At 39.3% G+C, this 54,109-nt stretch carries 82 protein-coding genes and 7 pseudogenes (2 of these 89 running past the window's edge); 28 read left to right on the top strand and 61 right to left on the bottom strand.

What is annotated here, in order from left to right; genetic code table 11:
- The 3 genes and pseudogenes from KUH03_RS31470 to KUH03_RS31460 all read left to right on the top strand — a co-directional run.
- Positions 1-52 (top strand): annotated as a pseudogene (locus KUH03_RS31470) (DUF6794 domain-containing protein) (it extends 700 nt beyond the left edge of the window).
- Positions 53-182: 130 nt separating this feature from the next.
- Positions 183-494 (top strand): hypothetical protein, encoded by a 312-nt coding sequence (locus tag KUH03_RS31465; RefSeq protein WP_257088291.1) that lies wholly within the window; start codon positions 183-185, stop codon positions 492-494.
- The gene (locus KUH03_RS31460) at positions 446-1,285 is read left to right on the top strand and encodes a tetratricopeptide repeat protein (protein ID WP_257088290.1); all 840 of its coding nucleotides are present in this window, start codon (positions 446-448) and stop codon (positions 1,283-1,285) included. The genes KUH03_RS31465 and KUH03_RS31460 overlap by 49 nt, the downstream gene beginning before the upstream one ends.
- 340 nt (positions 1,286-1,625) lie before the next feature.
- On the opposite strand, the gene KUH03_RS31455 is transcribed toward KUH03_RS31460, so the two are convergent.
- A complete protein-coding gene (locus KUH03_RS31455; RefSeq protein WP_257088289.1) occupies positions 1,626-2,822 on the bottom strand; it encodes a GTP-binding protein in 1,197 nt (398 codons plus the stop codon).
- 733 nt (positions 2,823-3,555) lie between these two features.
- On the opposite strand from KUH03_RS31455, the gene folE reads away from it, so the two are divergent.
- The 5 genes from folE to KUH03_RS31430 all read left to right on the top strand — a co-directional run bounded on the left by folE (position 3,556) and on the right by KUH03_RS31430 (position 6,088).
- The gene (gene folE, locus KUH03_RS31450) at positions 3,556-4,005 is read left to right on the top strand and encodes a GTP cyclohydrolase I (RefSeq protein ID WP_257088288.1); all 450 of its coding nucleotides are present in this window, start codon (positions 3,556-3,558) and stop codon (positions 4,003-4,005) included.
- 168 nt (positions 4,006-4,173) lie between these two features.
- Positions 4,174-4,470 carry a hypothetical protein gene (locus tag KUH03_RS31445; protein WP_257088287.1) on the top strand — a complete coding sequence of 99 codons (297 nt, stop codon included), beginning with the start codon at positions 4,174-4,176 and terminating at the stop codon, positions 4,468-4,470.
- Between the two features lie 29 nt (positions 4,471-4,499).
- Positions 4,500-4,820, top strand: coding sequence for a hypothetical protein (locus KUH03_RS31440; protein WP_257088286.1), 321 nt, complete (start codon positions 4,500-4,502; stop codon positions 4,818-4,820).
- Positions 4,778-5,374 carry a hypothetical protein gene (locus tag KUH03_RS31435; RefSeq protein ID WP_257088285.1) on the top strand — a complete coding sequence of 199 codons (597 nt, stop codon included), beginning with the start codon at positions 4,778-4,780 and terminating at the stop codon, positions 5,372-5,374. The genes KUH03_RS31440 and KUH03_RS31435 overlap by 43 nt, the downstream gene beginning before the upstream one ends.
- 354 nt (positions 5,375-5,728) lie before the next feature.
- A complete protein-coding gene (locus KUH03_RS31430) occupies positions 5,729-6,088 on the top strand; it encodes a hypothetical protein (RefSeq protein ID WP_257088284.1) in 360 nt (119 codons plus the stop codon).
- A 119-nt stretch (positions 6,089-6,207) separates the two neighbouring features.
- On the opposite strand, the gene KUH03_RS31425 is transcribed toward KUH03_RS31430, so the two are convergent.
- The 3 genes from KUH03_RS31425 to KUH03_RS31415 form a co-directional block, all read right to left on the bottom strand.
- The gene (locus tag KUH03_RS31425; RefSeq protein WP_257088283.1) at positions 6,208-6,618 is read right to left on the bottom strand and encodes a glycoside hydrolase family 95-like protein; all 411 of its coding nucleotides are present in this window, start codon (positions 6,616-6,618) and stop codon (positions 6,208-6,210) included.
- A gap of 71 nt (positions 6,619-6,689) precedes the next feature.
- Positions 6,690-7,664, bottom strand: a complete 975-nt coding sequence (locus KUH03_RS31420; protein ID WP_257088282.1) for a hypothetical protein — start codon at positions 7,662-7,664, stop codon at positions 6,690-6,692.
- On the bottom strand, positions 7,637-8,320 hold the full coding sequence (locus tag KUH03_RS31415; RefSeq protein ID WP_257088281.1) for a glycoside hydrolase family 95 protein: 684 nt from the start codon (positions 8,318-8,320) through the stop codon (positions 7,637-7,639). The genes KUH03_RS31420 and KUH03_RS31415 overlap by 28 nt, the downstream gene beginning before the upstream one ends.
- Positions 8,321-8,642: 322 nt before the next feature.
- Here KUH03_RS31415 and KUH03_RS31410 point away from each other — a divergent pair, with 322 nt between their 5' ends.
- The 4 genes from KUH03_RS31410 (at position 8,643) to KUH03_RS31395 (ending at position 10,428) form a co-directional block, all read left to right on the top strand.
- Positions 8,643-9,191 (top strand): N-acetyltransferase, encoded by a 549-nt coding sequence (locus KUH03_RS31410; RefSeq protein WP_257088280.1) that lies wholly within the window; start codon positions 8,643-8,645, stop codon positions 9,189-9,191.
- Positions 9,192-9,240: 49 nt separating this feature from the next.
- Complete coding sequence (locus tag KUH03_RS31405; protein ID WP_257088279.1) at positions 9,241-9,510, top strand: MFS transporter; 270 nt, start codon at positions 9,241-9,243, stop codon at positions 9,508-9,510.
- 172 nt (positions 9,511-9,682) lie between these two features.
- Entirely contained in the window at positions 9,683-10,051 is a 369-nt protein-coding gene (locus tag KUH03_RS31400; protein WP_257088278.1) for a hypothetical protein, read from the top strand.
- Positions 10,052-10,176: 125 nt separating this feature from the next.
- Positions 10,177-10,428, top strand: a complete 252-nt coding sequence (locus KUH03_RS31395; RefSeq protein WP_257088277.1) for a hypothetical protein — start codon at positions 10,177-10,179, stop codon at positions 10,426-10,428.
- A gap of 288 nt (positions 10,429-10,716) precedes the next feature.
- Here the strand turns inward: KUH03_RS31395 and KUH03_RS31390 are convergent, their stop codons facing one another.
- The 3 genes from KUH03_RS31390 to KUH03_RS31380 form a co-directional block, all read right to left on the bottom strand.
- Complete coding sequence (locus KUH03_RS31390) at positions 10,717-11,010, bottom strand: hypothetical protein (RefSeq protein WP_306429223.1); 294 nt, start codon at positions 11,008-11,010, stop codon at positions 10,717-10,719.
- 68 nt (positions 11,011-11,078) lie between these two features.
- A complete protein-coding gene (locus tag KUH03_RS31385; protein ID WP_257088276.1) occupies positions 11,079-11,375 on the bottom strand; it encodes a S41 family peptidase in 297 nt (98 codons plus the stop codon).
- Positions 11,345-11,953, bottom strand: coding sequence for a hypothetical protein (locus KUH03_RS31380; RefSeq protein ID WP_257088275.1), 609 nt, complete (start codon positions 11,951-11,953; stop codon positions 11,345-11,347). Before KUH03_RS31380 ends, KUH03_RS31385 begins: the two co-directional genes overlap by 31 nt.
- Positions 11,954-12,264: 311 nt before the next feature.
- Here KUH03_RS31380 and KUH03_RS49420 point away from each other — a divergent pair.
- Positions 12,265-13,752 (top strand): annotated as a pseudogene (locus tag KUH03_RS49420) (catalase).
- Between the two features lie 63 nt (positions 13,753-13,815).
- Here the strand turns inward: KUH03_RS49420 and KUH03_RS31370 are convergent.
- On the bottom strand, positions 13,816-14,061 hold the full coding sequence (locus KUH03_RS31370) for a discoidin domain-containing protein (RefSeq protein WP_257097476.1): 246 nt from the start codon (positions 14,059-14,061) through the stop codon (positions 13,816-13,818).
- 7 nt (positions 14,062-14,068) lie between these two features.
- Positions 14,069-15,492: pseudogene (locus KUH03_RS49415) on the bottom strand (M60 family metallopeptidase).
- 410 nt (positions 15,493-15,902) lie between these two features.
- Between KUH03_RS49415 and KUH03_RS31355 the strand changes: the two are divergent.
- Positions 15,903-16,700 (top strand): proline dehydrogenase family protein, encoded by a 798-nt coding sequence (locus KUH03_RS31355; RefSeq protein ID WP_257088272.1) that lies wholly within the window; start codon positions 15,903-15,905, stop codon positions 16,698-16,700.
- Between the two features lie 366 nt (positions 16,701-17,066).
- Here the strand turns inward: KUH03_RS31355 and KUH03_RS31350 are convergent, their stop codons facing one another.
- From KUH03_RS31350 to KUH03_RS31300, 11 genes and pseudogenes are all read right to left on the bottom strand, one after another.
- Positions 17,067-17,240, bottom strand: a complete 174-nt coding sequence (locus tag KUH03_RS31350) for a hypothetical protein (protein ID WP_257088271.1) — start codon at positions 17,238-17,240, stop codon at positions 17,067-17,069.
- A gap of 20 nt (positions 17,241-17,260) precedes the next feature.
- Entirely contained in the window at positions 17,261-17,389 is a 129-nt protein-coding gene (locus tag KUH03_RS31345; protein ID WP_257088270.1) for a hypothetical protein, read from the bottom strand.
- Between the two features lie 336 nt (positions 17,390-17,725).
- Positions 17,726-18,064 carry a lycopene cyclase domain-containing protein gene (locus tag KUH03_RS31340; protein ID WP_257088269.1) on the bottom strand — a complete coding sequence of 113 codons (339 nt, stop codon included), beginning with the start codon at positions 18,062-18,064 and terminating at the stop codon, positions 17,726-17,728.
- 11 nt (positions 18,065-18,075) lie between these two features.
- Positions 18,076-18,426: a lycopene cyclase domain-containing protein gene (locus KUH03_RS31335; protein WP_257088268.1), complete on the bottom strand. Its 351-nt coding sequence runs from the start codon at positions 18,424-18,426 to the stop codon at positions 18,076-18,078.
- Positions 18,423-18,695, bottom strand: coding sequence for a hypothetical protein (locus KUH03_RS31330; RefSeq protein WP_257088267.1), 273 nt, complete (start codon positions 18,693-18,695; stop codon positions 18,423-18,425). Before KUH03_RS31330 ends, KUH03_RS31335 begins: the two co-directional genes overlap by 4 nt.
- On the bottom strand, positions 18,695-18,880 hold the full coding sequence (locus KUH03_RS31325; protein WP_257088266.1) for a hypothetical protein: 186 nt from the start codon (positions 18,878-18,880) through the stop codon (positions 18,695-18,697). The genes KUH03_RS31330 and KUH03_RS31325 overlap by 1 nt, the downstream gene beginning before the upstream one ends.
- A gap of 36 nt (positions 18,881-18,916) precedes the next feature.
- Positions 18,917-19,753 (bottom strand): phytoene/squalene synthase family protein, encoded by an 837-nt coding sequence (locus tag KUH03_RS31320; protein WP_257088265.1) that lies wholly within the window; start codon positions 19,751-19,753, stop codon positions 18,917-18,919.
- The gene (locus KUH03_RS31315; protein WP_257088264.1) at positions 19,737-20,117 is read right to left on the bottom strand and encodes an NAD(P)/FAD-dependent oxidoreductase; all 381 of its coding nucleotides are present in this window, start codon (positions 20,115-20,117) and stop codon (positions 19,737-19,739) included. Before KUH03_RS31315 ends, KUH03_RS31320 begins: the two co-directional genes overlap by 17 nt.
- Positions 20,117-20,617: an NAD(P)/FAD-dependent oxidoreductase gene (locus KUH03_RS31310; RefSeq protein ID WP_257088263.1), complete on the bottom strand. Its 501-nt coding sequence runs from the start codon at positions 20,615-20,617 to the stop codon at positions 20,117-20,119. The genes KUH03_RS31315 and KUH03_RS31310 overlap by 1 nt, the downstream gene beginning before the upstream one ends.
- Before the next feature lie 38 nt (positions 20,618-20,655).
- Positions 20,656-21,141 (bottom strand): annotated as a pseudogene (locus tag KUH03_RS31305) (phytoene desaturase family protein); the annotation flags it as partial.
- A gap of 135 nt (positions 21,142-21,276) precedes the next feature.
- Complete coding sequence (locus tag KUH03_RS31300) at positions 21,277-21,918, bottom strand: MarR family winged helix-turn-helix transcriptional regulator (RefSeq protein WP_257088262.1); 642 nt, start codon at positions 21,916-21,918, stop codon at positions 21,277-21,279.
- Between the two features lie 252 nt (positions 21,919-22,170).
- On the opposite strand from KUH03_RS31300, the gene KUH03_RS31295 reads away from it, so the two are divergent.
- The 8 genes from KUH03_RS31295 (at position 22,171) to KUH03_RS31260 (ending at position 27,011) form a co-directional block, all read left to right on the top strand.
- The gene (locus KUH03_RS31295) at positions 22,171-22,350 is read left to right on the top strand and encodes a hypothetical protein (RefSeq protein WP_257088261.1); all 180 of its coding nucleotides are present in this window, start codon (positions 22,171-22,173) and stop codon (positions 22,348-22,350) included.
- A 220-nt stretch (positions 22,351-22,570) separates the two neighbouring features.
- Positions 22,571-22,996, top strand: a complete 426-nt coding sequence (locus KUH03_RS31290; RefSeq protein ID WP_257088260.1) for a hypothetical protein — start codon at positions 22,571-22,573, stop codon at positions 22,994-22,996.
- 76 nt (positions 22,997-23,072) lie between these two features.
- Positions 23,073-23,372 carry a hypothetical protein gene (locus KUH03_RS31285; RefSeq protein ID WP_257088259.1) on the top strand — a complete coding sequence of 100 codons (300 nt, stop codon included), beginning with the start codon at positions 23,073-23,075 and terminating at the stop codon, positions 23,370-23,372.
- A 305-nt stretch (positions 23,373-23,677) separates the two neighbouring features.
- Entirely contained in the window at positions 23,678-24,391 is a 714-nt protein-coding gene (locus tag KUH03_RS31280; protein WP_257088258.1) for a hypothetical protein, read from the top strand.
- The gene (locus KUH03_RS31275) at positions 24,388-24,549 is read left to right on the top strand and encodes a hypothetical protein (RefSeq protein WP_257088257.1); all 162 of its coding nucleotides are present in this window, start codon (positions 24,388-24,390) and stop codon (positions 24,547-24,549) included. The genes KUH03_RS31280 and KUH03_RS31275 overlap by 4 nt, the downstream gene beginning before the upstream one ends.
- A 258-nt stretch (positions 24,550-24,807) precedes the next feature.
- Positions 24,808-25,071, top strand: a complete 264-nt coding sequence (locus KUH03_RS31270) for an IPT/TIG domain-containing protein (RefSeq protein WP_373564862.1) — start codon at positions 24,808-24,810, stop codon at positions 25,069-25,071.
- 193 nt (positions 25,072-25,264) lie between these two features.
- Entirely contained in the window at positions 25,265-26,869 is a 1,605-nt protein-coding gene (locus KUH03_RS31265) for a hypothetical protein (RefSeq protein ID WP_257088255.1), read from the top strand.
- Positions 26,844-27,011 (top strand): hypothetical protein, encoded by a 168-nt coding sequence (locus tag KUH03_RS31260; protein WP_257088254.1) that lies wholly within the window; start codon positions 26,844-26,846, stop codon positions 27,009-27,011. Before KUH03_RS31265 ends, KUH03_RS31260 begins: the two co-directional genes overlap by 26 nt.
- Before the next feature lie 280 nt (positions 27,012-27,291).
- On the opposite strand, the gene KUH03_RS31255 is transcribed toward KUH03_RS31260, so the two are convergent.
- Positions 27,292-27,717, bottom strand: a complete 426-nt coding sequence (locus KUH03_RS31255; protein WP_257088253.1) for a hypothetical protein — start codon at positions 27,715-27,717, stop codon at positions 27,292-27,294.
- A gap of 259 nt (positions 27,718-27,976) precedes the next feature.
- Between KUH03_RS31255 and KUH03_RS31250 the strand changes: the two genes are divergently transcribed.
- Complete coding sequence (locus KUH03_RS31250) at positions 27,977-28,423, top strand: DUF5367 domain-containing protein (RefSeq protein ID WP_257088252.1); 447 nt, start codon at positions 27,977-27,979, stop codon at positions 28,421-28,423.
- Between the two features lie 114 nt (positions 28,424-28,537).
- Here the strand turns inward: KUH03_RS31250 and KUH03_RS31245 are convergent, their stop codons facing one another.
- The 15 genes and pseudogenes from KUH03_RS31245 to KUH03_RS31185 form a co-directional block, all read right to left on the bottom strand.
- Positions 28,538-28,858, bottom strand: a complete 321-nt coding sequence (locus KUH03_RS31245) for a hypothetical protein (protein ID WP_257088251.1) — start codon at positions 28,856-28,858, stop codon at positions 28,538-28,540.
- A complete protein-coding gene (locus tag KUH03_RS31240) occupies positions 28,834-29,115 on the bottom strand; it encodes a hypothetical protein (RefSeq protein ID WP_257088250.1) in 282 nt (93 codons plus the stop codon). Before KUH03_RS31240 ends, KUH03_RS31245 begins: the two co-directional genes overlap by 25 nt.
- A gap of 204 nt (positions 29,116-29,319) precedes the next feature.
- Positions 29,320-30,276: a glycoside hydrolase family 116 protein gene (locus KUH03_RS31235; RefSeq protein WP_257088249.1), complete on the bottom strand. Its 957-nt coding sequence runs from the start codon at positions 30,274-30,276 to the stop codon at positions 29,320-29,322.
- Positions 30,273-31,820, bottom strand: coding sequence for a GH116 family glycosyl-hydrolase (locus tag KUH03_RS31230; protein WP_373564861.1), 1,548 nt, complete (start codon positions 31,818-31,820; stop codon positions 30,273-30,275). Before KUH03_RS31230 ends, KUH03_RS31235 begins: the two co-directional genes overlap by 4 nt.
- Before the next feature lie 13 nt (positions 31,821-31,833).
- Positions 31,834-31,902 carry a RagB/SusD family nutrient uptake outer membrane protein gene (locus KUH03_RS49410; RefSeq protein ID WP_139351161.1) on the bottom strand — a complete coding sequence of 23 codons (69 nt, stop codon included), beginning with the start codon at positions 31,900-31,902 and terminating at the stop codon, positions 31,834-31,836.
- Between the two features lie 77 nt (positions 31,903-31,979).
- Positions 31,980-32,324 (bottom strand): annotated as a pseudogene (locus KUH03_RS49405) (RagB/SusD family nutrient uptake outer membrane protein); the annotation flags it as partial.
- Positions 32,325-32,541: 217 nt separating this feature from the next.
- A complete protein-coding gene (locus KUH03_RS31225) occupies positions 32,542-33,117 on the bottom strand; it encodes a RagB/SusD family nutrient uptake outer membrane protein (protein WP_257088247.1) in 576 nt (191 codons plus the stop codon).
- Positions 33,114-33,473 carry a hypothetical protein gene (locus KUH03_RS31220; RefSeq protein ID WP_257088246.1) on the bottom strand — a complete coding sequence of 120 codons (360 nt, stop codon included), beginning with the start codon at positions 33,471-33,473 and terminating at the stop codon, positions 33,114-33,116. Before KUH03_RS31220 ends, KUH03_RS31225 begins: the two co-directional genes overlap by 4 nt.
- A gap of 4 nt (positions 33,474-33,477) precedes the next feature.
- Positions 33,478-33,951, bottom strand: a complete 474-nt coding sequence (locus KUH03_RS31215) for a hypothetical protein (protein ID WP_257088245.1) — start codon at positions 33,949-33,951, stop codon at positions 33,478-33,480.
- Complete coding sequence (locus KUH03_RS31210; protein WP_257088244.1) at positions 33,948-34,568, bottom strand: TonB-dependent receptor; 621 nt, start codon at positions 34,566-34,568, stop codon at positions 33,948-33,950. Before KUH03_RS31210 ends, KUH03_RS31215 begins: the two co-directional genes overlap by 4 nt.
- Entirely contained in the window at positions 34,538-35,062 is a 525-nt protein-coding gene (locus tag KUH03_RS31205; RefSeq protein WP_257088243.1) for a TonB-dependent receptor, read from the bottom strand. Before KUH03_RS31205 ends, KUH03_RS31210 begins: the two co-directional genes overlap by 31 nt.
- Positions 35,059-35,580, bottom strand: coding sequence for a hypothetical protein (locus KUH03_RS31200; protein WP_257088242.1), 522 nt, complete (start codon positions 35,578-35,580; stop codon positions 35,059-35,061). Before KUH03_RS31200 ends, KUH03_RS31205 begins: the two co-directional genes overlap by 4 nt.
- Entirely contained in the window at positions 35,552-36,214 is a 663-nt protein-coding gene (locus tag KUH03_RS31195; protein ID WP_257088241.1) for a TonB-dependent receptor plug domain-containing protein, read from the bottom strand. The genes KUH03_RS31200 and KUH03_RS31195 overlap by 29 nt, the downstream gene beginning before the upstream one ends.
- Positions 36,215-36,249: 35 nt before the next feature.
- Entirely contained in the window at positions 36,250-36,789 is a 540-nt protein-coding gene (locus KUH03_RS31190) for a carboxypeptidase-like regulatory domain-containing protein (RefSeq protein WP_257088240.1), read from the bottom strand.
- Between the two features lie 32 nt (positions 36,790-36,821).
- Positions 36,822-37,850: a FecR family protein gene (locus tag KUH03_RS31185; protein WP_257088239.1), complete on the bottom strand. Its 1,029-nt coding sequence runs from the start codon at positions 37,848-37,850 to the stop codon at positions 36,822-36,824.
- A gap of 630 nt (positions 37,851-38,480) precedes the next feature.
- Between KUH03_RS31185 and KUH03_RS31180 the strand changes: the two genes are divergently transcribed.
- Together KUH03_RS31180 and KUH03_RS49400 are read left to right on the top strand one after the other, a co-directional pair.
- Complete coding sequence (locus tag KUH03_RS31180) at positions 38,481-38,642, top strand: hypothetical protein (RefSeq protein ID WP_257088238.1); 162 nt, start codon at positions 38,481-38,483, stop codon at positions 38,640-38,642.
- A 20-nt stretch (positions 38,643-38,662) separates the two neighbouring features.
- Positions 38,663-38,875 (top strand): annotated as a pseudogene (locus KUH03_RS49400) (RNA polymerase sigma factor); the annotation flags it as partial.
- A gap of 195 nt (positions 38,876-39,070) precedes the next feature.
- Here KUH03_RS49400 and KUH03_RS49395 read toward each other — a convergent pair.
- The 4 genes and pseudogenes from KUH03_RS49395 to KUH03_RS31165 all read right to left on the bottom strand — a co-directional run bounded on the left by KUH03_RS49395 (position 39,071) and on the right by KUH03_RS31165 (position 40,872).
- Positions 39,071-39,295, bottom strand: coding sequence for a 2Fe-2S iron-sulfur cluster-binding protein (locus KUH03_RS49395; RefSeq protein WP_373564519.1), 225 nt, complete (start codon positions 39,293-39,295; stop codon positions 39,071-39,073).
- A 148-nt stretch (positions 39,296-39,443) separates the two neighbouring features.
- Positions 39,444-40,345 (bottom strand): annotated as a pseudogene (locus tag KUH03_RS31175) (dihydrodipicolinate synthase family protein).
- A 27-nt stretch (positions 40,346-40,372) separates the two neighbouring features.
- The gene (locus tag KUH03_RS31170) at positions 40,373-40,579 is read right to left on the bottom strand and encodes a cupin domain-containing protein (protein WP_257088237.1); all 207 of its coding nucleotides are present in this window, start codon (positions 40,577-40,579) and stop codon (positions 40,373-40,375) included.
- Positions 40,576-40,872, bottom strand: coding sequence for a hypothetical protein (locus tag KUH03_RS31165; protein WP_257088236.1), 297 nt, complete (start codon positions 40,870-40,872; stop codon positions 40,576-40,578). The genes KUH03_RS31170 and KUH03_RS31165 overlap by 4 nt, the downstream gene beginning before the upstream one ends.
- A gap of 101 nt (positions 40,873-40,973) precedes the next feature.
- Here KUH03_RS31165 and KUH03_RS31160 point away from each other — a divergent pair, with 101 nt between their 5' ends.
- The 3 genes from KUH03_RS31160 (at position 40,974) to KUH03_RS31150 (ending at position 42,392) form a co-directional block, all read left to right on the top strand.
- Positions 40,974-41,579: a GntR family transcriptional regulator gene (locus KUH03_RS31160; RefSeq protein WP_257088235.1), complete on the top strand. Its 606-nt coding sequence runs from the start codon at positions 40,974-40,976 to the stop codon at positions 41,577-41,579.
- 88 nt (positions 41,580-41,667) lie between these two features.
- Positions 41,668-42,240 carry an aminotransferase class I/II-fold pyridoxal phosphate-dependent enzyme gene (locus KUH03_RS31155; protein ID WP_257088234.1) on the top strand — a complete coding sequence of 191 codons (573 nt, stop codon included), beginning with the start codon at positions 41,668-41,670 and terminating at the stop codon, positions 42,238-42,240.
- 17 nt (positions 42,241-42,257) lie between these two features.
- On the top strand, positions 42,258-42,392 hold the full coding sequence (locus KUH03_RS31150) for a hypothetical protein (RefSeq protein WP_257088233.1): 135 nt from the start codon (positions 42,258-42,260) through the stop codon (positions 42,390-42,392).
- 202 nt (positions 42,393-42,594) lie between these two features.
- Here KUH03_RS31150 and KUH03_RS31145 read toward each other — a convergent pair whose 3' ends face one another.
- The 21 genes from KUH03_RS31145 to KUH03_RS31050 all read right to left on the bottom strand — a co-directional run.
- Positions 42,595-42,741, bottom strand: a complete 147-nt coding sequence (locus KUH03_RS31145) for a PQQ-binding-like beta-propeller repeat protein (RefSeq protein WP_257088232.1) — start codon at positions 42,739-42,741, stop codon at positions 42,595-42,597.
- Positions 42,735-43,016, bottom strand: a complete 282-nt coding sequence (locus tag KUH03_RS49390) for a hypothetical protein (protein ID WP_373564518.1) — start codon at positions 43,014-43,016, stop codon at positions 42,735-42,737. The genes KUH03_RS31145 and KUH03_RS49390 overlap by 7 nt, the downstream gene beginning before the upstream one ends.
- A complete protein-coding gene (locus tag KUH03_RS31140; protein ID WP_257088231.1) occupies positions 43,010-43,390 on the bottom strand; it encodes a PQQ-binding-like beta-propeller repeat protein in 381 nt (126 codons plus the stop codon). Before KUH03_RS31140 ends, KUH03_RS49390 begins: the two co-directional genes overlap by 7 nt.
- Complete coding sequence (locus tag KUH03_RS31135) at positions 43,348-43,650, bottom strand: PQQ-binding-like beta-propeller repeat protein (RefSeq protein ID WP_257088230.1); 303 nt, start codon at positions 43,648-43,650, stop codon at positions 43,348-43,350. Before KUH03_RS31135 ends, KUH03_RS31140 begins: the two co-directional genes overlap by 43 nt.
- Complete coding sequence (locus tag KUH03_RS31130) at positions 43,635-43,982, bottom strand: hypothetical protein (RefSeq protein ID WP_257088229.1); 348 nt, start codon at positions 43,980-43,982, stop codon at positions 43,635-43,637. The genes KUH03_RS31135 and KUH03_RS31130 overlap by 16 nt, the downstream gene beginning before the upstream one ends.
- 17 nt (positions 43,983-43,999) lie before the next feature.
- Positions 44,000-44,290 (bottom strand): hypothetical protein, encoded by a 291-nt coding sequence (locus KUH03_RS31125; protein WP_257088228.1) that lies wholly within the window; start codon positions 44,288-44,290, stop codon positions 44,000-44,002.
- Positions 44,266-44,880 (bottom strand): metallophosphoesterase N-terminal domain-containing protein, encoded by a 615-nt coding sequence (locus tag KUH03_RS31120; RefSeq protein ID WP_257088227.1) that lies wholly within the window; start codon positions 44,878-44,880, stop codon positions 44,266-44,268. Before KUH03_RS31120 ends, KUH03_RS31125 begins: the two co-directional genes overlap by 25 nt.
- A 246-nt stretch (positions 44,881-45,126) precedes the next feature.
- A complete protein-coding gene (locus KUH03_RS31115) occupies positions 45,127-46,479 on the bottom strand; it encodes a RagB/SusD family nutrient uptake outer membrane protein (protein ID WP_257088226.1) in 1,353 nt (450 codons plus the stop codon).
- Positions 46,480-46,570: 91 nt separating this feature from the next.
- Positions 46,571-46,762, bottom strand: coding sequence for a hypothetical protein (locus KUH03_RS31110; RefSeq protein ID WP_257088225.1), 192 nt, complete (start codon positions 46,760-46,762; stop codon positions 46,571-46,573).
- A 378-nt stretch (positions 46,763-47,140) separates the two neighbouring features.
- On the bottom strand, positions 47,141-47,485 hold the full coding sequence (locus KUH03_RS31105; RefSeq protein ID WP_257088224.1) for a hypothetical protein: 345 nt from the start codon (positions 47,483-47,485) through the stop codon (positions 47,141-47,143).
- Positions 47,478-47,780, bottom strand: coding sequence for a hypothetical protein (locus KUH03_RS31100; RefSeq protein WP_257088223.1), 303 nt, complete (start codon positions 47,778-47,780; stop codon positions 47,478-47,480). Before KUH03_RS31100 ends, KUH03_RS31105 begins: the two co-directional genes overlap by 8 nt.
- Positions 47,781-47,889: 109 nt before the next feature.
- Positions 47,890-48,078 (bottom strand): hypothetical protein, encoded by a 189-nt coding sequence (locus tag KUH03_RS49385; RefSeq protein ID WP_373564517.1) that lies wholly within the window; start codon positions 48,076-48,078, stop codon positions 47,890-47,892.
- Between the two features lie 122 nt (positions 48,079-48,200).
- On the bottom strand, positions 48,201-48,632 hold the full coding sequence (locus tag KUH03_RS31090; RefSeq protein ID WP_373564516.1) for a hypothetical protein: 432 nt from the start codon (positions 48,630-48,632) through the stop codon (positions 48,201-48,203).
- A gap of 202 nt (positions 48,633-48,834) precedes the next feature.
- Entirely contained in the window at positions 48,835-49,995 is a 1,161-nt protein-coding gene (locus tag KUH03_RS31085; protein ID WP_257088222.1) for a TonB-dependent receptor plug domain-containing protein, read from the bottom strand.
- A 7-nt stretch (positions 49,996-50,002) separates the two neighbouring features.
- On the bottom strand, positions 50,003-50,302 hold the full coding sequence (locus KUH03_RS31080) for an STN domain-containing protein (protein WP_257088221.1): 300 nt from the start codon (positions 50,300-50,302) through the stop codon (positions 50,003-50,005).
- 252 nt (positions 50,303-50,554) lie between these two features.
- Entirely contained in the window at positions 50,555-51,037 is a 483-nt protein-coding gene (locus KUH03_RS31075; protein ID WP_257088220.1) for a FecR family protein, read from the bottom strand.
- A complete protein-coding gene (locus tag KUH03_RS31070; protein WP_257088219.1) occupies positions 51,015-51,527 on the bottom strand; it encodes a FecR family protein in 513 nt (170 codons plus the stop codon). The genes KUH03_RS31075 and KUH03_RS31070 overlap by 23 nt, the downstream gene beginning before the upstream one ends.
- 175 nt (positions 51,528-51,702) lie before the next feature.
- The gene (locus tag KUH03_RS31065; RefSeq protein WP_120258895.1) at positions 51,703-52,248 is read right to left on the bottom strand and encodes an RNA polymerase sigma factor; all 546 of its coding nucleotides are present in this window, start codon (positions 52,246-52,248) and stop codon (positions 51,703-51,705) included.
- 246 nt (positions 52,249-52,494) lie between these two features.
- Complete coding sequence (locus tag KUH03_RS31060; RefSeq protein WP_257088218.1) at positions 52,495-53,271, bottom strand: DNA glycosylase AlkZ-like family protein; 777 nt, start codon at positions 53,269-53,271, stop codon at positions 52,495-52,497.
- Positions 53,204-53,620, bottom strand: a complete 417-nt coding sequence (locus KUH03_RS31055) for a winged helix DNA-binding domain-containing protein (protein WP_257088217.1) — start codon at positions 53,618-53,620, stop codon at positions 53,204-53,206. Before KUH03_RS31055 ends, KUH03_RS31060 begins: the two co-directional genes overlap by 68 nt.
- A gap of 314 nt (positions 53,621-53,934) precedes the next feature.
- Positions 53,935-54,109, bottom strand: the 3' portion of a protein-coding gene (locus tag KUH03_RS31050) for a hypothetical protein (protein ID WP_257088216.1). It continues 53 nt past the right edge of the window; the window shows 175 of its 228 coding nt (coding positions 54-228); its start codon lies off the right edge, out of view; it ends in the stop codon at positions 53,935-53,937.

The following is a 54,109-nucleotide window of genomic DNA, read 5'->3' as shown; positions in this document are numbered from 1 at the left end:
TCCCGATGTAAAATCGCAGTTAAAATATTATAAAAAGTATTGGACCTCATAAATGAAACAAAAGGCATACTTAGATACCCTATTGTTGAAGAAGACCTGTACTTACACACCCATGGTTATATTTAAATATAAATCCCATTAATGACCAAAAAATTACTACTCGCATTCATGTCCAAGTATGGTTGGATGAGCCTAATTTTCGAACAATTGCATTATTTATGCCAATGCCATTTAATCACGTCGGTATGATGGGCATAAATTACTCCTTTTGTCTACTGGGTCTTTCTATTGCTCTGATCATCCACGAGTGGGGACATTGGGTTTTCACGCGGCTGGTCGGTGAATATCCGAAACGCATTGTCATTGGCACAGGTCATATGCTGATGCGTACACATTTCTTTAAAAGCAAGCTAAATCTGAATTCCAAATTTCAAGGGGTTATGTTATGCTCAATATTAGGGATGGCAAATATTACGGGCTCAAAACATTTGTAGGTGTACTGGGAGGACCTCTGGTCAATATCGCTATCGGAGTTGCTGTAATAATGATGGTTCCGTTTTCCATTGATTTTTCAGACACAATTACTTTCAGTATATGGTTTGGTTATATGCAGTTATTGATAGGACTAGCCAATTTACTGCCCTCGAGAAAAAAAATAAATGGTTTCCCGATGGATTTCGATGGACGAATTATGCTGAACATACTACTGGGAAAATACAAAAAGGAAGCGAGCAGTGAAGCGATAGATCTTAGTCTGGAAGGAGAGGATTATGTAGCAGAACATCGATATGACGAGGCATTAACGAAATTTGAGGAATGTCTAAAACTCTGTTCGGAATCTGGCCCAACACTGACCTCTACCTTTCGGTTTAATATCGGATTATGTTATTTTCATCTGGGGAATTACGACGAAGCGTTGCGCACACTGAAGAAAGTGGAAGATCTATTGACCCTGAAAGAGGTTGAACACTTAGCCGGATATCTACATAATCTTTATGCTAATATCTATCTGGTCCAAGGTGATATCGAGAAGGCTACCGCAGCGGGGCAGCAAGCGCTTCATCTGTTGCCCGAGTTCGATCCTATACGCCATACTTGGGGCTGCATTTTGGTCGAAAACGAAGAATGGGATCGCGGCGAGGAAATGTTGTCCCCACAAATGGATTTTGATTATGTGAACAGCACAACGCTATTGATAGCAATATATTTAACTCTGGTCTATCAACAACAGGAAAATCAAAAAGAAAGAACGTTGCTGGGAATTTGTACAGCTCCATCTGGCTGAACTAAACTTGGTAGACAAAGTAATATACGAACGTATATTGCTAAAACTGACAGGACAATAGTCTGTTAAATGCTATAATAAAATAGTGTACGCTCAGGATAGAAATACAAATCCACTGGAGACTGGAAATGATGAAATGAGAAATTGTGACACCATTGGACTGCTAGGTTTTTGGGGATTATTTACCAGCTTAATATATACCTATCGAATTCGATGGGTATATATTAAGCTGGTCTCAATAGCGTTGTGATACCCCATTCATAAATAGCCTTTACCACATACTCCAAGCAACTTGTTAAAGGTCTGCAATTTTTACCCAGTATTAGAGGAATAATTAACACTAGATATTTTTGGGAAATTCATCTTTCCACCACGTGAAACGCCAATCATCAGCCTCCTCCTCGGTCAATAAACAAGATTCCAATTCTGTAATATATTTCTCTTTATCCAAATGTTGCCCTATAAACACCAACTCATTTTTACGATCCGCCCATTCAGGATGCCAGCGTTTTAATAGATCCGCTTTTATTTCGGAGTAAATTGGATGTTGGTACCGCATCTCTTCTGGCATGCTACTCCACCACGAACCAGCGCTTTCCAAACGGATACTTCCGCCAGCTTGACTAAAACTAAGTGCAGTATCTGGTCTCGACGCTAGCCAAAATAATCCTTTAGCCCGTATAATATTATGAGGATAATCGTCATTTAAATAACGGTGTAATCGTTGTGGATGGAACGGTCGCTGGGAGCGAAAAAAAAAAGATGAAATCCCATATTCTTCAGTTTCGGGAACATGCTCCGCCCCTAGTTCTTTTATCCAACCCGCAGACGAAGAAGCTTCTTCAAAGTCGAACGCACCTGTTCCCATAATTTCTTTTGGATCAACCTGGCCAAATTGAGTACGGATAAGCTTCGCTCCTGGATTAAGTTTACCAATTGCTGCTTCCAAAGTCCCAATGGTCTCCTCCGACACAAGATCTGCTTTGTTCAAAATAATCACATTTGCAAACTCGATCTGATCGGTCAATAAATTTACAATTGTCCTGTTATCCATAAGATCGTCTGCCAACGCCCGATCTAACAAGGTTTCAGAACTGCCAAAATCTTTAGCGAAATTAAAACAGTCCACTACAGTGACCATTGTATCAATATAGCTGAATGATGAAAGGTCAATATTATCATCAGAATCAACGTAACTGAAGGTCTGAGCAACGGGAATTGGCTCTGAAATACCTGTACTTTCAATCAGAAGGTAATCAAATCGATCTTCCTTGGCCAAACGCTCAACCTCAATCATGAGATCTTCCCTTAATGTACAACATATACATCCATTACTCATTTCAACAAGCTTCTCCTCTGTCCGGGATAACACATTCTCACGCTCAACGGATTGTGCATCAATGTTTACTTCACTCATATCATTGACAATGACAGCAACTTTCTGACCTCCTTTGTGATGAAGTATATGATTCAACAAGGATGTTTTACCTGCCCCTAAAAAGCCACTTAGAACTGTGACTGGTAGTTTTTTTTTCATTTTCGCCAAATTAATTTATATTTTTTCTCTTCTGACCCCAGCACAATACGCATCCAATTTTTATGTTCTCAAGGTGCTCCATGCCATAATTTGAAATAAAACGTTGCGTCTCCACATTGGAATAATCTTCATAAACTGCCAGGCGTTGCCTGGCAAATTCTACCGTTAAAGGAATACCGCATTTTTTTCAATACACCATTTCCAGTCATCAAAGTTTTTAGGAATTATACTCATTGTCTTCTTATTTAAAAACAAAACTAAGAACAATAATCCATAAAAGCAATTTAGTTGCGTTTGTATTTTTTTCTCTATATTTGAATTATATAGCGCAACGAGCTATGCAATGAAGCTTATACGATTGATGCAACTCGATAAAAATATTGAAATGAGGACCTTTTAGCTCATCTGTCCAACTGATTTCCTGGAAAGGATAATCCCAGGTTACGAGAGGGCACTAGTCGTTCAAGGTTATCCTCAATAAAGGGATAATAGGTACAAAAATCATTACATCACTATAAATGAATACATTAAAAGATAAAAACACTTCCATAGATGACATAGGCGACTCACATGTCATGACCTCAATAGAAACTCCGATGCGATCAGATGCCTTTGCGGTCTCAACATCAGAAAAAATAAACAGAATTGCCAAACTCTTCTATGGTATCATGCATGAGCTTGGGCTTGACCTAAACGATGATAGTCTGAGTGGAACACCCATAGAGTTGCTAAAATGTATATCAATGAGTTATTCTACGGGTTAAATCCGCTCAACAAACCCAATCTATCTACCTTTAGCAACAAATATGGCTACAATAAAATTTTGATCGAAAAAGATATCCGAGTGAATTCGGCATGCGAACATCATTTTCTTCCAATTGTAGGGAAGGCACATATTGGTTACCTGGCAAAGGAAAAAGTAATCGGTCTTTCTAAATTGAACCGAATAGTCGATTATTACGCGCATAGACCACAAGTGCAGGAGCGATTAACCATTCAGATATTCAACGAATTAAAATCTATTTTACAGACGGATGATATCATTGTGGTCATCGAAGCAGATCATCTCTGTGTATCAGCGAGAGGAGTAAAAGACATCACAAGCAGTACGCTCACGGTAGAGCACGGTGGGGTCTTTTCAACTGCAGACAAAAGAGCTGAATTTTTTAACTTAATAAAATAAGTGCAGTTGCTTTCGGAGTTAAAGTGATGGAAAATAAGAAAATACGCTAATCAGTCGGGTATCCTTAACTCCCAATGAAAACTTATTGCTTATATCAATAGGTTCCATTTGTTTCAAATCAATAAAAATGGTATTTTAGGATAATTTTCACACATATAACCTATCAGAATGATCCAAAGACTCTTTGCCTTATTTTTATTTGCAAGTTTCGTCAGCCCGATACCGGCTCAGACAAAAGTCTATCATGAAGAGCAAATTAATACGTTTTTCACTGAGCTAAAACAAGCCTCAACCAGAACATTTAAGCTGTGGAACAAAAACCTATATGGTCCGATCTTATTAGTTGATCCGGGAACACGAAAGCTATACGCAAATGAGCCTGATCTACAAGGTGGTCTACAATATTCAACGCATATTTATATAGGTATTCTACCGCAGGAGGTCAATTTTCAAATACGGCATTAGACTGGAACGGTAAGAGATGGGCTATGATTATGTTGCCGCTTCCTGAACATAGAGATGACCGTATCAATCTACTCGCCCATGAATCATTTCATCGTATACAACCTGAGTTAGGATTTAAATTAAATAATGCTAATAACAACCATTTAGATGAAAAAGATGGGAGAATCAGTTTACGTCTTGAATTTGAAGCCTTAAAGAAAGCGTTGGCTTCATCCGATAAAAAAGAGATAAAAAACATCTCCGTAGCGCCCTATATTTTAGAAAATTCAGGCATCAGCAGTTCGAAAAAGCAGCTGAAAATGAAAATTTGCTTGAGCTCAACGAAGGAATTGCTGAGTATACTGGAATAATTGTCAGTAGTCGTGATGATCAGTCAACAAAATCTTATCTCACAAAGGGTATGGACCGATCGTTACGTAACCGCACTTTTGTAAGATCATTTGCATATCAAACGATTCCCTCTTATGGCTATCTACTTTTTAAACAAGATAAAAAATGGAATAAAAAGATCAATGCAACAACCGACTTAACGGACTATTTCATGAAGAGATTTGCTACTTTGATACCCTCTACCACAGAAAAAGATTTTAAAGATCTAGCCCTGAAATACAACGGTCAAGTTATATTCGATGAAGAAAATGAAAGGGATTCAGAAAATAAGCGCCTTATCAAAGAGCACAAAACTAAGTTTGTTGAATCTCCACATTTTGAGATCGCCTTCGAGATGATGAATTATTCCTTTGATCCAAGGGCTATTATTCCGGTCGAAAACTTTGGGACATATTATCCAACTACGCGAATTACAGATATTTGGGGCATTTTGACCGTTGAAAAAGGGGCTTTAATAAGTCCTGATTGGAAAAAGTTTCGCTCTCAATGCCAATATCTATTGATAATAACGTAGTCAAAGGTGACGGATGGGTGCTCGAGCTTAGTGGCAACTACACAATAGAGGTTGATCAGCAAAAAAACAAGTATCTAAAAAAATGGAAGTGAGATAGATGTCAATGAAATCACCGGCAACTAGATTCTGTAAGGAAAATTCAGTACTGAAAAAGCACTGTAAATTCATTCAAGTCAACATTGATCTATAATATGAATTTTATCAGGTGCCTTTTGGCCTAAAAACACAATTACAATTTATCAAAGAGGATAACGGAAATATGCTAAAGAAATTCAATAACAGGTTTAATTTTTTATCTTCAATTGAAAAAGGAGCAATTCTTTTAACCATAATACTGCTTATTGCCTCCTGACGATGCCCGCTGTCTTTGTCGATCGCGGTGGGGAATATCCTGAAGAGATAGGTAGTCTAGTCATGTTTTTAATGGGTTGGTTATCGCCTTTGGCTGGAGCTATTGTATTATTCCTATTTTGGTGTGCTAACCCGATCTACCTGTTTTCTATTTGTACCATATTAAACCGTAACAAAAAAGCTGGTTTTTATCTAAGTCTTGTTCCCTGCTTAATCGCGCTTGCATTCACGCAAATGGACACAATTATGACCAGCGAATCGGGATCCGAATCGACCATAACAGCACTAGCTCCCGGTTATTTTTTATGGCTAAGCAGTTTCCTAGTCTTAACAATAGGAATCGGAATAAAATTGAAAATTTAACCCATTGGCTTAATGGTCAACAAGCCCCCTGTTTTGCGATAAGCTTTAAATATCCATCTTTTTTACGCTCGATCTTAAATCCATTATTTTGGACTTCACGGTAATCAGCAAAGGTAATTTCAAGATGGTTTCCCTCCCTTTTCGGCATAGATCTTCACTTCGGAAACCAATCCATCCACGCGTTTGGCACTCACCAAAAATGCTCCCTCAGCACGCAACTGATCAAAAGCAATGTTCTTCCACGCTGCTGGTACAGCAGGCATAATCTCAATAAAGCCGGCATAGCTTTGTAAAAGCATCTCCTGTATACCGGCCGCAAAAGCGAAATTTCCCTCCAATGTAAAGGGACGATACGTAAACTTAGACAGACCTGATTTTGTCTGATCACCATTCAAATGGAAGCTATTGATCGAACAAAATGCTTCGGCAAAAATCTTTAATGCCTTGGCCGCCCCCGCACCGTCTTTAGCTCTTGCCTTAAGGTTCCCCAACCAAGAATAAGAGTAACCACACCAATAATCCGGTCCCACCGCATCTAGTCGTGCGATGCTATGACGGATGATAGACTGCGCTTTAGCCCCATCTTCCCATTTGATCAGACCTAGGGATGAATCGCCATCATATTCGAAAAATGGCGATGTGACTGATTATAGTCCATCGATGGCGCAAACTTAAGTTCATCGTTAGCTGTCAACGCATAGTCGCCAAACTCATTCAAAATAGTTGTCCAATGTGCAGCTTCACTCGTAAGCCCCAGATCTGTGGCCAATTCCGCCGCGATCCCAAAAGTATACTTCATCAATGCCAGGTCGTAATTTGTATTCTGCAAAAACCAAGCATTGAGACTATTATCGTTGATCTCCGGGCTTGCACTAATTTCCAATTGGCGGTATCCTTGGGCATCTTTAACCGTCAGCTTTTCCAACAAATTAGCGGTCTTTTTTAGCCATGGATATGCCTTGTTCTTTAAAAATTCACGGTCCATACTATATCGCCATTGCAGGTAATAATGCTGTGCGAGCCAAGAGGATACCGTCGGTGATAATGAATACTGTATCCATCCTCCCATTTCAGTACCATCCAAAGTCGTCACTCCAGGCACCGCTAAACCATCTATACCGAAAAACATCTTGGTATAACGCAAATAATTGTCTTTATTCTCTTCTAAATGATTGATATAGCCCATTGCTTCGTCCAGATGATTGGCACCATAAGCGGGCCAATAACTCAACTGTGTATTGAGATCGTGATGGTAGTCACCTTTCCATGGCGGTATCCGTCCATTATCGGCTGTCCATACGCCTTGCAGTGAAATAGGTGGCGCATCTTTACGGGCCAACGAACCAAATTTATATTGTTCAAGATACCATTGTTTTTCCAACTTTTGATCGGGAATCTGTATTGCGGACTTGCTCCAGAAGCTTTTCCACCAAGAGCTATGAGCCTTCAAATCTTCCTTGAATGATTTTGCGAGTGCAGTTTCGCTTATACGAGAGGCTTCAGTCATGACCTTATTCGGGTAATGACTAGAGATCGTCCAGACTCCCTCTACAGTAGTGTTTCCGACTTTTTCCATCTGACCGAGATGATATACTGAAATCCTCCCCATCCCTCCTGCCGATAGGTGATGTGGTCACCATTGCGCTTGATATCTCCTTGTTTATAACCCAATCGAGCCAAATCATCTCCACCTACGGGATTTCCTGATACTGTCACAGCACCTTGGTACCGAGGTGCTACGAGTTGCGGCTCAAAATTATCTTTTACATTTTCAAACCGGAACCATCCGTATTGTTTCTCCGCATTTACGAAGGTTTGAAGTTTTGTTCCGCCCGACCACTGTACCTCACAAAGTGCATTGTTTAACGAAAGATGCGCGCGCTTTACCTCGCCCCAACCCTTGGTATCAAACTCCAATGCTCCTCCGGGTATTTTGGTCGGCCCTGGTTCCCGATCATATGGCTCGTCAAAATACTCCTGAACGGGCAGATAATCCTTCTTCTTAACCTGATCGATAACCCATTGAAAACTAAATTCTTTTCTATGCAAGCCCTTCATTGGACGCATATCCCACAGGTCTGCCCTATCCAATGAAAAACGAAGTTTGTCTTGCTTTTGCCAGACCAGTGCTCCTAACCACCCATTACCTATAGGTAAAGCTTCGTCCCATTGATTTGCCAAAGTAGTAAAAGAAAGGTCGTGAGCGGCTTTCGTTTGAGCCTTTGATAGCAATGTGAACAGGCAAAAAAGAGTCCAAAGCTAATGGATAGTTTCATGTTCATAATTTATTAGGATTATTACGATCATAAACTTACTATTTACGACTGAAAATCCTGTAAACGTAACTGATAAATCACATTAGTCATTAATGGCAGTTTATTGGAGGGCAGGACTTTTTCCTTCGCATTAAATTCGTTATAAATTTAAATCCGCCGAAAAGCAGTAGAGGTAGTCTAAATTCCCCTTATTTAAGTCTATTTTACACGCTCTAAAACTCCTGTCTATCTATATATTTGTGTAGACAAGCTTGAAAAATCATTTTTAATAAACGGTTATGAAGATAAGAATTGCAAAGGCCTCAGATAAAGATAATGCAATAAGTACTTTGACTCTTGCATTCAGCATGGATCCTATGGTGCGCTGGTCGATACCACAACCAGCAAAGTACTTAGCAGTCTTTCCCGCAATAGCAATAGCTTTTGGCGGAACTTCATTTGAGAGGAAGACAGCATACGTTGCCGAGGATTTTAGTGGTGCCGCCCTATGGCTTCCACCAGGAGCAACATCAGATGAAGAAGCATTATTAGAAGTATTTGATCAGAATGTTGGGAATGAAGTAAAACAAGATTTACCCGGAATTTTTCAGCAGATGGAAAAATTTGGTCCGACACAACCGCACTGGTATTTGCCAATGATTGGCGTAGACCCCACATCTCAGGGTACCGGAATTGGATCAGCGATGATGACCGAGGCCCTAAAAGTAGTTGACGAGGATGGCCTGATCGCCTATCTGGAATCTTCAAATCCCAAAAATATTTCTTTATATGAGCGTCATGGTTTTGAGGTTATTGGTGAAATTCAATCCGGTAGCTCCCCGTATTAAGACCAATGTTGCGTAAGGCACAGTTAAAAAAAAAGAATAGCCAGAAAAAATGAGACAAGGTGAATTTATTGTACTCTCGGCTTCGGCCATGATACTGACAGCTTTAGGGATCGACATTATGCTGCCGGCATTTAGCGAACTGCGCCAAGACTTTGGACTTGATCCCAAGTCGACAGAGACGGCAAAGATCATTTCTTATTTTTTCTTGGGTCAAATAGCGCAGATTGTATTTGGGACTCTTTCGGATCGATTTGGAAGATTGCCCGTGCTCCGCATTGGCTTCCTCTTTATATCCTCGGCGGAATTGCTGCAGCTTTAGCTCCTAGCCTTACCCCAATGTTAATTGCACGATTTGTGGTCGGAGTGGGAGCATCAGCAGTTTTTATGACTACGATCGCTGGTGTACGGGATCGCTTTATTGGCAATGAAATGGCTCGAATAATGTCTCTTATTTTTACCGTTTTTCTATTGACACCCGTATTTGCTCCCTTTTGGGATCAGCTATTTTGCATATTTCTTCCTGGAAGACTGTTTTCTTAATACCGCCTACTTTTGGATTGATCATCTTTTTATGGTCTATGCGTCTTGAGGAATCGTTGCCTAAAACCAAAAGGATACCGCTAAGCTTATCGAGTTTACGTAAGTCAGTGAAAATCGTTCTCAACAATCGTACTTTCCTAAGATACATCACGATTACTACACTGCTTTTTTCAGCGCTCAGTGCATACGTGGCCAGTTCAGAGCATATTATCGGTGAGATCTATAGGGCTCCCACATTATTCAAGTGGATTTTTGGAGGTATGGGGATGTTTATGGCTTTATCGACCTTTACTAATTCGTACCTTTCCTCTCGATATTGAGCAAAGCGTACGGTAAAATTCTTGCTTCTTTTCTATACTTTTATTGCACTTGGTCTGGTAATCTGTGTCTTCCTTTTTGAGAACCACTCAACATGACGTTCTTTTTTAGTGCCGTTACGCTCTTAATGGCGCTTAATCTAGCTGTAGAGCCCAATAGTAGTGCGCTTGCACTGGAACCGATGGGAGATAGAGCAGGAATAGCATCTTCGATCTACGGTACCATTTTCTTTTCGGTAGGTTCGGTATTGGGATCGGTAATCAGCGCCCGAATGACGGATAGTGTTGTTCCATTAATTGTTGCCTACTTTTTCATCGGAATTATCGCACTGACCCTTGCTTTATGTGATTCCCGTAGTCATCAACAAAAGATTACCTAGTCTCAATAGGTATCTATTTGATAACCTATTAAGAGAATCAGTAAACTTTAGTATTTTACTAAAGTCAATTTAAGAACTCGTTTAATGGATTCCGATACCGCAAAATTGAAGATTCAAATTCGAATAATTAGCACCAACTTGATGTTTTTGTCTAAAATCAAGATTTTTTCAATGCTTTCTTGTTCTTATTTTCAGCTGCGGTTTTTTCTTGTGTGTTACCTTCAAGAGATAACTAACAACAAAAAAACAGGCACAAACATAATTGCCAGCAAGGTGTCAACGCTGGTGTTATCTCCTACCCTTTGATACTTCCTGTGTTGATGTCCGCTTTAAAATCCAATCCAATGCTGGATCCCTGCCTTCGCTATAGGCTTTAAATAATGGCATTATTGTTTTATCGGGTAGGACACCATCTGTATTTTTTTGCTGAAAACTATAAAATAGTAGTGAGCAGGACACCTCCAGTTTAGAATTAGGCAACTTGAACCACTTGATTTCCTGATATCCATTGGGTCTTGCTCCGGTAGGCTCACCCACCAAAATCGCATTAAGGCAATCTTTAAAATGTACGGCATTGGACATCCCGGCTGAAAACGTACGCCGTCCGATCAGAACATAATAACTGGTTCCGGGATGTAGCGCATTATAGTTTAAAAAAGAGGAAGCATCAGCTTCAGACCTTTGTCAAAATTTCCGCCTCCATTTAAACGCATATCAATAATAATCTTGCGCGCTTTTTGATGGTTCAAGCTATCATAAATCGTTGTGGTAATTTTTTCAAAATCTTCCCAAGAAGGATATCCCGCAAAGTTAATATAGTACGTATCTGAACGGATAGATTTATGTGCAATAGGCGTGCTCGGTTCCATACCATTCTCCAAAAATAACGGTAACGGCCGAAATGCCCATTGCCAATCTACGGACTGATGGGCAGGTATTGCAGCCACCTTGAGTTCGATGGTCTTTTGCCGTCCTGAAATTCAAATACAGCAGAATCCCGATTCGAAATAAAACCAAAAGCGGAAAGATATTCGTAGACGCCTAACCGATCTGTCTGCTGCTTGAGCAGATAGGTCTTCGATTCGCCATGATCTATAATGCTGTTTAATGAGTCCCTGATCTGAGTGATCGGAAAGTTGTTGATAGAAAGAAGCTGCAGCCCCAGCGCTTGCTTATACTTTGCCTCACTTTGGATTAAGATCACCTGCTTACCAAAAATAAAAAAATCCAGTGGATACCTGTGAAAATCTCCTGGATCGGAAAGCATTGTATGCCCATCCCCAGCGAGTGATACAAATTGCTTATACCTCAACAGAATCTGTTCATTGCTGAGTTTGGCTATTTCATTAAAAATAGCATGGTATTTTTGATCGAAAACGGTCTTTGGTGTAAAATGGTATAAATTGAGGTGGTTTTTACGGAGGCTATCATATAAAGCATGAAAATCTTCCTGCCATTGTTCTTTTGTCAGCTGACTGTACGGAAGATCAACCGTCTTGTCCTGCCCATAACTATTAAGACCCAACCAAAGCAACAGAAAAATGAAATAACACCTTATCATACGGAATTTTAAAACAACTAATATTATTTATTTCACTACAAGATACGTACCTAACTTAAAAACACACAATTTCATTCCTTATTGTTTCTGATCGGATACCAACAAAATTTTGATAGGTTTAAATGGCCAAATTCATTTTGTTGGACCAGCAGTTTTTAGATCAACTGGATGACATATCGATCTTAAATCTAAGATATTTTTATAGAACGATAAGATCGTTGACAAGATTTAGCAACGGATTGAACAAGGTATTCATAACAAAGTAAATTTAAAAAATGGAAAAGAAAAAGTTAACAAATCGAACGGGTGCTCCTGTAGCTGATAACACAAATATTTTGACAGCAGGGGCGCGTGGACCTGCACTTTTACAGGATGTGTGGTTTTTGGAGAAGATGGCGCATTTTGACCGTGGTGTCATTCCGGAAAGGAGAATGCATGCAAAGGCTCGGGTGCTTATGGCAAATTTACTGTAACGCACGATATAACGAAATATACCAAAGCAAAACTTTTTTCAGAAATAGGTAAGGAAACTGATCTTTTATGCGTTTCTCTACCGTCGCTGGAGAACGTGGGGCAGCAGATGCTGAAAGGGATATCCGAGGATTCTCCATTAAGTTTTATACCGAAGAGGGAAATTGGGATCTTGTAGGAAACAATACGCCGGTATTCTTTCTACGAGATCCATTACGATTTCCAGACCTTAACCAAGCTGTAAAAAGGGACCCCAAAACCAACATGCGTAGCGCAGACAATAATTGGGACTTCTGGACATTGATCCCCGAATCGCTTCATCAAGTAACGATAGTAATGAGTGATCGGGGTATCCCAAAATCATACCGAACGATGCATGGTTTCGGTAGTCACACCTTCAGTTTCATCAGTGCAGACAAAAAACGATACTGGGTCAAATTCCATTTCAAGTCACAACAGGGGATTGAAAATTTGACCAACGAAGAAGCTGCTATTTTAATCGGAGATGATAGGGAGAGCCATCAAAGGGATTTGATGGACAATATTAACAATGGAAATTTTCCTAAATGGACTTTATATGTACAGATCATGAATGAGGAGGATGCTTATTCATATCACATCAACCCCTTTGATCTCACAAAAGTATGGCCCCATAGGGACTATCCGCTGATTCCGGTCGGTGAGCTGGAGTTAAATAGAAATCCAGAAAATTATTTTGCTGAAGTGGAACAGGCGGCCTTCAATCCAGCTGCGATCGTGCCCGGAATAGGATTTTCACCAGATAAAATGTTACAAGGGAGGTTGTTTTCTTATGGTGATACCCAACGCTATCGCCTCGGAACAAATCACCATCAAATACCTGTCAATGAACCGAAATGTCCCTATCACTCCTATCATCGGGATGGTCCAATGCGCGTTGATGGAAATTATGGTGGTACCATCGCTTATCAACCAAACAGCTTTAATCAATGGGAAGATCAGCCAAATTTTGACGAACCGCCATTGAAAGTGACCGGCGAAGCTGCACATTGGGATCATCGAGAAGATCAAGATTATTTTAGTCAACCTGGTGATCTCTTTCGATTGATGACAACAGAAAAAGAAAATTGCTTTGCACAAATACAGCCAAAGAGGTTGGCAAAGCACAGCAGTTTATCCAAATTAGACATGTCAGAAATTGCTATAAGGCGGATCCTGAATATGGGAAAGGTGTCGCTGCAGCATTGGGCCTATCCATGGAGACCGTCTTCGAATACGAAGGATACGAAATGAAAAGGTTTGAATCTAGATAAACAAACAGAGACCGGTGGACTAGACCGGTCTCTGCTTAATAATTTTGATATAGAAAGCTTCTATTAATAGACCGTTACTTCAGCCATAGCTGCATTTTGCGTACCATCAAATGCAGATTTGAAGATAAGTTTAAAATAACGGAATGATTTCACTGCCGGCAAGGCGACATTTTGTGGAGTGACGACATTTTGTAGCACAAACTGACCTTCACTATTCCAATTTACATTATCCTGGCTCACCTGGATCTCTATATCTTTAACTCTTCGCGAACCATTTCGCTGTGTAAAAGTAAAGCCTGTTACTGCAATATCTTTTTCATATCAATGGTAATAAAATAGGGTATGTACCTGGGTTGCTCGACCATCTTGAATGCCAGTAACTCGCAGCATTACCATCAATCATATTTGCTGCTCTTCCATTTTCGGAAGCTGTTTCTTGATTGGTATAGCCTATAACGAGCCATTTGTTTTCCCAATTTGGATCGTCAGTTTTGCTCGTAAGATCTTCTGCAGGTGTTGGTAAATTGAGATTTTCGATTTCAGTATAGACAGATTCATTCACTTTAAGCCCCCATTTCCGGAAAAATGCACTCAGATTCTTGCCAGAAATAGTACAGGCCTTCAACATAAAATAACGCATCTGTTGTTCTCTTGTAGAAAACGTTGCTTGTTCGACGCGTGTTTCCTTGTGCAAGGTCTGGTAAAAGTTATCGCCAAATGCCAACCACAACTGTTGGAACATCGCCAACCGAACAAAAAGCGAGGTACTACTTGCATTGAAATCCTTTTCAGCGTAAGGAATTACCAAATAATCCATCGCATCAACCCAAACGTTATCTCGTGTCAGCCGAGATGTTAGATGTCCCATTTTTCGCTCCGCTGCAAGGGAGTAGATATTAACGGTAACCTCGCCAAGTGCATCCCAGGTCCAGGCTCCTTGCTGATGCATATGTCCTAGTTCGTGCCACGGCCCCATCCATTATTACGTGCTCCGTCAACAGTCAATAATATATTCATTGCGCTACTGATATAAGCTGTACGATACCAGGTTGCTACCATAAAATAGTCTGTATTATCGGTCTCGGTCATCAAAAGTTTATGGACATTTTCTTTATGTTCGGCAGAAGAATTGTCAATACCACTTATGGAATATTCTGCTTTGGTAATCTCATCAAAAGTCTGCATCAATTGTTGCTGATTTTCCTGTCTATATTCCAATGCTTTAGTACGAGAAGCTACCAACATCGTTTCATTACTTTCCAAAATAACATCGGGAGCTGTTGTCCATGTGTCTAACATCGTTTGCCATTGTGCATTTGTTGTCTTTCCTAGCACAAAGTGCGGCGTAGGTCGATGCCCGCTTCTAAATTCAAGCTGAACTTTACCACTTGCTATACTATTGTCATTTGAATTATACCGGATGTATAGAAGACCACCATACGCATCTGCCTGAATGGTATTAACTCCTGCGGTCAATGGAACAACTGTTGGATTCCACTTCGCTTTATACCTAGAATAAGTGCCTATTAAAAGTGTAGGAACACCACTACCATCTTCCAATTGCTCCATATGAATCGTTAAGGTTTCATTGGGAGCAACATAGAATCCCGTTGCTGTAAAATCTGAAGCGGGATTTCGTTGTCCCAACCGTTTGGCCTCCTTTGTACCAGATGGAACTTCATTAAAAACTTGGATAGTATCATAACTGATCGCTAAACTATCAATCGGAACTTCTTCCATTACTACTACATTTTTCTGACACGCAGAAATGATTAAAACAGCTGTCAAAAACCATAATTTAATTGCATTTTTAACATAATAAAAAAGTTAATGTTATATAATTGATTAAATAATATTACTAATTTAGCTAAAATTAAAGTTATTACCACTCTCTTAAACATTATAACTACAGAATTTGCTATACTACCGGATCTGCAAGGGTGTATCCTTCTTTGTAAAAACCATTTAACCATATGCCCGAATAGAGGAGATATGTTCCCCGTAAACTGACAATATCACCGACGGAGAGTTCTTTCGTCTACTGTATCATATTATTAATTAAAAATTGATTTTTCCTACCGAAAATAGGGATTTCATTTTTTCTACTTTCTATTTTTTGTATTTTACATAGTTAATTTTAAGATTGCTAAATGGAACAATTACTTACAGCTGGTGCTGAAGCACTGAGGAAAGCTGCATTAAATGAAGATGCTAAAGCTTATATTTTGAATAATGAAGCACTTTACAAACTAATGAAGAAAGCCGCTGACCGATATATTGGCGGTGAAAATCTTACGCAAACCCTAACCAAAGTACAAGCTTCAAATGATAGTGGTTTTAAGTGCTCGATCGAGTATATGGGCGAAAGTACACGGACTATTCATGAAGCTGAAAAAGCAACTACTGAATTTTTGGGCATCTGCGATGCAATACAGCAACACAATCTCAATTCAACGATTTCACTTGACCTTTCGCACATTGGACTGGAAATCTCTGAAAACCTCTGTTATGAAAATCTTTCCAATATATGTGAATCAGCCAAAGGTAAAGAAGTGATCATAAGTGCCGAAGGAACGGAAAGGACTGACAACATATTAAAGCTCTATCAGAAGGGCTCTAAAGAATTCTCAAACTTGTCCATCACATTGCAGGCTTATCTCCATCGAACAACGGATGATTTTGATGCGATGTGCAAAGAAAGAGGACGTATCCGCATCGTGAAAGGAGCTTTCGAAACAGCCAAAGGCTTATCGCTACCACGCGGTCAGGAACTCAATGAACGCTATCTTTACTACGTCGAACAGCTGCTTTCAAAAAGTCATTTATGCTCCATTGCAACACATCACCATGAAATTCAACAGGGGTCAAAAAGCTTATTGATAGATTACAGCCTGCAAAGGGATGCTATGAATTTGAAAGTTTATATGGCATACAGACAGAGCAGCTAGCACAATTGAGAGATGAAGGGTATCCAACAAAACTGTATTTCGTATATGGTCAAGAATGGTATCTCTATCTTTGCAACAGATTAGCCGAATATCCGCTAAATTTATTCAGAGCACTACAGGACATTGTCGAGACGCAGTAATCATTTAGGTTATTAGTATAAATCTCATTAATGATCAAAATTACTACTACAAGAATATTAGGAGTAACTCCATTCAAACACATATCAATAAAAGACGAAAGGCCTTAGAAAAAACTTCGCCTTTTTGTAGATAAATAAGATAGTCTTTGTATCCAATTATTAGGCTTTGAATTTAAAAGAAAGTGAAGTTTCTATCAAACTTCACTTTCTAAAATCGGAGTAATATCTAAAGATCTACACCATAATAAATTTCAATTTCCCGATAGACAGACTGATGTGCTCGCTCTATTGCGTCATTTGCAGAATAGCCATATTTAAGATATACATCTAAGTAAGCATTAAAAAGCTGTGTCCAATATCCAGGGCCTCTTCTTCCCTGAGCATCCATCTGATTATCCAACTTTTGTCTTGACTGAAGATCTAACTGAGGGTGCTTTCTGCTGAAATCTCTAAACTCTGTTTTGACGCGCTCTGTTGAGCCTTTGCTACGTCAGGGGTCAACGCCGCAAATGATACTAAGGCAATGCCTGCAAAAATTAATTTCTTCATATTTCTATCTTTTATAATTAAACTAGTTTGGATGCTTTTAAAACAAGCTAAACCATTAAGCTTCTTTTCTATACGGATAAAAATCAGATTAAATAATTGCTCTTACAACCATGGTTCTATATTTGGAGTGGATACACTTATATCCGTCGCATTTGGAACAAAATATGTAATTCCTTATAAGCTAGCGCATATCAAAAACAATTAGATTATCAACATTTGGAAAAACAGGGATTGATGTTCGGGGAGGAAAATGGTTTCATTCAAGATCATCAAGATTAATCATTTTCGACAACGATCAACATTTTGCTGTCCATGTTTTTTTGCGAAAGAATAATTTTATGAATTGGAGTCATGCGCTCTGGTTTGGAATTTTTTGAAAAAAAAAAGTACCCATAGAAACTGGGTGTATCCATAAACAGCATCTTCAATAGGAATGGTGAGTACCCGAATACCCATAAAATCCGCTGGATTATAATTGACTATTGGTGATTCCAATCCTGTTCCTGTGAGTATACCATTGACGGGCAAAAATCCTAACATGAGTACTGTAAAAACCAAAGAGGCCTGGCTAATCCATTGTACCCGCATAACAAAGTGAAACACCAGTAATGTCAATATCGTGACTACAGCAGTCACCAAGGTATATATTCGATCAGCATAGCGAAGTGCTACCACTGCGCATACAATTATACTGACAAAGACAATAATATTGTTAAAAGCACTAAGATGTTGCCATCTAAAAAATTTATCCAGACAGAAATAGGTGAATACGCAGGAAAAAGGAATAAAGATAAAAACAACCACTCCTCCAGAGGCAAACCAGCCAAGACAATGCCCAAGGTATACTTTGTATTAAACCACCAAACACCACGACTGGTAAACCAGACATCCCATGCAATAAAAAACAGGGCAACAATGACCGAAGCTTTTAAAAATGGGACAAACTCTCGATCAAATCGAAGCCGCTTGTCGAAGGAAGCGACAAAACATATTACGACCGTAAAAAATAAGATAAGCGAATAAGTATACTGCATCATGTTTTTTCATTATTACTGTACATTTTAAAGTATTTCAACGGAACATATAAAAAGCCAAAGCATTCTCCTTCTTCCTTGACCAAATGTTTGTGATGTTGCTTGTGAGCACGACGAAGTGCCAAAAAGTATCTATTGTTTGTTTTACTCAAAAATTTGAAACGCTGGTGGATAAAAATATCATGCACAAAAAAATAAGCCATACCATAGAACATAATACCTAGACCAATATAAAATAGGTAATTATAATCTTTTAGCGATCCAAAATACATCAGCGCAATGGTAGGTAATGCAAAGATGACAAAGAAGTAATCGTTCTTTTCAAAAAACCTTCATTGCTATGATCATGATGGTCTCGATGCAAGATCCATAAGAAACCATGCATAATATACTTATGAATAAGCCAGGTAGCACCTTCCATGGCAACAAAAGTGATTAGTACGGTAATAAAATTCATATGTTTATTCGCTGATGATTTTAAATTTGCGCAGAATTATAAATAAGCAGCCTTGTATCTCAAATAGCTTTTGAGAGCAACATAGGCTTTCTGAGTATTCGGTATTCTAATTCTATTTTCTAAAATTTCCTTCGATGATTTCTTTCGGATCTTTGCAAAAAGTAAAAGATAGTATTTGTAAGCCAAATAAACACCAAACTTAGCTGAGGAAGGCAATTTTTTAATGCCTAAAAGTGCTTCTTTAAACTCCTTGTGGATTTCATCTTCAATCTTGCTCTTGAGTACATTATCAAATACAGCCATATCCAAATTTGGAAAATAAGTGCGACCGAGGATATGATAATCATCTTTGAGATCCCGCAAAAAGTTTATTTTTTGGAATGCAGATCCAAGTTTCATCGCATATGGTTTTAACTCCTCATAGCGCTGTTTATCTCCCTCGGTAAAAACCTGTAAACACATCAGCCCTACAACCTCTGCTGAGCCATAAATATACTCTTTATAGCGATCTGAATTATAATCTATCTTTTTCAGATCCATCTCCATACTATGCAGGAATTGATTGATAAGGTCAATGTCGATGTCGTATTTGCGTACGGTCTCTTGAAAAGATTGCAAAATAGGGTTCAAGGAAATTCTTTCTTCCAAAGCAGCGTTTGTTTCTAAATATAAACGGCTCAATAATCGTTGCCGATCATATCCATGAAAACTATCGACGATTTCATCTGCAAGTCTAACATAGCCATAAATTGCATAAATACTATGACGGATGCTTGGTTTCAAAGCCAAAATGCCAAGCGAAAAGCTTGTACTGTATTTCTCAGTTGTTTTTTTGCTCACTTCATAAGCGAGCTCATCAAATAACTTCTTCATGGGCTGATGATTTATGATATAATTCAATGGCTTCTTTAGCGACTATCTTTCCAGAAATAATGGACGGCGGCACACCAGGACCGGGTACGGTTAACTGACCTGTATAAAAAAGATTGTGCACTTTTTTATTTCTAACCTTTGGTTTCCATACCGCAGTCTGCTTAAGTGTATTGGCCAATCCGTAAGCGTTTCCACCGTAAGCATTATAATCGTTCATAAAGTCGCTGACACAGTAACTTCGTTTGTATGAAATCTGCTCGTATAGATTTTTTGTACCCGTATGCTTTTCCAGACGTTTTAACATGTGGATCAGATATTCCTCACGTGTTTCTTCGTCATCTGCAATACCAGTTGCAAGGGGCATCAACAGGAAAAGATTCTCACCGTCTGAAGGGGCCAACTGAGAATCGGTTTTGGATGGACAACAGGCATAAAACAACGGATTTTGCGGCCATTTTTTTCGCCATAGATACAATCAATATGATCATCCAGATTATGTTCAAAAAATAAAGTATGGTGAATCAAATTAGAAATAGTGGATTTCATACCAAGATAATAAATCAGACTGGAGGGGGCAAAAGTCCTGCTTTTCCAATAGGCATCATCATAATTTCTCAATCCTTGGGGCAATAGCGATTCAATATGGTGATAGTCCGCCGAAGCAACAATAAGATCAAATTCTCGATTTTCGCCATTAACTGTGATCGAGGAGACTGCTTTGTTTTCGATGTTAAGTGCTTCAACACTGTGCCCAAAATGAAAATTTGCTCCTTGCTTTTCAGCTACTTGTTGCATAGCTTGCACAAGCTGAAAAAATCCTCCCTTGGGGTAATACGTTCCCAGTGCATAACCACCATAATTCATCAGACTATATAATGCCGGAATATCTTTAGGAGAGGCCCCTAAAAAAATGACGGAAATTCCATCAAAGTCCTTAACCTTTCATCTTTAAAATATTTTGCAACGTAAGCCCTAAAGCTTGATAATAGATCTAATTTGAAGGCGCTGCGCGCAATTTTTGGAGAAGCGAACTCCAGCCAACTATGGCAAGGTTTATTGACAAAATCACGCATCCCAACTTCATATTTGAATTTAGCTGCCTGCATAAATTTGTCCAGTTTCCTCCCTGCCCCCACTTCAATCCGTTCGAATAACTGTTTTAAATCCTCGTATGGTTCAGGCACACTGATCTTTCCGGAATTAAATATCATCTCGAACTGTGGATTCAATGAAACAAGTTCGAAGAAATCAGCTGCGCTATGGCCAAAGTCCGAAAAGAAGGATTCTATAATATCAGGCATCCAATACCAGCTGGGGCCCATATCAAACCTAAAGCCTTCAGGCGTAGAAAACTGACGCGCCCGCCCGCCTGGCTGTATATGTTTTTCAAAAACATGTACGTCATAACCCGCCTTAGCTAAATAAGCTGCGGCCGAAAGCCCCGAAAACCTGCTCCAATTACAGCTACTTTCTTTTTCATTTTCTTCTGATTAAGGATTCTATTCTACTAATCATCTGTTTGGCTATATTTTAACTTTGTCCAATAATTGTTCTGTCGCAATGTTTTTATCGTAAATCACCTGATGGAAATCGCTCAGTTTAGTTAATAAGTTGATAAGTATCATTTTTTCCTCATTCGTGAGATCTCCCGAAACAATCCGTGTAGCATGTCGTATGCTTCCCATTTGCTGCTCTAATACCAATAAACCAGTTTCTGTAATGTAGATCATCTTACTTCGCTTATCCAGTTCAGATTCCTCCTGACTTACCCATCCCTGTTTGAGCAAACGATTTATAATAGCCATACCAACTGACTTTTCATGAATATTTCGTTTGATCAATTCCATTTTTGTCATCTCTCCAAATGATTTTAGCGTAATCAAATAGATAAATTCCTCTTGGGTAGAAAAATCAGATCCCCAAATTGCAGCTTTTGAATAACTCTTTGCGAATCTGTTCATATGCACAATTAAAGTACTGATGACACTCTCCGGACTACGTCCATTTTCTTTACCTTCCCAGTGTGGATCAACAAGCTTATTACTTTGCACATTTGCAACCCAGCGCTTAAACCCTTCAGCATCATTGGCATAATTACCGTTTACATTATCTGCCTCGAATTGCTCAATCAATGGTAGGATTTCTTCTAAAAGCTTATACTTCATAACACCAAATTAGAACACTAATATACCATTAAAGTTTTATTTATTTTAAAATAATGATTTTTTAGAATAAAAATACACTAAATAACCAGAAATAGTTCTGGAAATGAATTGATAAAAACATTAGTACCAGGGAGGCTTAACTCTTAAACTAGGTTAAGGTTATTTCTTAAGTTTACGGCTTCCCGAACTACCGCATATGGGCAATATGAGGCATATGCGCCTATTGCGCCAAATGAGTGGGTCAAATTAGAAATGTATGTAAAAGGTAAAACAGCCAAACTATTTATAAATGACACCAAACTACCTCATTTTATTGTCAGTGAGCTCAAAATGGGCGTCCATAAAACTGGAGAATTTGTCTTTTTAGATATCGGAACCGCAGGAATTTTCAGAGATTTGAAAGTGACAAGTAAAACTAAGGGTACACAATAGCAAAAACAATAACTAAGAAATAAATTGTATCTTACCTAGAGTATTGCTTTACTACTGTTATGTCCAAATAGAACGTCGAAAAGATCAGTCTATTAGTAGAGAAGATTAAGGACTGGAATAGGTTAAATGATGATGAACTATTTCAGTTAATAAAAGAGTTTGAGAAAATGCCCAGGCTAGAAGTTTCCAAATTCTATAATGACCTTTTAACGACGCCAAATTGGTGGAAAACCTTTTGACTATTTATGACAAACATAGCGACAATATCAAGCTTGTTGTCCTTCTCATCTCTTCTATCGGAAATATGATACAGCGATATCATCTACCTGAAACGAAGGCTATTTATGAATTCATGTTGAAAAATAGTGATAGAAAAAATGTAGGTGCTTATGTCGCTTTATTTCTGCCAAGATTGACTTCTTTTAAGGCTTACAATAACAAATGGAAGTATATTATGGATATCAAAATGATGTCGCCAAAAAAGATAGCGGAAAGTGCTTTTGAAGTCTTAATAGATTTATATATTGATAACATTCCGGCAGAATATAAAGTTGAGGCTAGCAATTATTTTAAAAGCAAAGCGCAAAAGTCCAATAATGAATATGGAAAGCAGTATTATTTAGATTTAGCCAGTAAAATTCAATAAACGTCCAAGAAATAAGGATAATTTCTGTCGCAATTTTCAATGAATTTTAAATTTAGGATTTAAAGACCCCTTAAAAATGTTAGACTTTTATATTATTAATGATCATCAGCCAACGCCAAACGATCCAACTGAGATGGGATTAGAGTTTGTGGGAAAACTTGATAATGGAACATTTAAGAATCTTCAGAAGAAAAACATCATCGATAAAAATTTCGACTTTTACTCGGATTTCAGGTTAACGACTGTAGTCATCAAACAGATTAAAAACAACATCTTGCAAAAGCATCTACAAACTGATACCGATGTACAAAAATTAATCAACATCCTTAATACGGCGATCGAAAAACAAAGTGGACTGATTGCTTATTGCGACTAATTAATTATGACAGGACAAGATAATAACTTGTTCGAGTTCTACCAATATTACCTACCTAAAATAAACATACGATATTAAATCCGTCGAATCTGATGCGCTTAATTTTAACATGCTATAACTAACCGGCAAATTAGAAATATCTTTTGATATACTATTTCCATCAAGTATATTTGCCGACAAGTTAACCCTTTTATGAAACAATCGTATATCCTTTGGTTAGTATCATTGTGCTTTCTTTTTTCCTGTAAAAAGTAGAAAAAGTCGTTGAAACAATCCCTGACACCAATCCCATTGGTATTGAAACTTTGATAAATGACAATGCAAATGAGTCAACAATTACATTTTCTGGTCGCATACTATACCTGAATGATGAAAGCATTATTGATCATGGCTTTGTTGTTGAATGCCAAAAATATTACGATACAAGCATAAAAGAACTAGTCTATTCGTTAGGCTCAAAGGCAAAAACAGGAAAGATTACACATACCATCCAAACACCGGACGAAATCCTAAATTCGAATTCCGTTAAATATTACTATTATATCAAGACAAATAAGGGTGTTTACAAAGGAGAAACGACACATCTAACGTTTTATTGGTACGACATCGACTATAGAGATGATATTATCGCTTCTCCAGATGATAAAATCACCCTCAATGGAAATTTCGAAAAGGTAAAGGATAATTACACGCTGAATATTAATGAGGATAACAATCGACAGGAAATTCCTTTTACACTGGGTAAAGACCTTAAAACATTAGTGTTTCAGTTACCTGCTAATCTGACCCACGGCAGTCGTATAAGTTTTATCCTTCAAAATAAGGTACATCCGACTGGGCTGTATAGAAATTCGTTGTTAGCAACTGTGAAAGTGGTAGGCAAACTGAATGAACCGACCAACTACCATTTCATGTACAATGACAAAATTACGTTGACAGGTCCGGGGATGGGGCCTGCTCTGAAAGAACCTTTCTATATCCTATTCGGCAACCGATCCTTTCCTACGAACCCGAAATGAATCTAATAAACTTGACTTATGGACAACCTGCAGACAAGTATACCATAGGTTATTTCAATGGAAAAGATACCGTCATTTTTAAAGAAAAGATCCAGCTTAAACAGCCCGCCCCTATGCGCTCTACTTTAATGACACTGAATTCCATCCTGGAAGTATAGGCAATTTCTCAGGAGTGGACTTTTCAACATTCGGGCGACAAGATCTCACAACCTATAAAGTAGGTAACAAAAATGCGTACGTCAGTTTCAATTGGACAGGTATACATAAACTGACTATCGGGGATCTTCCAGAAGGTGATTATGCTCTTTCGGCAAGCAGCCCTTTTTTACATTTACGAGCCAAGCAAAGTTAAGAGTGAAAAAATTACAGGCGACAGGTATTGAGCAAAGTAAAGGCTACTACGGAACCTTGTCAGGATCAATGGCAACTTTAGACCAAACATCCCTTACCAAGTTAGGTTAGGCAATCAAGATGCTGAGCTTGTGTCGATACAAAATGGTCAGATCGGTATGGTTATACCTCCAATTGCCGCTGGGACATATCCCATTACTGTGGGGTATCGAGGAAGCGAAGGGAAAGAATACATGGACAAAACGAATCTGAATCTCGAAATCTTAGCTCCGGTTTTTTCGGATTTTTACCCAAAAAGGGTAAAGCTGGTGATCAGATTACTATCGTAGGCAAAGGGATTTATTATGGTATGATCTATTTTGGAGGCCGACTGGTATGGCGGGAATCAGGTGAAGAGGAAATCAAATTTACCATTCCTCGGATATCACCTATAAGGGAAAGATAGAAATCAATCTCCTTTTTGGTAATAAATGGATAAAGGGTAAGGAAACTTTTGAATTAATTTAAGATTTTAATAGAGATATGCTCCGCAATATAAAACAGTCTAAAATATTATTCTTTCTAATGGTATCCAGCCTCACGCTACTCACTGTTGCGTGCAAGAAAGTTCAGGAGATAGAATATGTTCAATCTGCTGAAGAGAAAATTGTCGTTCGGACAGGACACATGGATGCATTGAGCAAAAAAAGCGTCACCTTATTTGGCCAGATAGATTCAATAGCAGATCAGAAAATACTCAGTTATGGTTTCGTAGTCAAAACCATTGATCAATACGCTATAGAACGGAAAGAACAGGAGATCGAAGTCGGTAAAAATATTGCAGGTCCCACGATCAAATTTACTTATCAACCGAATGAACCCTTCGATCTAGATCTTAAATATACCTACTGCTTTTATGTTAGAACTGAAAAAGGATATTACAAGGGCGAATTTAATTCATTTCAGATCGGTGGCTTTGCGATTGATCAGGTCAAAAAGGTAAAAGCAAAACCCGGTGACGAAATTCTTGTCAATGGTGATTTTAAGTTGATAGACAAAAATTACAAATTTTTCTCCTACTTCGCTAATGCCAAATCAGACGCTAGCGAAAGCATGGAGACCTCCTACACCTTGTCTCCAGACAAAAAATCTATTCGTTTTACTGTTCCGAAAACGAACGGATTATATCATGGACAGGAAATTAGCTTTTCGTTTAAACGTAGAGAGTATCCTTATGGCGACTTTTACTATAATATTGCTCAAGTAAATATTCTAGGGCAGCTGCTTCCACCTGTTAAAACAAGTTTTACACCGATGGAAGTGATGGAAATCATGGGACTCAACCTCCCCGATTACCGCAATCCGAAAGATGATTTTAAAATTATATTAGGCGATCTACAGATTCCATTCACGAGCGAACTACAATTTAGTCAGATAGAAAATCTTAAGGGATCCCGTTTCAAGTTCGGTTATACAAATGGGGTGGAAACGGTAATTTTCAAAGAGGAAATCATATTTTACGTTCCAGATTTAACAAAGGTCAGTACCGAACAGTCTTTTGTCCATCCTGGAGCGAAATGCATGATCCAATGGCCAGGATTCTGGGATTTCCAATCGGGAATGTACTTTGACTATACATTTGGAAATCTACCTGTGGAACCGAGGCAAACCGGAAACGAATTCTTCTATTTCGAAGTCGGCGATTTAAAAGAAGGCATCTATTCCTTTCAATTCAAAGACAGATTTTATGATATCAGTCTACCCCAAAAGATTAAAGTCAAGAGCTTCGATTGGGTATCAAGTGATAAAACAAACGTATATGAAGGAGATCGGATTACCCTTTATGGTAACTTTTCAAAAGGGAATATGTACAGTCTACTGGGTAACAATAACATCTACTGGGATGCTATATGCGAGAAGGATGGAGAAGCCACTTTCACTTGGTTTCTGTCAAACTTCGGATCCAATAAGATCAGTATAGGTTACCAAAACTCAGCAGGATCGTATACATTCAGCAGCAAAAAACTCGAAATCAATCCAATGGGAATTTCATTGGATAGTTTTGCTCCATCAAGTGGGCTACCTGGATCATTAATTCGTATTAAAGGTAAGAGCATAAAATATGCACAAAAAAATCCGTTTCGGTGACTTTGAAATTGTACCAATACCTGTTAGTGCTGATGAAATCATGTTTACGGCCCCCATGATGTCAGGCAAAGGAAAATTTAGAATATCAGCAGAGGCGGCAAACAAAATCTATCAATCGGATGGTTATTTTGAGCTCCTGTAGCTTATCCGATTATTACATCTAATACAAGCCCAATATATCCCAATGTATTGGGCTTGTATTTACCTCCAATTCAGCCGATATAATACTACGCTTCTCCCACATTTTTTTGATTTCCTTGATTAATGCTAAAACTTTAATTTTAGACAGTTTATAAGGTGTATACAAGCAATAAAAAATGGCAATTTTCTTTCTTTTAGGTACCGCATATGGTAAATATTATTGATTAAAAATATCCTATAATTGAAAAGCAACTAAAATAATATGTTTAATTGCATAACCTTTATAAAATAGAATTAATGATTGTATAAATCCCGACAATCAATGAAATCAAAAGGAATGCGAGTATAATACAGCAACCTATTGTTACAGCGCTATCTTTCCAGCTCGATTTAGTTGCTTCGGTTTCACTAACCCTAATCATCGAAGGATCTTCAATGTGTTTTAAAACAATCTCAGAATCTTTAAGCATCCAAGAGACCTCTTCCAATGCAATATTCTGAAAAGCCTGTTCTTGTTCCTGATGTTCAAAATCCTTGGCGGCACATAACAGCTGATAAGCAAACAATTTTAGTCCTTCTTTATTCGCTTTAATGAAGTATACATCATCCCTTTCCCGATAGTCGGAATAAATACCAAATTGCCCATTCTTAAAAGATCCTTCTAAATCCAGATCACTTTTCAGCGACTCCAGTAATTCATCGTTCATTTTAGGCTTTATTATTCTTTTAATTGTTTGTATTATTCGGTTATATTTATGACAATTAACAAAAGATCGTTCAACCTCCTGGCTACGAACTAAAATAGCCAATATTTGCTAAAAGATCCTCCTATTTTTCAAATAAATCTATACATTTTGATAAGCTAATGGAAGGGGCCTTGATATTGAATGCAAAATCAGGGAATTGAAGCCCCTATATTTACAAAGATTTCTGTAATTTCATCACTAAGTATAGCTTTTCCTGTAAATGAGTTTTCGAAAGCAAGGTTTACCGAATATCTCTTTTATTCAACATGTTCAAAATGAAAAATACGTTTATTTTGCCGGTTCTTACGATAGGTTTTCTAATTTGGGTTTTAGCAACGATAGCTTTCCGATTTGTGGGACAATTCTTTTTATCACAGATTCATTACCAATACTTACTAGTTTATATGTAGTTGTAATACCCGCATTAGTATTGATTTCAGTTCTAACTTTCAAAAGATTTAAACTTTCAGGATTCGAAAATATCGTCGCAGGCGTATTGTTGGTATTACCAGGAATGGTTCTCGATACGTTCATTATTCAGTTTTTTGAACACATCTTTCCTAACATGGCCCCAAACAGTGCGACAACTTTTGGTTCTTGGTTAATGTGGGCATATAGCATTGTATTACTCACATCGATTGTGGTTGGATTGCGAAAGAACAGTTAAATCCAAAACCTAAGAAGTACACATTGGACAACTACCGAGCTAAATGGATGCATAAATTATTTTATCCATTTAGCTCTGCAGTTAATTGTCTAAATTACTACAAGATTAAAGGCTTTATTCTGTCGACTTTGTCATCCGCTCACGTAAAATCTTTTCACGATTGGCATCCCAGTATTTACAATCAAGTTCAATAAAAACTGAACTATACGGGATAAGTGATTCTGTTTTCACGACAATTATCTGGAAAAGGTCTGCTGCTTTATCTATTTTCCCAAAAACATCTTCGTGTAAGAGGGACCGTTTTTCTATATGCGGTAAAAGTTTGGTTAGGCTCTCTTTGTATTCCTTTAATCCTGGTGCAAGCCCATCGTCTAAATAATCAAATTCTTTATCAAAATAAAAGATAGGTTTTACATGATGCTGTTTATTGAGCAATTGTACGACATCGTCCAATACTTCCGGTATCTGTTTTTTGAATCGAGAACAAGTATATTCGCTCCCGTTGGTGCGGGATAAGCTTTATCAACGATCAATATCCAATTGCGATGTCCAAGCAAGGGTATTTTTTGCGAAAGCACCTCTCCCCAATCGGATTTCGGCACAGATCCGGCCTTTTGATCTGCTGATGACATACATCCCATAACCAAGAAAAGACTTATTATCACAAGCAGTTTATTCACTATTTTTTTCATAACCATCGAATAGTTAATGTATCATCTTTTTCTAGTCCTACTTTGTCTTTAAAATTGATCACCAAACGTTCTCCTTGACGTTTCACTTTATGAAGTGCTATTTGTTTATCATTTTGTAGAACAGTAATCTGCTTAGAATCAAGTGAAAGCTCTTCGGCATCCCCAGATGAAATTCTTTAAGTTCCAACGCGCCATAATTTAATGTTAACTGGCAAACACGCTTTCCTTGCATTTGCTGCTTTTGAATGTAGGTCCCCATCCCATCGCGGTGGTAAAAGGCGCTTTAAAATCTGAAGATCCTATTTTTGGGGCAAAACCAATTTGCCCTTTTGGGCCGTGATAACTAAAGCCACAGGCATTGATAAAGGTTCCGTAACTCGCCATCGCACGTGCATAGTGATCACTACATTCAATTTCGTTAAAGGGATTTCTTTTTGCCGCATGGTAGCGGTCGTGAATTACCCTGGTCATGACCAAACTTTCGTCGATCATACCTTCGGCCATCATGTGTGCAGCAACTTGATGTTCAAATCCGCTCATACATTCATGAAAATAACCCAGTTGCCAAGTCGTATTATCGCCATAAGCTTTTTCCTCATTTTTGGATTTGTATTCATGACCATCCCCCTTCGCCTGCCAATGCATATGGCCGTCCCCGAGGTGTGTCTTAATATAGGGTCCCACATCCATCGCAAAATTATATTTCCAAAGTGCCTTCAGGGCGGATAATGTTTTCTCTCTGTCATTAATCCGAGGCATATCCACTTGAAAACACCAGGCCTGTCCATAGACCTGATCTATATGACAAGTATTGTAGGAACCCAGCTTTTTCCTTCCCTGAATCGTATCTGGCCGATGGATATAATATTCTCCGTTAAAAAGATATTTATCCATGTTTTCAGTTCCTTTTCTGACATAGTTCATGCAGATCTGTTGAAATTTCTTATCGCCAACTTCCTCAGCCATCAATGCCGCAGCTTGTATGGCAGCGAGACAAAGTCCTACAATCCAGCCGATCTCTCCTTCCCACACGGCGTCCAATGTATTTTCCATTGGCGTATCGGTCATACCATCTCCGTTTTTATCCTGGTCGAGAACAAACTGAATCGCCTGTTTAAGTTTTGGCCAATTACGTTTTAAGAATGTGTCATCAGTACTCATCTGATGATCCCGATAAAAACGAAGGATAACACCAGCCTGCCCATCGATGGCGGGTCTTTTTCATATTCTGCCCGGAAGATAATTGCGCCAGTTTCTGGCTGAAAGCCCACCCCAAGGTCAGTAACCTCGCGCAAATTGCGCTCAATATCAGGAAATATACGTCCCATAGACTGACCATACTGCCACACATGGGTGCAAGTACCGGCACAGGCACCGATACCTTCCCAACCCCAAAACCTTCCTGAAGCAAAACGCATCGTATTCGCTGTCGCCAAGGTTCCTATATTAACAAAGGTACGGTCCATAAACCAATGGGGTAATGTCGAATCATTCCAGGTCTGTTGCCAGGCCAGCGTTTCCCCATCAAGCTTTTGCCGATGCGCCAGATAATAGTCAATGACTGCTGATGCATCATTGAATTTTGCACCGTACCAATAGCCATTTTGGGCATCCTTTAAATGCGCTTTCAACTTGGGATGTGGATTATTAAAATGCCAGGAGATTGCATACGAAATCCGACTGGTCTCTGTTGGTTTTATAACCCGCTTAACGGTATAGGCACCCACTTGTAAATCAGCGAAGTCGACGACCGAATCATTATGATCCGATTGTAATGAGTGCGGTGTCACCGGCCAGTGTTCCAGCTTGGTATGTACCCATGCCTGAGGATCCAAGCAAGTAAAGGCCATCGTACCATAATCACCAGCTTGCAAAGCACTATCGGGTATTTGTTCACAACTGTAGTTTAAGACCTTTACGCCTGCTTTATCTAATAGGCGGGATATTTTACAAACTGCATTGAGATCTTTACGTCCCTTAAACACACCGTTTTCCATCCAGCCTGTTAGGCTTACTTCGACCGGTGTATTTATTTTATTACGCAATTCCAGATGTAATGTCGTTAATGGCAAGGAAGAATTATCCTGGTCCAACGGAATAAATGGTGAATAGGCGGTCAGTACGACTTCCACAGGAAAGTTGGCGCTACTATATGTAACACGGCAAGTCGGATAAGTCGGTTCAAACACAATCTCGTCCCAATGATTTTCGCGGAGTTCTTTGACGACTTGTTTTCCTCCAACAGCAACTGATATTGCAAAACCTTGCTCGATGCTACGTAAGTTGTCCGCAATGGCTGGCTCGATATAGGCTGCCCCATCACGTGGACGGACAGTCGCCAGCTCTTTCCCATTATTCCATTGCACATTTTTGGGTTCTATACCTTCGCGTTCACCATCATAAGCTGTATTAAATATCTGCCATAACCACAAACGTCCATCGCCTCCGATATACACTGTACCTGTATGCAATCCACCAACTGGCATACCAATATAACGCAGTTCATTTTTACTCTTTCGGTAGGCAATTTTCTCGCCCCGCTGATGCAAAGAGGCGAGCCATTGCTTATCTATATCCTTCTGCTCAGGGATATTGTGTATCGGATTGTCCCAGGAAAATATTGATTTGGACCACACTGTAAAATGACTGGTCAGTACACCTAGACCTATTAAACTCGTTTTCTTAAAAAAGCTTCTTCTATCCATACGTTTTATATAATTACCATCCGGGATTTTGTGGAAGTAAATTTTTGTTTCTATCAATTGCATTCTGTGGAATTGGCCACAAATAGTGCTTATTTTTATCAAATACTCTTTTTGTGCAAGAAAACGCGGTTTGGTCCAATCACCTATCGCATCATTCTGATTACTGTTAATTCCTTCCGCTGGTTTGCTCAAAACATCTTCAGCGATTTTCCAACGCAAAATATCGAAATAGCGTTTGTGTTCGGCGACAAATTCATGCCTGCGTTCCTCCCGGATTAATTGTCGCATTGTCATTTGACTGCCTAGTTCCGCCGCGGTAACAGCGGGGAGTCCAGCTCTTTTTCGAACCTGATCGAGGGCGGTTTTTATTAGCGCGTCTCCAGGCCGAAATTCATTCAATGCTTCGGCAACGATAAGCAAGGCCTCAGCATATCTATAAATTGGCCAGTTAGCAAAACCTTGATCGGGCTTAGCATATTCAGGTTCGTTGAATTTAAGATACATAAAACCGGTGATTCCTCCACCCTCGCTATTGATTTTTTCGCTTTTATTGTAGGCCGGATGTGGCTGATAAGCAACATATTGCCCATTCGGACGCAACACAGGCACCCCAGCCAACATAAATGTTTTTTCAACCTCAAGTCACGCTTCTCCCAGGGATTGGCCGGATCATACATTGAAGATTGACGAATACCTTTTCCGTCTGTACAGAGGTAGGAATCTACCAGATCCTTGTAGGACAAAAACTCGCCCATCCATTGCCTGTAATCCCTGTACCTGAAGGTGATGCCAATACCGGCGTCATGTGTGTGATCTTATCCTCTACATATTGACGGGCGAGAATAACCTCGGTTGTATTCGCATTATTGGCTTGTTTAAATACTTCGGCATAATCGTCAACTAAAGAATAACCCATTTTCTGTACCTCAGCAGCAGCCTCATAAGCCTGCTGCCAAAGTGTTGCGGCCGATACATTTTCATGAAACTGTTTGATGCTAGCTTGATACAAGTAGATATTTGCTTTCAGCAAATAAGCTGCAGCTTTATTTACTCGTCCAAGGTCCGCTCCGGTAAATCTTGCTGGTAGATGATCAATGGCAAACTGGGCATTTTCCAATGCATAGGCTAAAACCTCTTCTTTATTAGCTCTCGGCAAACTACTTTCACTTATCGTAACAGGACTTTCTTTAATTAACGGAATATTGCCGAAATGCTGCACCATCCGCAGATATTTCATGCTTAATATAAACCTAGCCTCAGCTTCAAAACGGTTCTTTTTGGCTTGATCAAAGTTCATTCCACGCAGCCGTTCCAAAAATACAAGCATTTACGAACATCGTCATAGCGCCATTCCTCAGCGATATAACCTGTCGCTGCGTTTTGGTTCCCCATACTGATATAACCTAGGCCTCCTTCACCCCATGCATTGGTCATGGCCGAATTATCGCTCTGACAATCCCGCCAAAAGTCTCGGGCAGTTGGTAAAGCGGTATACACAGCATTTAATCCGACCAATGCATCGTTTTCGGATTTCCAATAGGTCGTCTCGGAAGCCTGAGACAAAGGATCACGGTCAATAAATTTTTCACAGGCTGAAGTACCGAGAAGAATACCTATACAAACAGTCGATTTAAGTATATATTTGTTAAACATTGTATTAAAATTTAAGGTTAACACCAAAAGAAAATGTCCGTGAAATTGGGTAATAAGAGCCTTCTGGATCAAATCCCTTATAATCGGTTATCGTTGCCAAATTTTGCGCTGATACAAATGCACGTAAGCTTGCTATTTTTAAACTGGATAATAAATTTGCTGGAAATGTGTAACCAATCTGCGCATTCTGAATCTTTAGATAGTTGGCCTTTCGTAGCCAATAATCGGAATATTGTGTATCGTTTGATGTATACTGTAAAGAGAGTCGAGGATAGCTGGCATTTGGGTTTTCTGGAGTCCAGTTGTCCAAGTGCATAGGTCTGGCATTCTGTGTCAGGAAAAAGGCCCAGCCTTCATAACCACTGATATATCGCGTATTCTGCAAGGCACCGTACATATTGACCGATATATCCAAATTTTTCCAACCCAATCCCAAATTCAGTCCATAACGTATGACAGGTTTATCACGCAATATCACACGATCATCTCCATTGATGACACCATTTCCATCCTGATCTTTGTATTTAATATTTCCCGGAAAAATATTAGCTCCTGTGATGCGCTATTGGCAATTTCTGTTTCAGATTGGAACAACCCCTCGGCTTGATAGCCGTAGGGAAGATTATAAGTATATCCTACATTCGTAAAGGTCTGGCTTCCAATCCATGGCCCTGTCCCCGCGAGATTCTTAACTTTATTTTTAGAAAAGGAAGCGTTAGCATCGACTGACCAGTACCAATCATTTTTGCGATCATTATACCCAACCTGAAACTCCATTCCCTGGCTCCGCAAACTCAGCAAATTGGCCAAGGGTCCGGCTAAGCCAAACTCTGTAGGTACGGGCGGTGCATATAAGATATTATCACGATTATTGATAAAATACTCTGCGGTTATATTCACTTTGTTGAATAGCCCCAAATCAACAGCTAAATTGGTCTGTTTGGACTCTTCCCAGCTAATATTTGGATTGATCGAGACATTGTTCCAAGCACCGGGTACCACAACGCCATTGAATCCATACATGGCCGGATCATAAGTTAATACGGTAGCAGTAGCATAATATCCTACCTTTTCGGCATCACCCAAAATCCCCAAGATCCTCTCAATTTTAAAGTGCTCAGGAAATCAGCATGAAAGAAATCTTCCTGATGAATATTCCACCCTGCAGAAAACGATGGAAATACACCCCAACGATTTCCTGCTGCAAACCGTGAAGATCCGTCAGCTCGAACATTGGCCTGAAATAGATATTTCCCTTTATAATCATAATTCAACCGCGAGAAGTAAGATTGGATAGCCACATCGTTGGCATCCCCTGTCGAAATCATATTGGTCTGGGCTCCGCTATTTAGCACATCAATGTTCGGAAAAGGCAAATTATCCCGAAATGCTGTAAAACCTGAAGTATTAAAATACTCCTGCGAATATCCGCCCAACAATTTGAAGTGATGATCACCGAAATCCTTTTTGTAGGTACCTGTAAATTGTAGCATATTACGGTAATTGTTGCTCGCTCCATCCGTTAAATTTGTGACCCGATTTTGAACAGAAACTACATTTCCAGCATCGTCATACAAATTGTAACTCAAGACACGGTTTTTACTCCAGTTATCAAACGTATAACGGGAAAAATTCCTTTAAGCTCCAAATCTTCTATCGGTTTATAGGTCAGCTCGAAAATACCCAATAGTTCCTTGTATTTTTGTCGATTGAACCCAGATTGGTAAACTCCCGCAATGGGGTTGTTAACCATCGAAGAACCTGGACCATACTGTCCTAGTTGATTTTGTACAGAATAAATAGGTGCAACACGCATGGCTTGTGTCTGCCAAATTTCTGTTCCGCCCTGAGGAGCATCAATATAGGTCTCCGTATATTGAATATTTGCCCGCGCATCAATCTTTTCGGAGATATGAAATGTCATATCTGGCTTTAAAATAATACGGTTATATTTGTTGTTGGGCAACGTTCCGTTTTGGAAATCGTGTGAGGCCGAAAATCTATATTTTACGCGTTCGTTGTTGCCGGAAAGCGACAAATAATTATTGTTAATAATTCTGTTTTTCTTATAAATCTTTCTACCATTTAACATTGGCATATTTTCCATCGTGTAAATCTTGCAAACCTTTTTCACCATACAATGCAGCTTTGCCATCATTTACAAGTGCTTGATCCCACAACTTCATAAAGTCTTCTGAGCCTACGAAATCAATATGTTGTTGCGGTGACTGAATACCTATTCCTGTATTGACTTCAATAGACAGTTTATCAAATGCTTGGCCACTTTTAGTGGTGACTAAGATTACACCATTTGCCGCACGAGACCCATATATTGAAGCAGATGATGCGTCTTTTAAAATCGAAACACTCTCGATATCATTCGGATTTAACGTATTGATATTACCCGGTACTCCGTCGATGAGTACCAATGCTCCTGAGCTGCCACCAATTGTTGATGTTCCGCGGATGTTGATTGAGGCCCCACTGCCTACAGCCCCACTACCCTTACTGACATTGACTCCAGGAATTGTTCCGGCCAAAAGCTCCTGAACGTTTGTAACCGGGCGTGACTTTAGAGATTTCCCAACATCCACTATCCCCACAGAGCCTGTCAAATCAGCTTTCTTTTGTGTACCGTACCCAACAACGATAACTTCGTCCAAATTGGTAATAGCCGTAATGAGCTGTACCATCATTGGTGCATCAGAATTAATTTCTCGACTAACAGCCTGATACCCCAAAAGATTGAACTGTAAAGTACTCCCAATGGCAGCTTCTATGTTAAACTTCCCTCAATATCCGTTCTAACTGCTGTTGTTCCCTTTAAAACTTTTACTGTAACGCCAGTCAAAGGCTTTCCATCTGTATCAGTTACAGTCCCATTAATATATTGCTGATTTGTAAAATTTTTCTTACTTAATGGGGTTCTCTCCACCGTATTACTGGTCGATTGCTCAAATTTTTCGATAACATATTGTTTGTCCGAGATCTTGACCATCCGAAGATTAGCTCTCGCCAAAATTTTAGGTAGCGAGGACAATTTCACTGTCAAGGGATCTATTTCGCCAATCGCCAACTTTTCAATAAGGACATCTGCATAGGCAAAATAAATTTTCTCCTGTTTGGAAACAATCTGCAAAATTTCAGGAACACGCAGGGATCGAAGCACTATTTTGTCAATTCGTTGTTGCTCAAAAGACAGTTCTGCAGCATTCGTATTCCAATAAATCTCCGAGGCTGAGGCGCTATTGATCAGCGAAAATGATGACAGACCAATCCCAGCCCAGGCGAGTTGCCGAATCCATTTGTTTTTCATAATGTAGGGGTATTTAGATTATATTTTTTTGTTTATTCGCTCGTTTTGATTTCGAAGTGGTCTTTTTCTTCTGAAATACTAACCTTATACAAGTTGCCTATTGATCTCAATACAATTTCCTGTTCGGAGACATCTATCTTGCCACTCACTGTGACCTTCATCATACTTGAAGGAAGCCTGCCAACCACTTTCTTTCTGTAGGTTAATTCCATCCAAATAATAATTTCATTTAAAGTAGTTTTATCCAAATCGAGTATACCTGTCTGCCAACTATTTACCAAACCAGATCGTACCGGCAGTCGCTTCAATACACCCCGGTCTACGTTTACAACTTCACCTGGCTTCATAACCATATTCCGACCTTCGTAACCGGCTCTTACACTCCCTTCATCCAAAGCCACTAATTTAGTTGTCGGTGTATTGATAATATTAAAACGTGTTCCCAGTACTTCAACTTTTAAACCATCGTGTTCGACAACGAATGGTCTTCTCTGACCATTGTGAATCTGTTTTGTCACATGTAGGTACCCTTCCCCAATTAGATCCAGTTTTCTACGAGATCCATCTTCCTGATAAGTAGCAGTACTCTGTTTATTAAGCCATAATGTACTACCATCTGGCAAGATAATTTCTTTCTTGTTTGTCGATGTTGCGTAAGTTTCACTCATTCTTGGTGTGGCTTGTTGCAGATAGATCCATAAACTAAGCGCACTCACAGCGATCAAAATCGCCGCATATTGCAACCACTGGCGAATTTTTAATTGCCTCAATCGAGGTTGAACAACATTTTTCTCTTTATTTTCTAAATGTGCGACAATTCCTGTCCAAACTTCTGAGCAATAGGTTTCATTGACAGTTACTGTGGATTCATAATATTTTAACTCGTAAAGTTTTCTAGCCACGAGATTCACCTCTTGATACCTCGGATACTCATCAAACCAAAGTTGCCATTGCGCATCGTCAACCAAAACTTGTTGCGCAGTTAATTGCAAAAAGGAAGGTTCTCGGAACAATTCTTCTAAGAGTTGGTCGCCGCCAAACATATCTGTATTAGTTGTCATGTATCAATAATTCGGTTTACTTAATTTAAAGACACCATTTTTCCATTCTGTCACCCAAGAAAAATTAAAAAAATCCATAAAACACTGTAAATGAGATAGAATTATTTAAATTTAAAGTTCATTTCAGCAAAATATAGCAGGGAGTAATGTCAAATTGACTTATAGCTGTTGATTTCGATGGTCAGATGCAGGACTTCTATAACGAACAGTGGCAGCTATTTTAGCTCTTAACGAATTGTTTTTTCATCGGATAAAATGTATATTCTTGATGAGGATCATTTATAAATATTCTTTTTTGCAAAAATTTTATTTTCGTTTCAACTTCCGTTTCAGGTTACAAATGACGATCTTGAAAAAGTAAAAATAAAGGCTGTAAATCCAAACGATATACCTGTATATTTGTCTCATTACTAATAGCTAGTCATATAACGATGCAAAATGAAAACACATTAGAAATTGAATGGGAGAAGTTTCTGAAGGAGATAGAAGCTCTTTTGAGAAAATTTATAATTCCAATTTCAAAAGTTTATTTCTATATGCCCTTCGTTTTTCAAAAGATGATGACTTAATTAAAGATGTAATACAAAATGTTTTTATCAATTTTTGGAAAAACGGAATTATATTAAAGAGGTGAAGAACGTGACGGTGTACCTACACCGATCTGTTCGCAACGAGCTTTTAAATCGGAAAAGACAGGAGGATAAGTATGCTTTTGATGTTTTGGATGAACAGGTTTACGCGTTTGATTTCGAACTCCCGCTTGAGGCCAGAATTATAAAAAGGAAGAATTAAAGGAAACGCGCCAACGCCTAAAACATGCATTAGAAAATATTACTGATCGGCAAAAAGAAATATTGTATCTGAAATATGTCAAAGGCATGACTTTCGAAGAGATATCTGACACAATCGGTATCACCGTTAAGGCTTCTTATAAGCTTCATGCTCGAGCAATCAGCTCCATTCGACAAAATTTCGGTAACAACCGTTATTCTATTGCTTTCCTAATATCGCTGTATTTCTCTTGACAAAAGTAAAGATAATATCTGCTTGAATAGCGACCTAAGATGTCGGCTAGTAGCTCAGACACAATCAACTTAAAAAAATCTATTATAGCTAAAATTCGTCGTAGTTTATCTTTATTGTGTTACTTACAGGCGCCGCTACGCAAGTTAAAATTAAACCTTGCTGTAGGTGAGCTTCTGACAAAATAAAATTTCGTCTCAAACGCACTTCCCCTCCTCTAGCTTGCACACACAAGTCCCACAATTACCACGGCAGCAGCTATGTGGTGCAGCAATACCTGCATCGAGGATAGCATCAAGCAAGGATATTTTCCTGTCCCAGCGGATCTTGCTGATAGTTTCATTCAAGGTTAATGAAACTAATACACAATCCGATGGTTCGGCATCAGTTTCGGTAGTTTTTGATTCTTCGTCCAGATTCATACTTTTTCACTTATAAAATTACAACAAGTTCGGTTTACAAAGCCCGAACGCTCGCAGCGTTTCGGGCTTTAAAATCATTATTTTAAATCTTCAATAGATGTCCTAAAGCCAATATGTTACACATTTTCATTAGCTCCGTTTTTCTGCTCTATTGATATTGGTATTCTTCACTTTTTACTGAGGCGAGTATCGTTTCTAATGTTGCGATATCATGATCACTGAGCGGCCCCAAAGGACTTTTAAAACCACCACCGCCTATTCCCAGAATATCTAGTCCAGCCTTAATGGAACGCGGCAACCCTTTTGCTACGATGAATTTGAGCAGGTCAACCTGTTGATAGAAGAGCTTTCTTGCCTTTTCCAGATTATTCACTTGAATTGCCTCGTACAATGCTATATTCAATTCGGGGATAAGGTTAGGAGCCGCAGTACACCAACCGGCTGCTCCAGCCGTAAAAGCAGCTAATGCTAACGGATTGGATCCGTTGAAAAGGCAACTTCCTCTCCCAATTCTTTCCTTAAATAATGCATGCGCTGAATGTCCCCTGTACTCTCTTTGATCATGGTCACATTGGGAATTTCGAGCAGGCGTTTCAGCAATGTTGGCGACATATCAACCCCGCCTGTTGCGGGATTATTGTATGCCATTATTGGGATAGAAATTTTGGATGCCACGGCATCGTAATGCCTTACTATTTCATCGTCGGTCAATTTCCAATAACTCATCGGTATAATCATCACGGCAGTCGCGCCAGCTTTTTCTGCAAACTGTGCATGGTAAATGGTCTTTTCCGTAGTCAGATTGGAAACGCCGACTAACGTAGGGACACGCCCTGATACCTGCTTCATGGTGGCTTCAGCAATAGCTTCTTTCTCCGCGTCATTCAAATAAGGCAATACGCCTGTACTCCCTAATGGCGCAATCCCATGTGAACCCGCAGCAACTAAACGTTCAACCTGCTTTTTAAACAAAGGAATATCCACGACCTCATTGTCGTCGAATGGCGTAACAGGATAAGCGATTATCCCTTTAAATGGTACATTATCCATATGGTTTCTATTTTAATGTATGCTGAACTAAAAATCTCTTCCTTCTTCTTCGCGCAAAGCAACCCCTAGATTTTGCAGTTGTGGCGCATTTTCACAAGCGATGTATTTTGCACTTTCGGTATCACTGGTGTTTTGGTGTTGATGCCAAGCCCAGGACGGAATATAAACGGCATCGCCGGCTTCCCATTCTACAATTTCATCCTCCACTTTGGTCCAACCTTTGCCCTCGATCACATACAGGACAGTCTCATAGGTATGACGATGTAAATGCGTTTTTGTCCGGGTAATAGCCCTCCGATCGTCAAACTGACATTTTTGCTTGGTAAGTCTACAAAGAAAACAGGATGCTTTCTTTCTGCTGAGAATTGATTGTGTACCCCAGCGTTTTCAACATTCTTATGGATAACATGTGAAGGTCTTACATAGGTAGGTCTTGCAAAGGTCTGATGAAAATCTTTAGAACTAAATTGCTTTTGTTCGGCATGAATTGATTTTTTCACTTCTGTAGATGCTTCTAATTTTGACATAACTTTAAAAATTTTAATGTTCATTGCATTATTGCATAACAAAAATATGCTAACTTTGGACTAGCGTTATGATACAGTTTTTATAAAAATAAATAGTCCAGATGTTACGAGAGTGGGAATTTCAAATTCAATTAGATGAACAATCAGATAAGGCCATTTATCTACAGATTGCCGATGCCATCATAAACGATATTCATTCCGGCCGATTAAAGGCGGGTGATGCTTTGCCGGGCAGTAGAAATCTGGCGCAGCGACTGAAAGTCAATAGAAATACCATAGTAGAAGCATTGAGTGTACTATTGATAGAAGGTTGGCTTGTTTCCAGAGAGCGGCAAGGCACATTCGTTGCTTCGACCTTGCCCGATTTTAAGGAAACGCAGACTACAGCGCCAATCGCTGAAGCAACAAATGATGCCACGGGTGGATCTACTCAACTGCAAATTGATGATGGATACCCCAACAGCAAAATTGCACCTGTTAATGAATTAGCTCGGGCATACCGTCAAATTTTCAACCAAAAAGCGAAGTGGCAATTAATGGGCTACAGTAGCGAATTCGGAAATCTAGAATTTAGAAAGGCTGTGGTCCAAATGCTCAATCATCAACGGGGAATGCGGGTGAATGAACAGCATATCTGCATCACAAGGGGAGCCAAATGGCCATGTATCTTGCTGCTCTGTGCTTACTTTCAAAAGGAGATTATGTGATCATTGAAAATCCCGGATATAAACCCGCTTGGGAGGCCTTTGACCAAAGCGGAGCTAAGTTGTTACCTGCGGGGTAGATAACGAAGGTGTGATAATCGAGGATATAATAGCGCTTCTGAAATTGCACAAAAACATAAAAGCCATTTATGTGACACCCCACCGCCAATACCCAACTACGGTCACAATGAGTCTAAAAAGAAGATTGGAACTGATCGAACTTTCTAATGAATATGGATTTACCATTATTGAAGATGATTACGACAATGAATTTCATTTTGGTTACCGTCCCATTCTCCCGTTGTCAAGTTTTATGGAGCTTAAAAATTATGTGTATATCGGTACCATGAGCAAGGTCGTAGCTCCGGCGTTACGTATCGGTTATATAGCAAGTAATGATTGTACTTTGATCAACAAAGTCGCTCGTTTGCGCAAGATTATCGATGTGCAAGGAGACAGTATTATGGAACAGGCCGTTTTGCAATTGATCAAGGATGGCACCATAAAACGTCATATAAAAAAGCAACAAATTATTATAAGACAAAAAGGGATATTACCGAAATATTACTACAAAAGCACCTTGGAAATAAAGTATCTTACCTTATCCCCGAGGGTGGGCTTGCCTATTGGATCGTGCCTAAAAAGCAGGTCGACTGGGTACTGATTTCGGAAAAACTCAATATGAAAGGTTTCAGCATGATCACACCAGAGAGCTACAGCTTTGACAAAATAATGAATGGTATGAGATTGGGATACGCATCGCTGTCTGATCAAGAATTGGAGGATTTTATCAGCGCTTTGGCGGACTTGTTTTAATAAACAGTACGGTCGATGTTTAGCGTATGTCTATCCCGACTACCTTATCATAGCTTTATTTCAGTAAAATAAGTTGGAGAACTGGGAATTTTAAGTTCTCTATTAAGCTGGGCAATATAAAGGTGAGTTGCCCAGCTTATTTTAAGATAAAAATATCAAACTATTCCACCTTAGTCTAATTACGGCTTATATTCAATGTAATTTATTTTGTTGTTGTCGTTATATTAAAACAATAGACATTACCAGCAAAATCCGCAACATAGACTTCATTTCCATGAATGGAGACTTCGGCTAATATCGGTGTGCCCAGATTAACCTTTTGCACCAAAGTTCCATCTAAATTTAACACATATAGATAGCCGTCTGTTCCGCCGAAAAGCAACTTTCCAGCCGCATAGCGGACACTGGATTCGACAGTTGCAACTTTCTTGTGAAGATCAGGAGTTGAATAAGCAGAGCTGTAAATAAGGGCCTCTTCAGTCTGGAAACTCCATTTTCGGTTAATGCATTACGATCAAATGCTTTTATCCCATTAGTCGCTGTGGGCATGATCACCAGTTCCTCTGTTAATAAGGGTGAGGCCATAACCTTAAAATCATCATCAGTTTGGCTTTTAGTTAACACAGTGCCCTTCTTTTGATCCAATCTAAAAGATTGTTCAGCCCAGCTACATAAAGCGAATTTTCATCCGCACCGGCTCCTCCGGTTCTAAATCGCAAGCCATCTTCATTTTTCTTCCATAGGAGTTTTCCTGTCTTACTATCGTGAACAAATAAGGCATTCCAATTTGCACCAGTAATTAGATATCCATTGGTGATCAGTAGCTCTCCAGGCATACCTTCACCACCATTCCAGTCACTATTCTGCCATACTGTTTTCCCATCTTCGACTTTTATTGCTGACAGATAATTACCTGCGCCAGTATAATAAATACCATCGCGAACAACTCCAGCACTTACGTATCCTGGAAGCCTTCCCCACTGAGATCCTTCTTCCAAACGAGTTTGCCCTCTTTTTCATTGATTGCATACACTGTACCTCCCATATCTGTTGCCAATACCAAGCCATTGCTATAGGCCAACTTCTGCTTGACGGAGTTCTGGGTATGGAAAGTCCAGATGGTTTCCCCCGATTGGGCTTTTAATGCCTGAATTTTACTTTTACCACCAATGGCATCATCGATACTGGCCACATATACCCGCTGTCCCTGTACCAGAGGTGGACTCTTCCATACATTAGACCCTATGTTTTTGACCAAGCCAATTGAAGAAAAGCGGTAGAAGTGGGTTCGTTATGCCAAGCAAATTTCTTAAGCACCTGTGTACTGTCGCCATAATTTACTTCCAGCATAATATCATACTGCTGATCGGTACGGCGTGGAACTGTAAAATTTCCACGCCAGTTCCAGTCGCTAACGGGTTTCAATTTAGCCGTTTTTATCGCAGTTCCAAATTTATTTAATAGTGTTGCATACACAGAAATAACATTCTTTTCCGTATGATACACACTTGTGCTAATTTCTATTTCTTTTCTGTTTGAAATCTGCATTTGCTTACTTTGTGGGTAAATTAACGCGATGTGATCTGACAAATAAGGATACTTTGGCGTTATTTTGCTAACCCCTTTTTATCCACATCAATAACCAGGAATTGAGCTGCAGAATTATCTATTCCTCCTTTATTAGGAGCATTTGTGGATATAACCGCAACTCCATCTCTGCTGCCAAAACTATAATTATTGTGCCAATGGCCATACAGGTATGCTTTTAGATTATACTGCTTCAAATCGATAGAATCGGTCTTTCCTCTCATCACGAAATCCTTTCCGACAAGCAGGTCGTGGTTAATAAAAATGAGCGGTTTATCTTTTGTTTTTAGAGCGAGATCTTTTTCAACCAAGCGATTACTTGATCCTGACTATAGCTGGGCGCATAATCACCGCCAGGCATGGGCGTAACCACAAAGTGTGCTGGTCCTGCCTCAAATGAATAGTAGACCGGTCCAAATAAATCCTCAAATAGTTTTTCACCATACTCACCTTTGACAAGGTCGTGATTGCCTACTGTATAATAGGTCGGAACACCCATCAGTTCCGTATTTACCTGTCGGGCATGAAACTGCATCCCTGGCTCGTAGCAGATGTCGCCCGTGTGCATAATCAGTGTCGCATTTTGTTGCTGCGAAAACTTACGAATATTGTCTATCCATTCCCCATATAGTGGTGTTTCGGTATCTGTAATCTGAATAAACCGAAGCTTATCCGCCTCTTGCTTTTCATCTTGGATTAAACCGAAATCATAATTTTCTAGTTTTGGATCAATCTTAATATAATGAGTTCCACTTGCTTTATAACCAGCTGAAACACGCACAAAGAGAAATCTGGCTTTATCATTCTTTTTTAGGTTAAAGCTTCCATCTTCAGCAGTTTTTACAACCTCGTAACCATCGGATAATACAATATCTTTCATTCCTTTTTCAGCGTTTTCCATCTTTTTGTTGTTATCAAGATCCAAAAAGACATGCCCCGATATTGAGCGTAAATTGCATTACTACATAGTAGTAGCAGTGATAGTATAAATTTATGTGTAAAACATTTCATATAAAAACTCTAATTGCAAATAAAGATAGGGTGCCATCCATCGATTGGAAGTACCCTATCTTTAACCTTAAAATTTGTAAAAAATAACTCCTTTAAATTAGTCTTTTAGCATATTATCTAGCATAAAACCAATTCCTTACCAAAAGTTTGTCTGTACCAACTTGCTACCATCCAGAACCATCTGACTATTAGCAACCGGATAATAGTAATACTTTGGTTTTTCAAATGTCTTCTTCTTATCTCTGGCTACAGTAAACATAATATGTCCATTGTTCCCATTTTCAAGATAAATTGAAGTATTATTACCATTGGCATCTTTTAAATAATACAGGGAAATGTTCTTCTTTTCCTCTTCTGTCAAGTCTTTAATCGGACCGGTATCCTTTGCTGATTCAAGTATCGCGATATCTATTTTACCGTCTCCGGTTACATCCATTGGGCCTAATGCCTTTACATACATTCCCTGTTGTTGATCGGCCAGGCGCTCGCCCACTTCCCAGCGAAAAACGTCCCTGTATCGCTGGCCTTCACAAGCCAGTTCGACACGTCTTTCTCTGCGGATTTCAAGGATAAGTCCCACATTGCCTCCTTTCACATTTGAGTAGTAAGCTTGCAATACCGGATCCACATTGGCATTTGCCTCGCCCAGCTGCATGCTTGGCATCCCAACACGTTGCCGTAGCAGGTTGACCGATTTGTCAAGATCAGCCTGGCTCGTGAGGATTCCCAGCTCCGCTTTGGCTTCAGCAAAGATTAATAAGATTTCGGCATAACGAAATACAAATGCATCTGTATAGGCTGCCTCCCAACTGATCATATCTGCTATTTCGGGATAGAATTTGATCTGGTTGTACCCTCCGAGCGTTGGTTTGAGGCGCTGTGGTGTTGTTGCATTGACTGACTGAAACCCAGGCTTCATAAAAGTCTGCTCAAGGCGCGGGTCTCGGTTAACAAAAATTTGATCTATATTCTTCGTTTTATAATCCGCTTGGTCCGTAAAACGCTTTCCATCTTTCATCAGATAGTTTTCCATCAGCGTTTGGCTCAGGGCCCATTCATAATCCAATACCGTATGTGTATTACGTCTTCTTCCTAAATCCTTATCGTAATCTATAAATAAGATGGTCTCAGGATTCGCCTGCAGGTTAAGACTTATGAATAGATCCCGATAAGCACGGTTAACGCCACCAGCATTACTGATTGAAAATTTATTTGACTTCATAATCTCCTCAGTAGCAGAAACCGCCCTTTGCAGAAAAGTATTGGCCGATCCGCTCAGATTCAAATAAGAGTGATATTTACGGAAAGTTCCTTCTTGCAAAGCGAACTGTGCTAATTGCGCCAAGGCTCCCCATTTCGTAACTGTCGACTTGTGCCCATCGGGTTTGATATTGGCAGCGGCAAATTCGAGATCAGCCATAATTGAATCCACAACAAGCGACCGGCTGTCTTGTTTTTTGTGCAATAGTTCAATATCTGATGTTCCCATGGTCTGACTATACCAGGAACATCACTGTACTGGTTGACCTTATCGATATAAAACCGTGCACGAAAGAACTTTGCAATGCCGATGTAATGGTTCACATCGGCGGCACTAGCCCCTTCACACGCCCAGCATTTTCAAGAAAGAAATTAATATTTCTCAATGCGGACCAACTCCATACTGCTGCATTCTGCGCGCTCACGCCACCACGCATGATCTCATCAATCGTACTGCCAGAATTGTAATGTGCCAGATTATCTGTCCCAAGATCCGCTATCGGTGCACTCAAACTACCGTAGAAACCATCGGTATAAGTTTTAAGATCGTTTACATTGCTAAAAACACTTCCGGTGTAACCGATGTCGTGGGATACCGATCCATGAAATCATCGTTACAGCTCATGATCAGGAACAAGGCCCCAGCAACGCTCCAATCTTGATAATTTTTCTTTTTATATTTTGCATGATAATAGTCATTTTAGAAATTAAAGTTTAACCCAAACGAGTAGGTCCTTTGGAAAGGATATGCCGTCCGATCGCCAACAATTTCAGGATCGAGATAATCCATTAGTTTGGTAAACTCAAAGAGGTTTTCACCGCTGACGAACAGACGTAACCGGTCTATCCCCATCTATCTGTCATCAACTTGGGAAGCGTGTAACCCAAAGTCACATTTTCACCCTTAAATAACCTGCATTCTGCAGATATTTGGTCTGCGTCGCGGCTAGTTCAATACCACTCTGTTCGGCCACATAGGATTTTGGTCTTGGCAAATACGCATTTGGATTTTCAGGCGTCCAATGGTCCAAGTTAAACTTAGTTAAGCTCGCCCAAGGTTGAGCATATATACCCCAAAAATAGTGGTCACCACCTGGAGGATAATAATTTCTTTTTCCGACACCTTGCAGGAACATGCGCAAATCAATTCCGTTCCAGCTTGAATTCAAATCTATACCGTAACTGTAACGCTGTCTCGAATTACCGATAATTTTATAATCTCCATGATTATCCAAGGTCCAATCCCCGGTTTATTTTGCCATCACCATTGATATCAGCAAATTTGAGGTCACCCGGTTCCAATCCTCTCGTACCAGGATAAGAAGTGACATCATTTTGATTAGCATGTGCCTTGATCTCTTCCTGAGACTGGAAAAAACCCAATGTGGTTAGTCCCCACATCTCACCTAATTCCTGTCCGACATAATAATCGCTTAAGTTATTTTTAGGATTATTGTATTTTGTAATATAAGCTCTACTGTCTGCTAAATTAACTCTTGCGGAGAATGAAAACGGTTTGCTAGCCACCATAAACTCTTTATTATATCCAAGTGTTAATTCCCAACCGTTGGTTTTGAGGTTCGCCGCATTTTCAAGAGGAACCCCGTACCAAGCACGATTGGCAGTGTCCTACCTGCTGTCAACATATCCTTGGTATCACGACGATAGATATCAAATGAACCAAAAACTGATTTTTAAATAAGCCGATGTCCACCCCAAAATTAGATTGTGTGATGGTTTCCCAGGTCAGGGTCGATGACACTAAGCCCGGACTACCCACAATAGGTACAATCTTGCCATCCAAAATTGCTCCACTTCCTTTGGACATATTGGCAATGTAAGGGTAATAGTTGTCCCTTAGATCCTGATTTGCCAGTGAACCATACGATCCACGAAGTTTAAAATTGGACAGGGTCTCTTTAATTGGCTGGAAGAATTTTTCTTGCGAAACTACCCATGCAGCAGATACGGAAGGATTGAATGCAAAACGATCTTTTTAGGGAATCTGGAGGAGCCATCATAGCGGAGGTTAGATTCCAGGATATATCTATCTTTATAAGTATAGTTTAATCTGGCAAAAGCCCCTCTTACCGACCAGGCATAATCAAAAGCACCAACAGAGGGAGTTTGACCAGTCGCGAGTCCTATTGTCGGTAGCGAATTGGAAATCAACTGATCCCGGGATGCCGAAAATGACTCGTATATCCGTTCTTCCTGATTGAAGCCCAGCATCACTGAAAAATAGTGATCATTTAGTGTCCGCTGATATTGTGAATAAATATTGTACACATTATAGCGCGTTTCATTACTTCCATTGGAGGCATAGCTATTGAAATTTTGCCTGTTCATCACATTTGGCCCTGTACTGTAGGCAAGCGGCACCTGAAAGAAGTGTGATTTTCCTGAAACCCTTCTAAAGGTCGCGTCCCCATTTAAGGTCCAAACATTTTTGATGAAGTCGATTTTCGCACCAAAACTAGTTTGAAAATCGTTGATGCGACTGATACTGCGGCCCCTTCGGCTACAGCTCCGATCATATTTACCCCAGCTTCTGTATAGGTACCATCCGGATTGTAAACGGTATTTAGCGAAGGTTGACGGTTAACATTATGCCAGTAGAGATACCCTGATCAATTGCTGAGGGCTGATCATACTTATCATTTGTAAAGGTTGTATTATTTGATAAAGTAAACCAGTCCGTGATTTTGTAATCACCTTTTGCCCTGAAATTATAACGGTCATAGGTATCTGGACTGATTCGCAGCATACCATTTTGTCTGTAGTATTCACCAGAAAGGTAAAATGAAGAGCGTTCGTTCTTCTGCGCGATGCTTATATTGTTGGTATATGAGGGTTGTATATTTTTATAGACTTCCTTAAACCAATCCGTAGATCCTAAATAGATATAAGCATTTGGATTTTGTGGATCGACGATCACACGAGGCAATGAAGGGTTTTCACTCAGCTGTTTACCATATTCGAGCATTTTCTCATCGTAAAGATTGTACCATGGTGCTGACATGATATTCCTGTATTTCATTACCTGATACGGATCATCCTCTATCTCTACTGTACGTGTTATTGCTTTTGCCGCAAAGATTGAGTTGGCCGTGACCTTAATTTCCTTCGTTGTACCCGATTTAGTCGTAACCAGTACAACCCCGAAAGCAGCGCGACTACCATAGATCGCTGCTGACGCGGCATCTTTCAATACAGTAACGCTAGCAATGTCCATTGGATTCATACGATTGAGCTCCTCGTTCGTTGCTGGAATCCCATCAATAACAATAAGTGGCCCACCACCTGACAGTGATGTATACCCTCGCACATTGATCCCTGGCGAGCTATTGGCTCTTCCAGAGGTCGGTGTAATATTAAGATTAGCCATAGCGCCCTGCAATGCTGTCCCCACATTTGTAATCGGTCTACTTTCCAAAAACTTTTCACCAATCTGATCTACAGCTCCCGAAAGATTGATCTTTTTCTGTGTACCATAACCAACAACAATCACTTCGTCTAGATGAGACTCAGCAGTTTCCATCAACACATCTACTCTGTTCTTGTCAGAGACATTGATTTCAACATCTTTATACCCCATAAAGCGAAACAAAAGGATTGCTTTCTCTGGAACACGTATGCTGTAACGTCCGTCTTTATCGGTTTTTGTTGATATTCCCGCTACCCCCAATACAGTCACGGTCACTCCTGCCATTGGTCCGGAAGCATCTTTCACAGCTCCTGACACTTCACGATCAGTCTGTTTTTTCTTTAATGACGATCGTACTTCCCATGATATCAAAGATCAAATTGCGACCACGCAATGTCTTTGCCAATGCAGCCCTTACATCAGATCCTGCCACAGAAATATCTACACGTGAGGCATTTTCAAATAACCTTTCGTCGTAAAACAGTCGCAACTTCGTCTGGTTGGAAATCTCTTTAAGGACAGTTTCAATTTTGGCATTCTTCAAGGACAGATTTACTTGTTGCGCATATCCAGATGCTCTAACACCTACCGTAAATGCCAGCAACAGTACACAAATCAACTTCATAGTCAAAATGACTTTAATGCTTAGGGTATAAGAATGACTTCTCCGGTCCCCCATGCTATTAATGGAGAAAAAAATTTCATAACTTTGAATTGTTAAGGGTTTAATAATCTATAGAATTCGTACTTCGATAAATTTGGCCTTTTACAACAGGGGATGCGTCAACATCCCTTTTCTATTGTATAGAACCTTTTGGTTAATTCGTCTGGTTATATCATATCTTATAAATTTTAATTGGTGAAAAATTTAACTGTGCTAACGAATGATTATATGCCTTCCATCTATTTCAAACTTTCGGTTTGTCGCAAACGACAGAATGTTCAACACCTCTGAAAGTCTGGATTCCCGGCTAAGCGTTCCATTAAACCTATTGCTTACGGAGATATCCTCCACATTAATAAAATCCACATTATACCACCTAGAAATTTGACTAATAATTTCCGAAAAGCTGCTACCCTCAAGTGAAAACTCTCCCCGTTGCCAAGCTGTATTTTTTTGTATGTCTGCTGGCTGTATGCGTATTTTATCCGTACTAATGATGGCTTCATTTCCTGGGAGAAGATAGGCTTCGTGCCCTTGACTCATAATTTTCACCTTACCTTCTACCAATGAGGTATTGATTTCTTTATGGTAGGCATTTACATTAAAACTCGTACCGAGTACCTCGATAACAGAGTTTTCAACTTCGATCCGAAAAGGTTTTTGGCATCTTTGGCTACTTGAAAAAAGCTTCTCCAATCAATTTTACTCGGCGTTCATCCCCTTCAAATTGATCTGGGTACTGTAATGTTGAAGCAGCGTTTAACCATACTTGGGTACCATCGTTCAACACAATACTATAGGTGCCCGCTGCTGGTACTTCTAATTTCAGATTCCCCTTAAGTTCTGCGGACTTTATGTTTTCGACCTGATCTTCCTTTCCCAAAGAATGTGTTTCCCCATGCTCATTGGAAAGTCTCGCATAACGCTCACCAGGCAGAATATCATTTTTATACAGGCCTGTTGTATCCGGAGCGATGGCCGCAAGCTGTGGAGCAGGGCTCGTTTGTTCTCGTTGCAAGAATAAAACAGCAATAGTTAACACAAAGAGAACTGAAGCAGCAATGGCAATCCGTTTCCAGGTAAACACATTTTTGTTAGATTTCATCTTATTCATCTCCCCTTCAAATTTGTGCATCAAAACATCTTTGGATCGACCTAACAACGTCTCTCTTTCATCCTTTGGCAATGCTGGTTCATCATCTAATGAATAGAACCATTTGGTTACAAGCTGTTCTTCTTCTGGATTGCACTCCCTCTCAAATATTTTTTTAGTAATTTTTGAGCATGCTCTCTTTGATTATCTTCTGTCATATATCTATATAACCTTAGATAACGGATAGAAGTACCGAAAAAAATGATTTTTATTTCGCCTTAAGCTTTAACCGACTTAAAGCCAGTGAAATATTATTCTTCACGGTCTGTTCGGATATTGATAGTCGAAAAGCGATTTCTTTAATGCTTAAGCCTTCGATACGGCTGAGATTAAATGCTGACTGCATTGTGGAGGGCATCTTAGCAACTTCATTATCCAGCAAAAATGAGAGTTCTTTAACCATCAATTTCTCATCGCTGTTACTTGCACCAACTGGTTCGTTGGTCAGTGGAAACACAAGTCGCTCGAAATATGAAATCCGTTTTTGATCCCTTGCCATCCAGTCAATGACTTCGTATTTAGCAGCTTTGAAAAGATAGGGGTAAATAGATTCCTCGATTTCTATTTTATAGCGTCTGTTCCATAAAGATGTAAAAACCTCCTGAAGGATATCTTCGGCATCTGTAATAGAACCAATCCGCTTTAATATAAAACTTAATAAAATATCCGCATAGCGATCAAATAACACCGAAAATGCCTGTGTATTGCCTTCTCTCACAATATCAAACAATTCTTTATCAGACAGATCTCTCATGACACATTGATTATTATGTACACTATATCAGATTTCCAGAGGATTTTTACAAAGGTATAATTGTGATGTTAATATAACATTAAATTGTACATCCTGCAAGCTACAAAATAATAAATTTTAAAATAGAGCATTTAAATTAGGTGAAGATCGAGTAAGCTTATAATGCTCCATTTCTGATCAAGTACAAGTTTTCCAAATTCTACAGTTATGCTGTAAAAAAAAACTAGGAAGTACTGGAAACTGCTATTATTGGGGCAGAAATAGCTTCATATTAACAAAAACATTGTTCAGAATTATGATTAACGAATTATTTAAGGGACTTACCTGTGTTAATTTTATGGAATTACACGCGTTAAAAGTGGCAAACTTTTTTATTATTTCTGCAAAAGGCTCTACCCACAATTCGAAGTCTATAGACTGTTTTTCTATATGCAGATGGATCAGTTCAAGTTGCCTATTTTTTCGATGCGCTTTGCAGTCTACTCTGCCAATAAATGTATTGCCAAATAAAATAGGTAAACAAAAATATCCGTATTGTCTTTTCTCCTTTGGTGTGTAACATTCAATTCGATAATCGAAATTGAAAAACTGCTGAACCCGATCACGATGAATAATAGCATTGTCAAACGGTGATAGCAAATTAATTTCCTCACGAACCTTAGCTATTCTTCTGTCTACTAAATCTCGGAGAACATAAACTGACGGATAGCCTTCAATAGTAACTTTTTCTATTATATCATCCTCAATCAGCGCATTTAAAACGCCATTTACATTTTTCCTGATCGTTTCGCCCGCTTTAAGATGAGTAATCTGTTTGACAGTAGTCCATCCATATGCTCTTAAATAAGTTTTCACTAAATACTCGGCAAACTCAAGTGAACTTGGCTTTGTCAGGTCGATATCATTTGGTAGCACCCTTTCTGCGATATCATAGGTCTTTTGCATTCCATCGCGTTCAGAAATCATTAAATCCCCTGCAGGAAAAGCCGTTCCAAAGCAATTTTTGCAGGTTTCCAATTCCACCAGCTTCCCAGTTTTTTAGTTTCATTTTCGAAGTCTCTTGCTCTTTTGGACCTTCCGCCCGAATGGTATCTATGATATACTGCATCATTTTAGGGTCCGCATTATAGTAATGTGATTCATTTTGTTTTACTTCCAACATTCGTGGTAAAACAAAGCGAAAATCTTTCATCGGAAGATAAGATGCAGCGTGAAACCAATATTCAAATACCTGATGCTCCTTTACGAGTTCATCCAAATAACTTGTTTTGTAATCTGGGATCCTTGTCCAAAGCGTATGGTGATGGGCCCTTTCAACAATTGATAATGTATCTATCTGTAAATAACCGAGGTGATCCAGTGCATTGAGCACGGCCTTTTTCCTTTTCCGAATGCTGATCTGCGAAGTAAGCCCTGGCTTTCCAATGTGATATTTTTCAGCTGCTGTATGGTCAATTTTCGCTGCATTTCTTTAAGTTTATTTTCTTACAGAAAGATAGGTGTCTACTTCTGCACGCTATCCAACATTCGTTTAGTCTTTAACTAGTGCTAACATCGATATTAATCCCGACAACCGCTATGTATTGTTATGGCTCAATGGAAACGATCAATGAACCTTCTATGATTCAATCAAATTTACGAAATAAAGTGTGCCGGAATTACCATTTGTTTACTCTCCTATAATTTTTATCTCAAAAATAGCAGTTCGATCTTTTCTATAGGCAAAAAGCCGGGTTCCATAGCAGAAAGAGATAACAGATCCTCATCTATGTTCAATATCTCTTCCATAGAAATAACTTTATAGTCCGATTCCCCAACTTCTCTTTCACCAATAAACTCCCACATACCATCCGCTAGATGA

The sequence above is a fragment of the Sphingobacterium sp. E70 genome (assembly GCF_019285695.1).
Taxonomy (GTDB): Bacteria; Bacteroidota; Bacteroidia; order Sphingobacteriales; family Sphingobacteriaceae; genus Sphingobacterium; species Sphingobacterium detergens.
This window is presented reverse-complemented; position numbering and strand designations above follow the sequence as displayed.

Coding starts and splice junctions, on each gene's coding strand:
- KUH03_RS31460 (WP_257088290.1), top strand. CDS start 446: ATGCTCAATATTAGGGATGGCAAATATTACGGGCTCAAAACATTTGTA.
- KUH03_RS31455 (WP_257088289.1), bottom strand. CDS start 2,822: ATGAAAAAAAAACTACCAGTCACAGTTCTAAGTGGCTTTTTAGGGGCA.
- folE (WP_257088288.1), top strand. CDS start 3,556: ATGTATATCAATGAGTTATTCTACGGGTTAAATCCGCTCAACAAACCC.
- KUH03_RS31445 (WP_257088287.1), top strand. CDS start 4,174: ATGATCCAAAGACTCTTTGCCTTATTTTTATTTGCAAGTTTCGTCAGC.
- KUH03_RS31440 (WP_257088286.1), top strand. CDS start 4,500: ATGTTGCCGCTTCCTGAACATAGAGATGACCGTATCAATCTACTCGCC.
- KUH03_RS31430 (WP_257088284.1), top strand. CDS start 5,729: ATGCCCGCTGTCTTTGTCGATCGCGGTGGGGAATATCCTGAAGAGATA.
- KUH03_RS31420 (WP_257088282.1), bottom strand. CDS start 7,664: ATGGAAAAAGTCGGAAACACTACTGTAGAGGGAGTCTGGACGATCTCT.
- KUH03_RS31410 (WP_257088280.1), top strand. CDS start 8,643: ATGAAGATAAGAATTGCAAAGGCCTCAGATAAAGATAATGCAATAAGT.
- KUH03_RS31405 (WP_257088279.1), top strand. CDS start 9,241: ATGAGACAAGGTGAATTTATTGTACTCTCGGCTTCGGCCATGATACTG.
- KUH03_RS31395 (WP_257088277.1), top strand. CDS start 10,177: ATGGCGCTTAATCTAGCTGTAGAGCCCAATAGTAGTGCGCTTGCACTG.
- KUH03_RS31390 (WP_306429223.1), bottom strand. CDS start 11,010: ATGTCCAATGCCGTACATTTTAAAGATTGCCTTAATGCGATTTTGGTG.
- KUH03_RS31355 (WP_257088272.1), top strand. CDS start 15,903: ATGGAACAATTACTTACAGCTGGTGCTGAAGCACTGAGGAAAGCTGCA.
- KUH03_RS31345 (WP_257088270.1), bottom strand. CDS start 17,389: ATGAAGAAATTAATTTTTGCAGGCATTGCCTTAGTATCATTTGCGGCG.
- KUH03_RS31335 (WP_257088268.1), bottom strand. CDS start 18,426: ATGATGCAGTATACTTATTCGCTTATCTTATTTTTTACGGTCGTAATA.
- KUH03_RS31330 (WP_257088267.1), bottom strand. CDS start 18,695: ATGTATTTTGGATCGCTAAAAGATTATAATTACCTATTTTATATTGGT.
- KUH03_RS31325 (WP_257088266.1), bottom strand. CDS start 18,880: ATGAATTTTATTACCGTACTAATCACTTTTGTTGCCATGGAAGGTGCT.
- KUH03_RS31320 (WP_257088265.1), bottom strand. CDS start 19,753: ATGAAGAAGTTATTTGATGAGCTCGCTTATGAAGTGAGCAAAAAAACA.
- KUH03_RS31315 (WP_257088264.1), bottom strand. CDS start 20,117: ATGCCCCTTGCAACTGGTATTGCAGATGACGAAGAAACACGTGAGGAA.
- KUH03_RS31310 (WP_257088263.1), bottom strand. CDS start 20,617: ATGAATTATGGTGGTTATGCACTGGGAACGTATTACCCCAAGGGAGGA.
- KUH03_RS31300 (WP_257088262.1), bottom strand. CDS start 21,918: ATGAAGTATAAGCTTTTAGAAGAAATCCTACCATTGATTGAGCAATTC.
- KUH03_RS31295 (WP_257088261.1), top strand. CDS start 22,171: ATGTATGTAAAAGGTAAAACAGCCAAACTATTTATAAATGACACCAAA.
- KUH03_RS31285 (WP_257088259.1), top strand. CDS start 23,073: ATGTTAGACTTTTATATTATTAATGATCATCAGCCAACGCCAAACGAT.
- KUH03_RS31275 (WP_257088257.1), top strand. CDS start 24,388: ATGAATCTAATAAACTTGACTTATGGACAACCTGCAGACAAGTATACC.
- KUH03_RS31265 (WP_257088255.1), top strand. CDS start 25,265: ATGCTCCGCAATATAAAACAGTCTAAAATATTATTCTTTCTAATGGTA.
- KUH03_RS31260 (WP_257088254.1), top strand. CDS start 26,844: ATGCACAAAAAAATCCGTTTCGGTGACTTTGAAATTGTACCAATACCT.
- KUH03_RS31255 (WP_257088253.1), bottom strand. CDS start 27,717: ATGAACGATGAATTACTGGAGTCGCTGAAAAGTGATCTGGATTTAGAA.
- KUH03_RS31250 (WP_257088252.1), top strand. CDS start 27,977: ATGAGTTTTCGAAAGCAAGGTTTACCGAATATCTCTTTTATTCAACAT.
- KUH03_RS31240 (WP_257088250.1), bottom strand. CDS start 29,115: ATGAAAAAAATAGTGAATAAACTGCTTGTGATAATAAGTCTTTTCTTG.
- KUH03_RS31235 (WP_257088249.1), bottom strand. CDS start 30,276: ATGAGTACTGATGACACATTCTTAAAACGTAATTGGCCAAAACTTAAA.
- KUH03_RS31230 (WP_373564861.1), bottom strand. CDS start 31,820: ATGGATAGAAGAAGCTTTTTTAAGAAAACGAGTTTAATAGGTCTAGGT.
- KUH03_RS31225 (WP_257088247.1), bottom strand. CDS start 33,117: ATGAACTTTGATCAAGCCAAAAAGAACCGTTTTGAAGCTGAGGCTAGG.
- KUH03_RS31220 (WP_257088246.1), bottom strand. CDS start 33,473: ATGTTTAACAAATATATACTTAAATCGACTGTTTGTATAGGTATTCTT.
- KUH03_RS31200 (WP_257088242.1), bottom strand. CDS start 35,580: ATGGAAAATATGCCAATGTTAAATGGTAGAAAGATTTATAAGAAAAAC.
- KUH03_RS31190 (WP_257088240.1), bottom strand. CDS start 36,789: ATGAAAAACAAATGGATTCGGCAACTCGCCTGGGCTGGGATTGGTCTG.
- KUH03_RS31185 (WP_257088239.1), bottom strand. CDS start 37,850: ATGACAACTAATACAGATATGTTTGGCGGCGACCAACTCTTAGAAGAA.
- KUH03_RS49395 (WP_373564519.1), bottom strand. CDS start 39,295: ATGAATCTGGACGAAGAATCAAAAACTACCGAAACTGATGCCGAACCA.
- KUH03_RS31165 (WP_257088236.1), bottom strand. CDS start 40,872: ATGTCAAAATTAGAAGCATCTACAGAAGTGAAAAAATCAATTCATGCC.
- KUH03_RS31160 (WP_257088235.1), top strand. CDS start 40,974: ATGTTACGAGAGTGGGAATTTCAAATTCAATTAGATGAACAATCAGAT.
- KUH03_RS31150 (WP_257088233.1), top strand. CDS start 42,258: ATGAAAGGTTTCAGCATGATCACACCAGAGAGCTACAGCTTTGACAAA.
- KUH03_RS31120 (WP_257088227.1), bottom strand. CDS start 44,880: ATGGAAAACGCTGAAAAAGGAATGAAAGATATTGTATTATCCGATGGT.
- KUH03_RS31115 (WP_257088226.1), bottom strand. CDS start 46,479: ATGGGAACATCAGATATTGAACTATTGCACAAAAAACAAGACAGCCGG.
- KUH03_RS31100 (WP_257088223.1), bottom strand. CDS start 47,780: ATGGTGGCTAGCAAACCGTTTTCATTCTCCGCAAGAGTTAATTTAGCA.
- KUH03_RS49385 (WP_373564517.1), bottom strand. CDS start 48,078: ATGTCCAAAGGAAGTGGAGCAATTTTGGATGGCAAGATTGTACCTATT.
- KUH03_RS31080 (WP_257088221.1), bottom strand. CDS start 50,302: ATGAAGTTGATTTGTGTACTGTTGCTGGCATTTACGGTAGGTGTTAGA.
- KUH03_RS31065 (WP_120258895.1), bottom strand. CDS start 52,248: ATGAGAGATCTGTCTGATAAAGAATTGTTTGATATTGTGAGAGAAGGC.